The sequence below is a fragment of the Psychromonas sp. SP041 genome, assembly GCF_000470315.2.
Classification (GTDB): Bacteria; Pseudomonadota; Gammaproteobacteria; order Enterobacterales; family Psychromonadaceae; genus Psychromonas.
Map to the genome: position 1 here is coordinate 57672 of NZ_CBRF02000016.1, position 47085 is coordinate 104756.

Genomic DNA, 47085 nt, shown 5'->3' on the forward strand with positions numbered 1-47085 from the left:
GGAGCCAGCAGGCACCATTGTAAATGTTGATAAAAATGGAATCCAAGTTGCCACTGGTCAGGGTGTGCTTAACCTTGAAGTCATTCAATTAGCAGGTAAAAAAGCAATGCCTGTACAAGATGTTTTAAATTCTCGCCGTGAACTGTTTACAGTTTCTAGCAATTTACTCGAACAAGGTTAATTAAAAATGAATGTACGTGCGATTGCTGCGAAAGTGCTAAATCAAGTAGTAGAAAAGGGGCAATCGTTATCACAAGCATTGCCTGCTATTCAACAAGACCTCACCCCTAAAGACAAAGCATTAGTACAAATGCTGTGTTACGGAGTATTGCGTACTCTGCCTCGCTTAGATTTTTTCTGTCGCTCATTAATGAAAAAGCCATTAACCGGTAAACAGCGTGATTTACACTTTCTGATTTTAGTGGGTATTTATCAATTATTGTATACACGTATTCCAAGCCATGCTGCTGTTGGCGAAACGGTTAACGGTGCAAAAGCCCTGAAAAAACCTGCATTAAAAGGCATGATTAATGGCGTGTTACGTAGCTTTTTACGCGAACAGGAAAGTTTAATTGAGCAAGCAGATCAGCAACCGGCTTTATTATATTGTCACCCAAGTTGGTTAGTTAAACGCCTTCAAGCAGCTTACGGTGAAGAAAAAGCGGCACAAATAATGACGGACAATAACCAACAAGCGCCAATGTGGTTACGTGTAAATTCACGCTTTCATGATCGTGAACAATATCTTGCTTTGTTAACAGAGCAAGATAAAAAAGCCGATATTGCTGAGTTTAATGACAATGCCTTATGTTTAGAAAATGCGTGTGATGTTTACCAGTTACCGGGGTTCTCTGAAGGTTGGGTATCAGTGCAAGATGGCGCAGCACAATTAGCGGCACATTATTTAGATGCACAGCCTAATGATTTGGTGTTAGATGCTTGTTCTGCTCCGGGTGGAAAGACCGTTCATACATTAGAACTACAACCAAAGCTTAAACAAATGGTAGCCGTTGATTTTGATGAAAAGCGCTTATTACGTGTTAAAGAAAATTTAGAAAGGTTGAATCTACAAGCGACTGTTATCCCCGGCGATGCATCAAAACCTGATGAGTGGTGGTCTGGTGAACAATTTGATCGCATTCTATGTGATGCCCCATGTAGTGCTACAGGGGTTATTCGTCGTCATCCAGATATTCGTTGGTTAAGACGTGATAGTGATATTAGTGAATTAGTGTCGTTACAAAAGAATATTTTGAGCGCATTATGGAAAAAACTGAAACCGGGTGGTGTGTTGTTATATGCAACGTGTTCTATTTTACCCGATGAAAATGATCTACAAATCAAAGACTTTCTAGAAAGTACAAGTGATGCATCATTAATTCCACTATCTGCACAACATAATGATTCAATTAAAGGTCGCCAAATTTTGCCTAATGAGCAAAAAATGGATGGGTTTTATTACGCGAAACTACAAAAAGCGTTATAAAAAGAACAAAATCAATCGATAAGCAGTGAGATGAAATGAAGATTATTATTTTAGGTGCAGGGCAAGTTGGTGCTTCTTTAGCTGAAAACTTGGTTGGCGAAAATAACGATATCACCGTGGTTGATGAAAATCACGAAGCCTTACAAGAGCTACAAGATCGATTTGATTTACGTGTAGTACAAGGCAGTGCTTCTAGCCCACATACATTGGGTGATGCAGGTGCCATTGATGCCGACATGTTAATTGCTGTGACTAACAGTGACGAAATTAACATGGTGGCCTGTCAAATTGCTTTTACATTATTTAATGTGCCTAAAAAAATAGCGCGTATTCGATCTCAAAGTGTCGTGATGCATGAGAAAGAGCTCTTTAATAAAGATGCTTTTCCCATTGACCATATCATCGCACCTGAAAAGTTAGTGAGTGATTACATCGCTCAGTTAATTGAATATCCCGGGGCGCTTCAAGTTGCTAACTTCGCAAATGGTAAAGTAGGTCTAGTGGCGATTCGTGCTTATTATGGTGGTTCTTTAGTTGGTAACGCTATTTCTGCTTTAAAAGAACATATGCCTAATATTGAAGCACGTGTGGCAGCTATATTTAGACGTGGTAAAGCAATTCGTCCTCAAGGAACAACCATTATTGAAGCCGATGATGAAGTGTTCTTTATTACAGCAAGCCCTAATATTCGTGCGATTATGGGGGAGATGCAAAAACTTGAACACCCTTATAAACGTATCATGATTGTGGGTGGCGGTTATATCGGTGAAAGCTTAGCGAAACGCTTAGAAAAAGAAAACTCAGTGAAACTGATTGAGAAAAATTACAGTCGTGCAGAATATTTGTCTGAAACGTTATCGAATACGATTGTTTTTTGTGGTGACTCATCAGATCAAGATTTACTACTAGAAGAGCATATTGACCAAACAGATTTATTTATTACCGTCACCAATGACGATGAAGCGAATATCATGTCTGCGATGTTGGCAAAACGTTTAGGTGCACGTAAAGCCATGGTATTGATTCAACGTACCGCTTATGTTGACTTGATCCAAGGTAACATCCTTGATATTGCGATATCACCGCAGCAAGCGACATTATCAGCCTTATTAACACACGTTCGTAAAGCCGACTTAAAACATGTTTATTCATTACGTGAAGGTTTGGCAGAAGCCATTGAGATTGTTGCGCGAGGCGACAATATGACGTCTAAAGTAGTGGGTAAAGAGATCTCTCAGCTAAAACTACCTAAAGGAACCAGTGTTGGGGCAATTGTACGTGATGAGCAGGTATTGATTGCACATGATGATACGGTGATAGAAACAGACGATCACGTTATTTTGTTCTTAGTGAACAAAAAATATATCAGTGATATTGAGAAACTATTCCAACCAAGTCCATTCTTCCTGTAAGAGATAGTAGATGACTTATCGTCCTCTCTTTTTCATCACAGGGTTAGTACTGTCAAAAATGGCAGTATTTATGTATTTCCCGATGATATTAGCTTTTTACTATAATTCCTTTGGTGGAATGGAGTTTCTAGCATCAATCATCATCACACACTTAGCATCGATCATTTTCCTCTATTTTGGCGGCGAAACCGATCGCTCCCATTTGGGGGTGAGAGAGATGTTTATGCTCACTACTGCGGTATGGATTTTAGCGAGCTTATTTGCGGCATTACCTTTTGTTTTTATTCAACACATTAGTTATAGCGATGCTTTTTTTGAGACCATGTCAGGGATCACCACGACGGGTAGTACGGTTTTACATGGTTTAGATACTATGCACCCGAGTATCCTCTTATGGCGATCTATTCTGCAATGGCTAGGCGGTGTGGGTTTCATTGTTATGGGCGTAGCGATACTGCCATTTTTAAATGTCGGGGGGATGCGTTTATTCCAAACAGAATCATCCGATTGGTCTGATAAATCAGCGTCTAAAACTCGCCGTGTCGCGTTAGATATTCTGCTGGTATATGTCTCTTTAACGGTTTGTTGTTTCATTGGTTATCGTTTTGCAGGAATGGAAAACTTTGATGCAGTGAATCATGCGATGACAACCATCTCTACGGGTGGTTATTCAACCTCTGACAGCTCAATGGGGCATTTCTCACATATTGCCCATTGGAACGCTATTATCTTTATGTTTCTAGGTGGACTGCCTTTTCTGTTGATGATTAGGGGGATGAAACAAAAATCACTACAGCCGTTATGGAAAGATGCTCAAATCCAAGGTTTTGCCTTGTTAGTGATTGTTTGTTCGTTAAGTTTAAGTGCTTATTTAGTCATGAGTAACCAATTTTCATGGGCTGATGCGATTCGATTAAGCGTGTTTAATGTGGTTTCTGTGGTTACAACAACAGGCTTTGGGTTAGATGATTTCCTTACTTGGGGAGATTTTAGTTTGATTATCTTTACTGGGTTATTGTTTACTGGCGCATGCTCAGGCTCAACCTCTGGTGGGATGAAAATATTCCGTTTCCAAATTGCTTTCAGCCTTTTAAAGCGTCATTTAATGCTATTAATGCATCCTCATGCGCTCTTCACACAAAAATACAATAATCGTAAAGTCAGTGATGAAATATTGCGTTCATTAGTCGCCTTTGTCATTGCTTATATGATGACAATCGCAGTGTCTACCTTATTACTGACGTTATTTGGTTCGCAAGCCATGGTGGCATTAACCGCATCAATCACGGCCGTTTCAAATGTAGGGCCGGGATTAGTTGAATCAATTGGACCATCTGGTAACTTTGCTGCACTGCCTGATGCGTCTAAGTGGGTATTATCTATTTGTATGTTAATGGGACGTTTAGAAATATTAACCGTTGCTGTCATGTTTACTGGTCATTTTTGGCGCCGCTAATAAAAACGTGAGCCTGCCAAACGAAAACAGACGATACAAGAGAGCCAATAATTAACTTTATTCATCAGATTAATTGTTGTTCTCCTGTATTGTTTGGTTTTTTAAAGCATTCAATTAGCTGTTGACCACTTATTTTTGATAAGCACCGCTAGCATAATGCAATTCATAACTGTGGCTATAAATTTCTAGAATATTACCAAATGGGTCTTCCATGTAGATCATGCGGTAAGGTTTTTCTCCTGGGTAATAATAACGTGGTGCTTTCATTCGGCGTTTTCCACCAGCGGCGACTATTTTATCTGCTAATGCTTCTACATTTGGATCTTGTACGCAAAAGTGGAAAATACCAGTTTTCCAATATTCAAAATTATTGTCAGGGTTTTCTTGGTTTTTAAATTCAAACAATTCAACACCAATGCGATCACCCGTTGATAAGTGTGCAATACGAAAACGCTCCCAGCCTGCACCAAAAACATCGGTACACATTTCACCAATGGCACTTGCGTCTTCAACTACATCGCTTGGCTCCATAATGGTGTACCAACCTAATACTTCAGTATAAAATTTTACAGCGGCTTCCAAGTTAGGTACTGAAATACCAATATGTGAAAAACTACGTGGGTAAGGGTTATTCATCTCTTCTCTCCTCATTGCTAAATGCAAGTTTGTTTATGTGAGATAAAGAATAAAGAAATAAAACTCTTTCATGAAATTATCATTTGTTATTATTTTAATAATTTTTTGTTATAGTTGTGAGGTGTTGGTAATAGTTATTACCAGTAACTATTAAAAGAACGATGACAAGTCATGCCCTGTCACCATTAACAAAGAAGTGAAGAGATAAAAGTGATTAATCAAAAGCATCTTAATACCTTTATGAAATTAGTTGAGACTAAGCACTTTACGCATACTGCTGAACAGCTGTTTATGACCCAGCCGGGTGTGACACAACACATTAAAAAGCTTGAAAAGCATTTTAATACTTTGCTATTAGCTCGTTATGGCAAACAGTTTGAATTAACCTTAGCAGGTGAAAAGCTTTATCAAATGGGATTAAGTGTGCGTGCGTTAGAAGAACAGTTAAGTGAAAGCATTAATCAGGATGATCCGATACAAGGTATTTGCTCAATAACCTGCTCTGGCGCACTCGCTAATTTTCTTTACCCTTATTTTGTGCAGCAACAGAGTGTGCATCCTAAACTAAGTGTTTTTGTTGAAGCCGCTCCTAATCAGAATATTATTAATGACTTACTCAGTAACAAAATAGATTTAGGGATCGTGACCCGACAAACGGAACATGAACAACTAAAACAAACGCTGGTGGGTTATGAAGAGCTGCAATTGGTAGTGCCTGCTAATGCCGACGTAAGCTTAGATCAACATTGCGATTTCTCTGCACTCAACGAACTTGGATTTATTAACCATCCCGATGGCTTACACTTTCTTGAAAAGGTTTTCTCAAGCAATTTTACGGCTGATTATAAAGGCCCTAGTAGCCTTAATATTAAAGGTTATGTGAATCAACTACAGCAAATTCTACTGCCCGTTGCGCAAGGGGTTGGATACACTATTTTACAAAAGCGTGCGGTGCAACAATTTAGTCAACCACAGCAATTAAAAGTACTGCCATTAACTTATGCAGTTCAAGAGTCCCTGTATTTAACTCAAAAACGTTATCGTCAATTACCTTCACGCTATCAATGGTTTGAAAATAAAATAAAACAGCTTTTAGGGTAAGTTATCCATGAAATTATTGGTTATGTAATGGGTAAAGTTAACCATGAGATAAATAATATAGGAAAGCTAAAGTCTCTGGGAATTCTGACAATAGTATTACTCTTAATTGGACATAATTTGGAGTTGATTGTATTTGTATATCAGCAATCTTATTTATAATAAACCTCGAAATTGGTTCGTTTACATAAAATGAAATTATGGACTACAACTCTGAGATGAAGGGTTAATCTCGCAGATTACTTTTTGTGTCTCTTCTTTTTGTACTTCACGGTTTATTTTTTCATTTTTTGTTTTAGTTATTTTAAGGAGAAAGTTTGCATCTGACTCCCCATTCTTTTCTGCTAAGGTTAGCCAGTAAAAAGCTAGATATTCATTTTTTGGTAGTGGGCATTCTTCTTCTGTAAAGCAAACCCCTAGATAAAGCTGACTCGTTGATGAGCCTTTTTCTGCCAATGTATTTAATAAATGAAATCCTTTCAATTTTTTTTCAGTATTTTCTAGGTATGTAATCCCCAAAAGAATTGTCGCTTTCTCATCTCCAGCTTCAAATAATAATTCCAAATTATGAATAGCTTCTTCCATTCTATCTGAATCTATTAGTATTTCACTGTAACGATACATTGCAATAGAGTTCCCTTTTTTTGCTAATAACTCTAATTTCTCTATCGCATCATTTTTTACGTTTATATCTTCAGAGTTTATTTCTTTTATTATATTGTTTAATATTTTATTTTCTTTTTTGCTTGAAATAAAAAAGCTCAAGAAAATTAATGCGACTATGGAGACTATAATTTTTGATAGCATTATTTTTTTATTTTTCATCTTTTTTACCAATTACATCGTACAAATGAAGTCGCAATTTCATTAGAGATTCGGATGCTCTAATTAATATTAACTTGTTCACGTTTTTTTCTGGTTGATCTGTTTATTTTATTTGGTCATTTCTGTAAAGGGCCAATAGTAGTATTCAAACTTTGAGCTTTAAAATGTAATTATTTATCTTCACTTGATAACGCTATTCACTCAATTGCTCTGGATCTGGATTCTGCTGGGTAAGTTGATCTGCGATAGGGCGCTTAATAGGCACGCCTAAGCCTTTTAATTGCTCTGCTTGTTGTATCACATTACCACGTCCAGAACTAAGCTGTTTCAGTGCGCTATGGTAGGTTTTTTGTGCTTTATCTATCTGAGAGCCGACCTCTAAGAAGTTATCACTGAATAAACGCAATTTATCGTATAACTTACTGGCTTGCTGGGCGATCAGTTGACCATTGTTTTCTTGACGTTGAAAGCGCCATAGATTTTCAATGGTACGCAAAGCAATCATTAAATTACTTGGGCTCGCTAATAAAATATTATTGTCTAAAGCTAGTTGAACTAAGCTTGGATCGTGCTCTAAAGCAACAATAAAGGCTGGCTCTACAGCAACAAATAACAATACATAGTCTAATGTGTTGGCACCAATTAAGTCTTGGTAATCCTTTTTACCCAATCCTCTAATATGTTGTCTTATGGATAAGCAGTGCGCATCGATGGCTTGTTTCTGTTCGCCCACATCTTGGCTATTGAAGTAGCGTTCATAAGCGACTAAAGATACCTTAGAGTCGATAATAATATTGCGCTGTTGTGGTAAGTTAACAATCACATCAGGTAAAAATCGTTGTCCTTTGCTGTCTTTTAAATTTACTTGAGTCGCGTATTCATGACCTTCGCGTAATCCTGAATTTTCTAGAATGCGCTGTAAAACGACCTCACCCCAGTTACCTTGTTGTTTATTATCACCTTTTAACGCATTGGTTAGGTTTTGGGTTTCTTGATGCATTAAGTTATTAAGGCTAGCAAGCTGATCAATTTCGCGCTTTAAATTAAAACGTTCTTTACTTTCATTAACGTAGCAATCCGTCACTTGTTTTTGAAAGCCTTCTAACTGCGTGCTAAGAGGGTCTAACAACTGCTTAATAGATTGTTCATTTAATTGTTTAAATTGTGTCGATTTATCGTGAAAAATGCGTTGTGATAATACTTCAAATTGTTGGCTTAATTTAGCTTCTGTTGCTTGTTGATCTCGTAAACGCTGTTCACCTGCTTGCAAGCGAATATCTGATTCTCTAACGCGTGTTGTTAACTTACTGGTTTGTGCTTGTAAGCTTTCATTGTGTAGCGATAAATCATCTATCTTATTTTGTTGTGAAGCATTTTGTTGAGTTTGATGTTGTAGATTTTGTTCTGTTAGTTTTAAAGCAAGGTGTTGTTCAGCGAGGGCTTTTCTAGTGCGGGAGAGTGAGCTCAATGTAAACAATAAAGCGCTCAAAAGTAGGACCGCTACAATACTTATTAATAACATTGTATTGTTTGCCAATAAATCTACAGACATTTTAATATTCCAGTCTTTTTAACGCGCTGATTACATGCGGGTTAAGCCTGTTCCAACAAAGTAGAAAAGCTAAATAAATGGCGAGAACGACCCATTTATGTAAGTTTTTACCCAAATCTAAATCTACAAAAGCAAAAGGGCCGTAATAGGTATCCATGGTTTTTACATAAATAGCCATAATCACAGGCAAGATCAAAACCGTTAATAGTTTCCAAATCAAAGACAAAGTTTGAGTAAGAGGGGTATTTAACATGCACTTTCCAATCGAGAATAGATGAACTGTAACTTTAAACAGTAATTCTATATAAGTGAATAGATAACTGTAAATATAGAAGGTTAATACAAGATTTAATCACCGTATCAATATTAAACAATCAATGCATTATTATGCTGTTTTTAATTTAAAAATTGCCTATTTAGAGTTAATAACCGTACTCTTGCATGTTTATGCATATTTATGCGTGATATTTTAATGGAAATGAATTAAAGTGCATACCTCATTAATTTAAAACTAATATCAGGGGAAGTTTATGTGCGGTATCGTTGGTGCAGTTGCGCAAAGAGAAGTATCTGAAATTTTAATCGAAGGTCTAAAAAAATTAGAATATCGTGGTTATGACTCAGCCGGTGTAGCCATTGTTGATAGCGAAGGTAAATTAACTCGAGTACGTCGTTTAGGTAAAGTAAAAGAATTAGCCGATGCCGTTGAAAATATGCAAGCAATGGGCGGTACTGGTATTGCGCACACTCGTTGGGCAACACACGGTGAACCTTCTGAAGTTAATGCACATCCACACGTATCAGCTGATATCTCTATCGTACATAACGGCATTATTGAAAATCATGAACCATTACGTGTGTTACTACAACAACGTGGTTATGCATTTAAATCTCAAACAGATACTGAAGTCATTGCACATTTAGTGGAGTGGGAATTAAGAACATCTACATCATTACGTGAAGCTGTACAAAAAGCAGTACCTCAATTAGAAGGTGCTTACGGCATGGTGGCGTTAGATAGTCGTGACCCATCTCGTTTAGTCGTTGCTCGTTCAGGTAGCCCAATTGTTATCGGTCACGGTATCGGTGAAAACTTCCTCGCATCAGATCAACTTGCGCTATTAAATGTAACTCGTCGTTTTACTTACCTTGAAGAAGGTGACGTAGCCGAAATTACACGTCGCGAAGTAAGCATTTTTGATTTAAATGGTCATGCAATTGAACGTGAAATTATTGAATCTACTGTTGAACATGATGCAGGTAGTAAAGGCAAGTACCGTCACTTTATGCAGAAAGAAATTTTTGAACAACCAACTGCGTTACTAAGTGCGTTAGAAGGTCGTATCAATGAAGATAGCATCGTTGTTGAAAGTATTGGCGCAGGTGCAAAAGATATTTTATCTAAAGTACAACATGTTCAAATAATTGCTTGTGGTACTTCATATAACTCAGGCATGGCTGCTCGTTACTGGTTTGAATCACTTGCTGGTGTAAGTTGTGATGTTGAAATTGCTTCTGAATTCCGTTACCGCGATTTTGTTGTTCGTCCAAACAGCTTATTACTCACACTTTCTCAATCAGGCGAAACTGCTGATACATTAGCTGCATTACGCTTAGCGAAAGAGAAAGGTTACATGTCTGCCATGTCAATTTGTAACGTTTCTGGTTCTTCATTAGTACGTGAATCTGACCTTGCATTTATGACACGTGCAGGGACTGAAATCGGCGTAGCATCAACAAAAGCATTCACAACACAGCTTGCTGCAATGTTGATTCTAGTAACGGCTATCGGCAAAGAACAAGGCACTATTAATAAGCAAAAAGAAACAGAAATTGTTCACGCTTTACATTTATTGCCAGCACAAATTGAAAAAGCATTAGCGTTTGATAAAGAAATTGCAGCGTTAGCACCTGATTTCGCTGATAAGCATCACACATTATTCTTAGGTCGTGGTGAGTATTATCCAATCGCGATGGAAGCGGCATTAAAATTAAAAGAGATTTCTTACATTCATGCTGAAGCTTATGCTGCAGGTGAATTAAAACATGGCCCATTAGCGCTAGTAGATGCGGACATGCCAGTGGTTGTCGTTGCGCCTAATAATGACTTGTTAGAAAAGCTAAAATCAAACGTTGAAGAAGTACGTGCACGTGGTGGTTTGTTATATGTATTTGCTGATGAGAACTCGGGCTTTGAAGCATGTGATGGAATGAAAATTATCTCGTTACCGCATGTTGACCCTATCATCGCACCGATATTCCACACTGTACCGATGCAGTTACTGTCTTATCATATTGCTTTAATCAAAGGCACTGACGTTGATCAACCACGTAACTTAGCTAAAGCTGTGACAGTAGAATAAGTTTAATTATGACTAAATAAAAAAGCCGACGTTAGTCGGCTTTTTGTTATCTAACGATCCATCTTCTTAATGGATCGATTAGTCCTTATCTATTGGGTCTTTGGAAGTGAATAGGTGGCTTTTATCGGTTCAAGAATAATGCGAATACCTTCACCGTTGTTAAATATATCTTCCAGAGATTGAGTATAATTTTTCGATGCTTTTTCGGGTGTTTCTTGATACTTGTTTTTATTGGTTAAATACTTGCTCCACGACTTTTTAGGATCAGGGTGAACAAGTACTTCATTGTCAGCATCTACTAGGTAGACTAAAAAATCAGCAGATTCAGTTAAGTAACCGATAACATTGGTCATATCTAAATTGATGATCACGATGCCAGAAAATTTACCCTCAACATAAACAGGAGATGAAACCCTGTAAGTAGGGTTGATCCATTGTTCTATTTCGCCTTGCTCTTTATTTAAATCAAATGATGAATACCATCGTTCTCCAGCGGGTAGCTTTTTAGTTTCGGTGAAATACTCTCGTTCACTTTTATCTTGCAGTGCTTCTTCTTTTACGACGATAGGCGCTAAGCCATTCTTCGATTGTTCGATACGGATTTTTTCTTGACCATTGGCATCTATAAAACGAACTTGCATGTAATGTTTATTAATAGTGGCTGTGGTTAGAAACAGTTCACTCAGGCTATCTTGATCTAGTTTTTCATTTTTAGAAAGGTATGAACTCATGAAAGGTGTTTCAACTAAAGAAGTAACCAATCTCTCTTGCTGATTAATGATGTGTTTTAGGTATTCTCGCTTAATTTCAATTTCTGAAGAGGCTTTCATTTGTATTGAGCTTTCTATTTCTGATGCCTTCGCGGTAGAAACCATTGAGCCGTTGAATAAGCTTACAGTAAACAGAGCGAGTAAGAATAACCATTTTGAAGGATTCAATGCCCATAAGTTAAACGATTCAAACTTATTATAACGATTTGAAAATGCAAGGCTCTTTGATGTGACTGTGTGTATCTTTTGATATTGCATTCTGTGGTTTTCCTAATTAATTAGTAGTAAATATTACTATTATTTTCACCTACTGGAGCAATGTTAAAAATGTTGATATTCCATCCTATCGGATGCTTAAAGTTTATTTATAAAATGACTATATCGTTAAAAAAGAAGTCGAGCAAATTGACTCAGTATATCGGTGTTCGGAAGTTAAGCTTCATCATTATCAATGGCTCGAATAGCGTGGTTTTTTTATAACGTTTATAGAAGCTGTTTAAGTGGGTTGATTAGTTTAATTTATCATAGAGACTATGGCTTATCTAAGCTATCTAATACAATAAAAATATTATTTTTATGTGATGTTAGAAAAGAGTAATAGGGCAAAAAAGAGTATTTTATAGCTAACCATACCGTGCTCAATAGAAACGCTCTCTTTCAATTTTCATTCACCTTTGAGTGAAGCAAATAAACGTTAATGTTTAATAACGGCTTAAACCTGAAAAGTGAAATAGTCGTTTCTGTCTTTCTGTTTATCACCGAGTTTAAGCATTAATGAAATAACTTTTATTAATGGCAGGTCTAGTTATTATAGCAATATCGCATTTTATCCATTCATCACGTAATTAAGAGAGTTTTATGAAGAAAATATTAGGATTAGTTTTATCAACATCGATGCTTTTTTATGTGTCATTAGCTAATGCAGATAAAGCAGTATTAGCAGGCGGTTGTTTCTGGTGTATGGAGTCAGATTTTGAAAAACTACCCGGTGTGAAAGATGTTATCTCTGGTTTTACTGGCGGTGAAGTAGAGAATCCAACTTATCGCGGAAATCATGAAGGGCATTATGAAGCCGTTGAAATAACTTATGATGCTAAAGAGGTAAGCTACCAAGAAATATTAGACCATTATTGGGTTAACATTGACCCATTTGATGCGCGAGGTCAGTTTTGCGATAAAGGAACCAGTTATTTAAGTGCTGTTTTTGTTGCTAACGAGCAGGAACGAACACTTGCGGAGAAATCTAAAAAAGCGGTGATTGACGAGTTTCCTAATAAAACTGTCGTGACACCTATATTAGCCGCGAGTACTTTTTATCCTATTAAAGGTAATGAAAGCTACCATCAAGATTATTACAAAAATAATCCTCTACGTTACAATGCGTACCGCTGGAATTGTGGTCGCGACCAACGTTTAAAAGAAATTTGGGGTGACAGAGCAACTCATTAATCCTATTTAATTGAATGAATGATTTGAATATTTTCATTAAGAAGTAACTTAATCGTCATTATTAAAAGACTGAATACTAAAAGCAGCTAACTCAAACGATTAGCTGCTTTTTTATTATTTATCTCAATTCTGGTTAACGGAAACGAAAGATTATTTAAGATCATATAGTTATAAAGTTTTATTATACAATGCTGCAGTTGCGCGTAGTTCAGACGAGTTATTGAAGCAATAACAGGTTATTGGGAAAGAATTTAACGCAGAAATTCGCTTAAATAGCTGTGTTGTATCGATTTTCTTATCCGTAGCTGAGGTTATTTACTTTAAGAAAAATACTTTAAGCAAAATCTACACTCTTAGTTCATTCTTTGAATAGCTTATCTACTACATCAAATCAAAAATTAAATTATACCTTCATAAAATAAACTTAAGTTTACTCATAAAAGCAGCGATAAAATAATCACCAAAAAAATTATGTATATTCTATTGTTTATTGTACTATCTTTATTTAGCCGTCTATACGTCCATTATTTTTAAAGGAATTGAAAATGTTTAATAAGAAAATTTCAAGGTTATTTTATATTTTACCATTAGTGCTTGGGTTAGCCGCTTGTGGGCAAGAAGATGATACACAAGTGATCAAAGTAGGTGCAACTGTTGGCCCTCATGCTGAAGTTGTTGAAGCCGTTGCTGCTGAAGCCGAAAAACAAGGTTTGAAAGTTGAAGTGGTTATATTCTCTGACTATATCACGCCTAATGCTGCGCTTGCGGATGGTAGTCTTGACCTTAACAGTTATCAACATCAACCGTTTATGAGTAACTTTAATAGTAATAGTGAGCAAAAAATCGTTTCTATTGGTCACTCTATTTTAATGCGTATGGGTATCTACTCAAGCAAATACAAATCTATTAATGATTTACCGGATAATGCAAAAATTTCAATTCCTAACGATCCTACTAACGGTGGACGTGGTTTACTGTTATTGGCGGATGCGAAGTTAATTACATTAAAGCCTGATGCGGGTGCAAAAACAACGGTTTACGATATTGTTGATAACCCTAAAAACTTTGAATTTATTGAAGTGGAAGCGGCTCAGTTACCACGTACATTAGATGATGTTGATGCCTCTGTTATTACGATGAATTATGTTATGTCTGCTGGCTTGAGCCCTGCTGAGCAAGGTATTTACCTTGAAGCAAAAGATGCTGAGTTTGCTGTCATGAATATTGCGGCGCGTGTTCAAGATAAAGATAATGAAACTTACAAAAAGTTTGTTGAAATCTTTCAAACACAAGCGACGCGTGATTTTCTAGATAAAACATATAAAGGTACGATAGAAGCTGCTTTTTAATTTTATACTTTAGCTTTGAATCATCACCTTATTCGCTTAGCTGATAAGGTGATGCTTTATAAAGGTTAATCCTTCCTTAAATCAAAACCCTTTATTATATCGTTTGTTGTGTGGTTAACTGTTGACGGTAAGCTTTTGTCTTAGCTGGGTGTTTCATTAATAACGTCAGTACTAATGATAGGGTGAGTAATGTCATTATCACGTAAAAAGTGGGTACAAAACCACCGAAGATAGACGCAACAATCGATCCCGTAATACTACCGATACCAAACCCCAAGTAAATCACACCATAGTTTTTGGTTAAATTATTTAAGCCGAAGAAGTCACTTATGAGTGAAGGGAACACCGTAATGGTGCCTCCGAAACTAAAGGCAATACAAGCAACGGCAAAGTAAAATACATTGCTGCTAGGTTCGCCAAAGATTAAAGAAGCAACGCCTGCAAAACTCACTAATATGGCAAACGAAATCACTTTTATTCTTTCAACTTTGTCTGACAATACACCTAATACAAGTCGACCTGCTAAATTTGCAATCGCAATAACTGCAACCGATGTTGCGGCAGAAGTGACTGATAAATGAATGTAGTTTTCACCAATATCTTTAGCGACGCCAATTACATACAAACCACTCATACAGATTGATAAGAAAACAGTTGCTAGCATCCAGAATTGAGGCGTTCTTATTGTTTGCGATAAGGTAAATTCACCGGAATTGGTTGGCAGTTTGTGTTGTTTGTTTGTTGGTGCGGTTGTTTCGACAGTCTGTTTCGGAGCATCACTCATTAATAAACCACCGAAAATAACCATTACCATGGCAATCATTCCCCAAGCAGAAAAGGCTTGAGCTAAGCTAAAGTGCGTCAGTAAGTACATATTAATAAATTTAAAACCAAGGCTACCTAAACCATAGGCTCCAATCGCACAGGCAGATACCAATCCTTTATGTTGTGGGAAGTATTTAACACAGTTAGATAGAGTCATTAAATAGCCCGTACCATCTGCAAAGCCAACTAATAAACCGATGCAAATATACAGCGATATTAAGTTGGTTGCGTGAGAGGCGAGCAATAAACTCGCGCCAAGTAACACGCCTGCACCAATGGTGACATTTTTAACGCCAAATCTATCTTGTAATTTACCCGAGATAGAAGAAGCAAATGCGAGAGCTAAACTAAGAATACCGAAGGAAAATGCAATTTGGCTAACAGGTTCGTTAATTTTTTCAGCGAGAGGGGAGTTAAATAAGCTCCACGTATAAACCGAACCTAAGGCAAATTGTGCAATGACGGTGCCTATTAAAGTAAGCCATTTTTTTTGATGTGACGCGATAGTAATCATAATGTGAACCCCAGAAATTTAAAATATTAAAAAGTGGATGAAGACGATTTTCTCGCTTCTGATAGGTTCAAAATACAACGTCTGAAAAGCATTACAATATGTGTGGGAAAGTAAAAAATGAAATGCAATTCAATCACCATGAATTGCATTATTTGGGCGTGAATTACAAACTCATGATTTTTCGAAACTCTTTTATATTACCTCTACTGACTGATATTTTAGTTGGGTGATGATGAAATTTAAGTAAGTAGGTGCTATTCACCCAAGGGATGATCTCTTCTATACGCTTTAAGTTTACACAGTAAGAACGATGACAACGAAAAAACTGGCGTGGCGGTAATTTGTTAACTAGTTCGCTAATGTTATAAGGCGCAATAAAAATACCTTCTTCAGTATGTACTTCAGTGAGTTTCTCTTTTGCTTCTGCGTAAATAATGTCATCTATTGGCATGACCCGTATGCGATTATCTCGAGATAGATTAATGGTATTGGTTGATGTTTGTATAGGATCCTCAGCCATTAAAGAGGTGGCATGAGCTTCAAGCTTTAATAACAGACGCTTTACTCGTTGTTCATCTAAAGGCTTAAGTAGGTAATCAAACGCTTCTAGCTCAAAAGCTTCTAATGCATGTTCTTTATAAGCCGTGGTAAATACAATTTGTGGAGGTTGTGCGAATTGATGGATATTACGCGCTAATAACATGCCGTTAATAGAAGGAATGTTAATATCAAGAAACACGATATCAACCGTATTGCTCTGTAAATAAGTAAAGGCCGCTAAACCGTCGTCAAAGGATTCTATTACTTCAATACGACTATAGGTCTTAATTAAGTAGTTAAGCTCTTCACGGGCTAGGTATTCATCTTCAACGATGATTGCTTTTAACATGCTTCCTCCTGAATATCATTGGCATCGAAAGAAACACTCGTACCAATGTCTTGACGTTGGATCGTTAGGCCTGAACCATAAAGTAAACCAACGCGCTGGTGTACATTAACCATTCCGATGTGATGACTGCCCATAGAGCCTTTATAAATCCGTTCGATAACCTCTGTTTTTATGCCTACGCCGGTATCGGTAACTGTTACTTTTACCGTTTCTTTTTGTTGTTTTACTGAAATGGTCACTGTACCGGGTGTACGAGAAGGCACAATGCCATGTTGAATTGCATTTTCAACTAACGGTTGAATCAGTAGAGAAGGAATCTTGATATGGACAGGGTCGATATCAAATATTACCGTTAACTTATTACCAAAACGTGCTTGTTCAATAGCAACGTAATCTTGTACTTGTTGGATTTCTTCTTGAATATCAATTAATTCATCGCCTTTTTCTAAATTGAAACGTAAAAAGTTGGCAAGGTTTGCAATCAATTGTCGTGCTTGATCTGGTTTAATTCGTACTAAGGTAGAAATTGCATTTAATGCATTAAATAAGAAGTGTGGGTTAATTTTATTTTGTAAGGCTGAAAACTCAGCTTTGCTAGCCATGGTTTTAAGTTGTTCCATGTTCGACACTTCGATTTGTGTTGAGATTAGATGGGAGAGACCAATGGCCATTTCACGTAACGCATGGCGAATTTGGTGTGGTTGGCTGTAGAAGATTTTGAGAGTGCCCGTCACTTTACCATTTCCCCATAACGGGATAATAAGCAGTGAATGAAATTCATGCACATTAAGATTGTTGTTAATGATTTGTTTGCCTAAATCGACCGCTTGTTGTGTCATGTAACTTATCTGATGATGGGAATCGAGAAAGTTTTCTTCACCTACCCCTACATAAGCTTTTACATTACGAGTATCAGTGATGGCAACGGCATCAGCACCTGTTTCTTGTTTAATAATTTCACAGACTTTAACTAAAGAGTCACGATCGTTTTTTCGGAAATGGGGTAGGGTTTTATTTGCAATATTAAGCGCTTGTTTAGCTTGTAGTGCTGCGACTTTATCTTTTTCATCATCAATACTTTGCACTAAAGTAATGATCAAACCAATGCATAAGGTGCCAGTGATCATTGGGATTGAGATTTGTTCAACGATTGAGATAGCTAATGCTGAATTTTTGTTAAGCAACAAAATTAATATCATAGTGAGTAGTTCACACAACATACCAGCAGCAATACCATATTTTGCATAATCTTTTTTATCACAGCGCTGGTGGATCCAGGTTGCAAGTAAACCAGCTAGAATGCTGGTAATAAGGCACGCGAGTGATGTTGGGCCATCAATGTCTATCCAATACCGATGGACACCTGAGATTAACCCTGCTGCAATCCCAACCCAAGGTCCAAATAGAATACCACCACAAATAATGGCAATGATTCTTACATTAACCACGGAGCCATAAACATTAATCCCGGTGTAAGTGCTGAATACCGCAAAGCAAACAAATAATAATAGGATAATGGTAATTTCTTTGGGGGTGCGCTGACGTTTACTGATGATTTTTTGAAAAAGCTGAGTTCTAGTGAGTAGAAAGAGTGCCATTAGCATTAATGCGGCACGTTCAAAAACAGCAAGTAGCATGGTGAGTTGGTCTAAATACAAATTAACCTCGAACAATAATAGATAATGTCCCCTAGTTTAGTGCTTGTATGTCTGGCACGTTATGAGGAGGATCAAGTGATAGTTTTGAAAAAATGAATAGATAAAAATTTACAGTCTTTTAAATACATTTAAATTATTTAAATTATTTAACTTTTAACGCTATGAATAATTAACGTTTTCCCTGATTCATTTCATCCATTGTATGCTTTTTATTTTATTCGTAACTAAATTAACTCGATTACATATTGATTAAAACCTTCATGTTGTTATGGTCAGGCAAACGGTAGCGACTTTATCTAGGAAGTTACTCTATCTTATTTTCTTCTTTATTCTGATTAGGTTGTTTTATGATATTAGGTTGGGCACAGCTCATTGTCGGCGTTATGTTGTGGGTTCTTGCTATTGCAGCAGGCATTGCATGGATCGGCTTTTGTTTTGGTACGATCATCATTGGTATTCTGCTTTTATTTTTTGCTCCTCGTATTCTTATTTTCCCTACCGCCTTTATTTCCGTGTTTGCTAATGGTTTTTTACTGGTTGGGTTAGTTAATATTAAGAAAGGGGCGCGAGATAAAGATATTATCGATTCAGAAGCTGAATGGGTTAAAACCGATGACGATGATGATGATTACAACAATGACCACAGTGATAACAAGAACAATGGTCATAATAATAAAGAACCAATCGCAGGGCTTCTTGAAAATAAGAAAGATAAAGAATAAAGCTTGATAGACTATTAAGCTAAAAATAACAGCTAAAATGGAAGAACAATGGAAATAACCAGAGGCAAGGAATTCAAGTCAGATAAAGCTTGGGGCGCAAAAGACATTGCTAATATGAATGGCATTACGACCCGTTTACATTGGACAGACAAAGCCTATAAGTGGCACGTAAACGATGGGCAAGAAGTGTTTGTGGTGTTAGATGGGGTTGTTGAAATGTTTTATAAAGAAAATGGAATAGATCAATCTTGCATTCTTAATTCAGGAGATATTTTTTATGCGTCTATTGGCACAGAGCATGTTGCCCACCCAAAAGGAGAAGCAAGAATATTGGTTGTTGAGTCAGAAGGTAGTGTCTAACTCATCTGTTCATTATTGGCAGTACTAAGCTATAACTCTTTCTGGCATTCCTTAACACTAAGGCCTTTTAGAAAGCTTTGTTTTATTTTTTGTTCTTGTGATTCTGATAGTATGAATGGCATTTGTTTACTGTTAGTCGCTAATTGGCGGATAATACGACGGCGATATATTGCTAAACGATTGATGTGCATGAATAAACCTGATCCTGCAAATACGAGTACGCCACAAATTATATAAAAAATTAGCATGTTATCTCCTTCGTTTATTTATACTTAGAACAGTGTCTCACATCATTTTACTTAGTTAAAACTTTATTCAAGGAAGAATAAGTATGTCGTTAGCGAGTGTCTTACGATTAGTGTTATTAGCTTCGATTTGGGGTGGATCGTTCTTATTCATGCGTTTAACTGCAAATAGCTTAGGCCCTGCAGTGTTAATTGAAGGGAGAGTATTCGCTGCTGCATTATTTTTGTTGTTAATAAGCCTTTATCTTGGCCGCACATTACTTTTTACTTGCCATCTTAAGCATTTCTTTATTATTGGTGCATTTAATACGGCTTTTCCTTTTTTAATGTTCGCTTATGCAGCGCAAACATTAAATGCATCCACCTTAGCGATTCTTAATTCAACAGCTCCACTTTTTGGTGCTGTTATTGCTAGTTTATGGCAAAAAGAACCTTTGAAATTAAAAGCAGGTCTTGGGTTATTAGTTGGTATGTTAGGTGTGTCAGTATTAGTCGGTCAGCATGCAATGACGCTGGGTGAAGAGGGGCTATTAGCTATTTTAGCCTGTTTATTAGCTGCTTTTATGTATGGTGTGTCTGCTAATTATACCAAGGTAGCTCCAGTTGTAGCTCCGTTTGAAAATGCACATGGCAGTCTGTGGGCTGCGGTGATTATAGTGTTACCTTTATTGCCTTTTATGCCAATACGAGATCCTATTACCTTACCAATTAGTATGTCTGTATTAGCATTAGGTATTGTATGTACTGGTTTTGCTTATTTATTATACTTCCGATTGGTGAAAGATGACGGTCCTGCTTCTGCTTTGTCAGTTACTTTTTTAGTGCCGTTATTTGGAATTGTGTGGGGGCATCTTTTTTTAGAGGAAGCGATCGGCTTAAATACTTTATTAGGGGCTTCATTAGTTATTGTCGGTACTATTTTGGTAACCGGTTTTTCCTTTAAAAAGGCGTTAAAGAAACGTTGAATATTCAGTACAGTAGTATAGTCTGGATAATTATTTTTATGTTTACACTATTATGTTAAGTAACAGATAAATTTAATATGAAATTTTTATTTTTATAATAAATTCATCTACTTGCTATAAATGGAATTTAATTTGCAAAATATATTGTTTGTTCGTTTAAGACTTTTCTTAATTATTTTATCAGGTGTTTTGTCAACGCCTTCCATAATGGCTAATCCCTTCGATTTATTCTCAGTTAATACGGGGTCATTTCTATATCATGCACTTCCACCTGACTCAGATTCAACTCAATACTTTAATAATCAATACTTTTCTATAGAGCGTAAGCTTAATGCTGATTCTGATTACAGTATATTAGTGGGTACCTTTATCAACAGCCAAAATAATCGCTGTGCGTTGTTAGGTGTCCGTAAAGATTGGTATCGAATTAATGATAAGTTGGTGATTAAAGGTGTTTATACTTATGCTGGTGAGTTTTTTATAGATGCTTTTGATAATTGTGGTGATGATGGCTTTTATCAAGATATGAAAGACAATACAGGTCTTGCTTTTGCCCCATATATTTATCATGCCGCTCAATACAACTTTACTGATTATTTTGGCGTCGAAGGAGGGGTAATATTACCTGGTATTTTATTGATGAGTGTGCAGTGGAGTTTTTAATTATATTGTTGTATTAGTTGGTTTATTTTAAAAAATACTGAATCCTATAAGTGCTTAATTTAAAGCTGATTAGGTGTCTGATAAACAACCACAGACACCTTTCAAAAACTATTTTATAGCGCTTTAAACTCTACATTATACTTTCCTAAACCTTCATATTTAATCTCTGTTGATTTGATTGGTACTTCAATCGCGCCAGCATAAGAACCAGTAATAATAGCTTGGCCTTTTTCTAGGTTTAAACCATTTTTACACATGAAATCAACGAACCAGTAAATTGGTGCTTGAGCTGATAGGTTAGGGTGTTTACCGTCATAGCTTGCGTCATCGATAGATAACTTAATTTCAGCAGCATCGTATGCTTGTGCTTTAGTTATTTCTGGTCCTACAAAAATACCTTGGTTTAATAGGCAGTCTGCTTGTCTATCAGCGAAGATAAGGTCGTCGTTAGGTGCATAGCGGCGTTGTAATAGCTCTAATGCCATATGTGTAGTTGCAATTGCAGCGTCAACTTCTGCATCTGTATAACCTTCTGCGCGTGCAGGTAAATCAGTACCTAGTACAAATGCGATTTCAGGTTCGATTAATGTTTTACCTGGTTCTGTTGATTTAACGAAACAGGTGCCACCTTGTTGTACTGTGCCTTCTAAAACAGGACCAACAATAATTTGTTCTGGGTTTAATGGAACTAAACATTTCCAACCAGCTATCTTTTTACCACTCGCTTTAACGGTTGCTGCTTGAATTGCAAGTGCATCTTCAAAGTTAGTTGGACGACATGCATCAGGTAAAATGCCACCTTTTTCGTTGCTCTCGCGGCGAGCTAATAATTCTGATGCAGCTTGTAAACAAGCTTCTGCGCTTAATGTTTGAGTATTTTTATTAGTCATTTTAAGTCTCTTTTAAATACAGGCTATCGCCATGAATTGTGAATTAATTATAAGTATATTAACGTCAAAGCGATCGAAAAGTTAGTATTTGTATGACTTTTTAAATAGTTTGTTATCAAAATTAGATTTAAAGCGTAGTGATGGAACTAATGCAGATAGTTTTTCATTGAAATTAGATATTTTTTGGCTGTTTATTTATCATTAATCTTGTATGAAAGTTTAGTGGTGCTTTTGTTCGTCTTTTTATCGATGACTTTTTATATGATCAGGCATGGGAAAGGGGCGATTGGTGAAAAGGTACTTTGGGTGATTTTTTCAGTGGCGTTATATAGAAGTATCATAGATAGTTCACTGTTAAGCTCTCTATCATTAGTGCTCACAGCGATTAGCGACAACTTACTAACAAGTCAAATAATGGACTATCTAACTTGTTAGTAACGTGACAGAGAGAAAGTTAAGGTTCTTTTATTTAGTCAGTTTTTTCATTTGACACTACCTAAACAATTCTTTTTTATTACTCTTCTTCTATTAGTAATTGTGTTGCTTGGATATTATGTTGCTGTAAAAAACCAAGTAATTTCACCATGTGCTGTACTTCAGCCGTTTTATCGGCAGCAATAACCCATTGTGTTGCTGGCTTTTCTTGTACTATTTGTATTAGTTTTTGCTGGAACACTGACCAGTCTGGAAGTTTTTCTCCATCAATCGCCCAATGTGGTTCTGAGCTTAGTATGTTAATGGTCACTGCTTTATTATCGACGACTTGAACAGCACTTGTATCCGTTGTCGGCAAATCAACTTGTAAAGATTGTAATTTAATATTCGCAGATAGCATTAAAAACACCATTACAATAAAAATAATATCCAATAACGGAGTAAGATCAACCTGCGGTAACTCTGATTGATTTGGACGTTGACTGCGTATCACGATTTTACTTCCTCAGCTTTTATTACTGTTTTAGCTGTACGTTTTTGTTCTGGGAAGCTCACACCTTGTAACCATAGATTACAAAAGTTAAGCGTAAACTCTAAACGGTAAGTTACTTTATTCGCCCATAAACCTAATAGCTGTGCGCCACAAATAGCAGGTAGAGCAATTAATAAGCCAGCAGCTGTTGTACGCATTGCGATACCTAAGCCATCGGCTAAGTCATTTGGCGTTACCGAGCCAGTTGTTAATGCAATGGCTTTAAACATTTCAATTAATCCTAATACGGTCCCTAATAAACCAAGTAATGGACTGATAACACCAATTAAGGCTAATAACTTTAAACCACTATGCAATTCTTGACGCTTATCTTGCACCCAAATACTAGCGGTGTCCTCACGTAATTGTTGGCTAAAGTGTTGGTGTGCAAATAGCATTGCAATGCCACGCTTAGCGAGGTTCTTTTCAGTTTTTAGTTGTTGGCTAAGTAATTCTAATTGCTCGCTTTCTTTTGGATCATGTCCTGCTAATAACTTCTTTATTTCTTTCTTACTTAATGAGCCTGAACTCAATAGTTTTAATAAACGTTCACTAATGATCATCAGTGTTAATAGAGAGCAGATAATTAAAGGCCAAGTCATTAAGCCTAGTTGTTCTTGTACTATGTTGAATAAAGTCATTGTTAATCCAGTTTAAAGCTAATAGGTATGTAAATACGGTGTGCGATACTTTTGCCATTGATGGTATGAGGAGAAAACTTCCATTTTTTAATTGCTTTTAGAGCAGCTACATCAAGCACTTTTGCGCCTGATGAGTCCTTCAGCAATAATTTCACTTGTTTGCCTTTTTCATCTAACCAGACTTCATAGGTAACCGTTCCCTCTAACCCTTTACGCTTAGCTAAACGCGGGTATTTAGGAGGTGTTGGTTTACTTAAAAAACGGCTTTTTTGTATCAGTTGTGGTTTTTCTTGTAAGCCATCACTTTTTTTCACAGTTTGTTGTTTATTTTCTGTGATCTTTTCTTTTGGTGCTTTTTTGGTTTCAGTCGGTGCTGCTTTAGCAATCGGTTCTTTAGGCTCAACTACTTTTTCAGTTGGTTTCTTGACGGGAGCCGGTTTCTTTTCAACTTTTGCAATGACTTTTTTGGGCGTCTCTTTTTTAACTTTTTTAGTCACTGTTTTTTGTTTAACAATACGCTTTTTGACTGTTTTTTTAACCGGTTTTTTCGTTTCTACTTTTTTAGGTGTCGGTGTTTCGACAACCGGTTGAGGTTTCTCTGGAACAGGCGTTTCTACTTTTTTTGGAGTAGGCTTTATTGGCGTCGCAAAACTAATGCTAACGCTTTGTGTTTGCTGGCTGAGAGGCAGTGCCATTACTGGTTGATCTAGTAATGGTGAAAAGATTAAAAAATGGATCGCAACAGATAAAAAACCCGCACTGATATAACGAAACATAGGGCCAGAACTCCATACAAAAAAACAAAATAGATGTAACGATACTTATTATCAACTAATTCAATTATGAGATCAATTATCATTTACATTATCTTTTTGTCTTTAATGAGATATTTTTACTTTTATAGTGATAATTCGTATTCTTTTTTGTTTTTTAATGGAATTTACTGGCTAGTGTAGTTAATTCATACTTTATTAAACTATATTGAGTGATGTCTAAGTTAGTCTAAGTGAGTTTACAGATCGTTTAATTTGAAGTTTAAAGTGTGAATTTGTTAAATACATCGTCGAATTGAATCAATGTTAGTGCTTAAATCATAGGAAAGTGTAATGGGGCAATCATCAATAAAACAACAATATTTACGTGAACTATTAGATCCTGAAATTCGTGCTTTTATGAGCAGTAAAAAAACATTACAGCTAGCCACAGTGGATGCTAATGGGCGACCTAATATCAGTTATGCACCATTTATTCATGATGCAGACGGTTATTATGTATTAATTTCAGAAATGGCTCGACATACTCAAAATATATTCGCTAATCCAGTCGCTTCTTTAATGATGATTGAAGATGAGTCAAACGCGAGTAATTTGTATGCAAGAACGCGATTAACTTTTGATGCGCATGTACAGATAGTTTCACGTGAAACTGATAAATGGTCTGAAATAATCCCTTTGATGATTGAAAGGTTAGGCAATACTGCTGAGTTGTTGGCTCAACTTGGTGACTTTCATTTAATTCAGTTAAAAATCGAGGAAGGATTATTTGTTAAAGGGTTTGGGCAAGCATATAAAGTGTCATCGGATGATTTAGTGGATTTTGTACACTTAAAAAAAGGCCATACTTCACTTGATGAAAATGATTAAATATTTGTAAAGGTGACTTAGAAAAGAGAGTAAACCTTTTATATCCCGGTTGTGTTTCTCCTGCTATCACTAAATTGCACGTTTATTCAGATAGCTTAACTGTTAGAATGCGTTTCGTTATTTTATTTTAGACTATCTCGGAAACTACTATGTCAGAAGCTACGCTTAATACCATTGAAGATTTTTATGTATTGTTATCAAAAAGTATTGAAAATAATCAGGTCGTTAAACTGTTATTAAGCAAATATAGAGGCGCAGATAAGAGTTTAAACCGTGTTGCAATTCGTCCTATTATTTTACAAAATGAAGCGGTACTTAGTTTTGTATATGAGCATCAAACCAACCATATTACTAAAAACTATAGTTATAAGTTGGCATTGTCTGAAATTAAATCGTTAGTCGGTGAGGATTTCAAAAGCGCTTATTTAACGTTATTAGATGCAGAAGTACAGATCGAATTTAGTAAAAAAGGTAAATTGAAAATCTCACAACATCAAGCAAAAAAACAACAAACTGCCGTCGCAACTCATAACCGTGAAAAGAATCGTTTTGTTGATATACAACGTCCATTTTTAACGGCATTAAAGGTGACGGATAAACAGCAAAAACTGATCCCTGCTATGTCTAATAAGTGGAAGCAAATCAATAAGTTTATTGAGGTGTTTAGCCAGGCATTGGATGTTTCCCCACATGATAAAACAACACCACTTAATGTCGTTGATTTTGGTTCTGGTAAAGGTTATTTAACGTTTGCCATTCATGATTACCTTCGTCATACCTTAAAGAATGACGCGCAAGTGACGGGAGTGGAGTTACGCCAAGCATTAGCTGATTTATGCAATGAAACTGCATCTACTTTGGATCATCAAGGTTTAGACTTTGTTTGTGGAGATGTAAAAACGCATGCACCAAAACAAACAGATGTAATGATTGCATTGCATGCTTGTGATGTCGCTACTGACTATGCCATTCATTATGGTATTCGTGCGAATGCGAGCATCATCATGTGTTCACCTTGTTGTCATAAGCAAATTCGTCCGCAAATGCAAAGTCCTGAATTATTCCAGCCAATGTTGCAATTCGGTGTTCATTTAGGTCAGCAAGCGGAAATGGTGACGGACTCATTGCGTGCGCTATTATTAGAAGCCAATGGCTATAGCACGAAAGTATTTGAGTTTATTAGCTTAGAGCATACTAATAAGAACAAGATGATCTTGGCAGTGAAAAAAGCCAAAATAAACCCTAAAGAACAAGCTAAAACGTTGACTCAAATTGCTAATATTAAAGCGTATTATGGTATTACAGATCATTGTTTAGAAAGCTTGTTAAAAGAAAGTGCAGTGTAAGACTGACTGTGATTTTCATTTTCATTTTCATTTTTATTTTTTAATTATTAAGGTAATTTAACCCTCTCTTTTCTCACTTAAATATTTTAAATATAGCGATGAAATTATCTATTTAAGATTTTTATCGCTTATTTTATCTACAACTTATGCGATGCTCATCGCGAATCCAATAGGGTTATTTTTATTTAACTTGCTCAAAAATAAAGCAACTCTATACTGATTAAAGTGTGTATTTTTAAGTGATGTAGAAAAAGAATCATAGAATACTCAATCCTTTCCACATTATGATGCTCATTTTCTTTAGCACTTTTTATTCACTATATAATTAATTTTTCCCCATATGCTTAGTTTAAGTATTCGTCTAATAAACTATTTTAGGGAAAATTTTATTGTTTTTGCTCATTACTAATGGACATCGTTACGATGTTGGAGGTGGTTAATGAAAGAAAGACTAGCAATAATAGAGGGGGGGCGTAGTCCCTTTTGTAAAGCGGGTTCAGCGTTAAAAACAATGCAGGCTGATCAATTAGGGGCGGTGGTCGTTCGAGAGCTAATGGCGCGTTCCGTGCTCGATTATCATGATATAGATGAAGTGATTATGGGTAACGTTGCACAGCCTGGTCATGCCGCTAATATCGCTCGAGTAATCGCATTACAAGGTGGGTTTCCTACTAGTACTTGTGCTTATACAGTGAACCGAAACTGTGCGTCGGGCATGGAAGGAATGACAACGGCTGCGAATAAAATATTTGCTGGGGAAATTGAGACCGCGTTAGTTGGCGGTAGCGAGTCGATGTCCAGCATTCCTTTATTGTACAGCCCGCAAATGACTCAGTTTTTTCTGCGTATGATGCAAGCTAAAACCCCAGTCGCTAAACTCAAAGCACTTTCTCAATTCCGTTTACCTTTTCTAAAACCAATTATTGGTATTGAACTGGGGTTAACTGATCCTGTTTGTGGTTTGAATATGGGTGAAACAGCGGAAGTCTTAACTCGTGAATTTGGAATCACACGAGAACAACAAGATCAGTTTGCTTTAAATAGTCACCAACAAGCCATTAAAGCACAGCAAGCAGGTAAGTTTGAAGATGAAATAATCAGCATTGCTGTTGGGCCTCAATATCAACATATTCAACATTTAGATAATGGTCCTCGAGAAGATCAAACATTGGCTAGCTTGGCCAAGCTTCGTCCTTATTTTGATCGCTTAGCGGGCAGTGTGACCGTTGGGAATGCATGTCCAATTACTGACGGCGCTGTTGCCTTGACGGTAATGTCGGAATCTAAAGCAAAAGAGATGGGGTTAACACCATTAGGTTATCTAACTGATTATAGTTATGCAGGTTTGGAAGGCAGTCGAATGGGATTAGGTCCTGTTTATGCGACGGCTAAGCTATTACAAAAGTCAGGTTTAGCAATAAGTGATTTTGACTTAGTAGAATTAAATGAAGCTTTTGCAGCACAAGTGATTGCTAATCAATACGCTTTCGCTAGTAAATCATTTGCTCAACAATATTTACAGTCATCGCAAGCTATCGGTGAGTTAGACCCAAGTAAGTTAAATGTTAATGGTGGTGCGATTGCATTAGGTCATCCTGTTGGTGCAACGGGTGGGCGCTTAATATTAACCTTATTACATGAACTAAGACGCCAAGGTTTACAGCGTGGTTTAGCGACCCTATGTATCGGTGGCGGTCAAGGTGCTGCATTAGTATTGGAGGTCGAATAATGAAACACATTCAAATACAAAAGAATGATTGGTTAATTCGAGTTACGTTTGATTATCAAGATCAAGCTATCAATAAACTGTCAGCTGAACTAATGAAAGAATTGTTTGATGTTATTAAGGATATCGAAACGGCCCCACAAAAGGTGGTGAGCTTTGAGAGTGCTAAAAAAGATATCTTTATTGCGGGGGCGGCTATCGAGGAGCTACAGAAAATAGATAGCGTTGAAATGGCAAAAGAGAAAGCGCAACAAGGATTAAAAATTTTTAAAGCCCTTGAGCTATTGCCACAAACAACTGTCGCTATTATTGATGGTGCGTGCGTTGGCGGTGGTTGTGAGCTCGCATTAGCATGCAATTTCCGCTTAGCCACCGATAACCCAAAGACTAAGATAGGTTTACCTGAAGTTAAGTTAGGTATTCTTCCTGGGTGGGGCGGTACACAGCGTTTACCTCGTTTAGTCGGTTTACCTGAAGCATTAGCCATGATCCTACCTGGTAAGCTATTACCCGCAGCAAAAGCTTATCGTATTAAGTTGGTCGATAAAGTTATTTCATCTATACAGCTTGAACAACAAATAGATCAATTTTTAGAAGACTTGAGAGAGACTCGCTTTCAAGAAAGCTTGCTTAGTAGGAGAGAGCCTAAAAGTCTTGCACAAACAACAATGGCTGCTGCAATGGACTCGCATTTAGCTCGTTTATACATTTTGAAAAAAGCCCATCAGAATGTCATGAAAACAACTAAAGGTTTATACCCTGCACCATTAGCTGTTTTGGAGGTTTACCGTAAAAAGTGCAATTTTGAAGAGGGTATTCAACGAGAGCTTAGTGCTTTTTCTAACTTAGCGCCTACAGATGTCTGTAAAAATCTTATTTCGTTATTTTTCCTTAACGAACAAGTTAAAAAGGAGCAAAGAGAACGTTATCCACAGCCTGAAACGTTACCGACTTCCGGCGCTGTTTTAGGGGCTGGCGTTATGGGAGGAGGAATTGCTTGGTTAATGAGTTCTAAAGGGTTATCGGTTCGTATAAAAGATATTAACTGGGAATCTATTCAATTAGGTTATCAACAAGCCGCTGATTATTTTAATCAACTTAAAAAACGCCGTCGAATTAAACAAGCAGGAATTGATACTGCTATTAATCGTATCGGGGCTTCTCTCGATTATACGGGATTTAACCATGCGCAAATTGCTATTGAAGCGGTTGTTGAGGTTATGCAGGTTAAAAAGCAAGTATTGAAAGAGGCTGAAGCAGTTTTACCAGAAAGTAGTTTGCTATGTACCAATACGTCCGCGTTATCAGTAACAGAGATGGCCACCGTGTTAACTCGCCCCTCACAATTTTGTGGTATGCATTTTTTTAATCCTGTTAATCGTATGCCATTAGTAGAAATTGTTAGAGGTGAGCAAACCAGTGAAGAGACGATTGCTAAAGCTGTTGCGATCAGTAAAGCCTGGGGGAAAGTGCCTATTGTGGTTAATGATTGTCCTGGTTTTTTAGTTAATCGTATTTTATTACCTTATTTAAATGAAGCCGCTTATTTATTACAAGAAGGAGCTGACATTGAAAAAGTTGATTCTGCAATCACTACATTTGGTATGCCGATGGGACCTTTTCAGTTAGCTGATGAAATAGGTATAGATGTTGGTTATAAAGTAGCTGCTATTTTAGAAGCTGGTTTTGGAGAGCGGATGGCGGTTGCACCTATACTAGAGCATATTCATGGTTCCTTAAAACTTTCAGGTAAAAAAGGCGGGCGTGGTTTTTATCATTATAAAAATAAAGAAGTCGAAGTGAACCAGTTGTTGTATCAAGCTGACTGTGTTGCAAGTAGCAAAGACTTTAGTGACCAAGATATTATTGATCGTTTAATGCTAGTGATGGTCAATGAAGCGGCACATTGTATTGATGAAGGTATTGTCGAAAACCCCGGACAGCTCGATTTAGCGATGATCATGGGAACAGGTTTCCCTGCTTGGCGAGGAGGTTTGTGTCGTTGGGCCGATAGTATTGGCTGTAAAGAAGTTGTGCAACGATTAGATAAATTACAACAACAAGTGGGTATTCGTTATCAAGTTTCGCCTTATTTACAGAAGTGTGCAGATGAACAGCGTGGTTTTTATTAATAAGAATTGAAAAAGTGACTAATTTAAATGTTTAATTAAGGAGCTGTTATGAGTTTTCCTGAAGACAAAAAAGTAGTGATTGATACGTCTAAAATGAGCGATGAGAAAGCGTCATCGTTGAACCTTACCGAAGCTGCGCGTGATTCTGTATGGGAACACCCAAGTTTTGCAAAATCTTTATTCATGGGGGAGTTTAAATCGGATGCTATTTTCCCTTTTCCTGAGCAAAGCAAAGAAGACAAGTTAGTAGGAGACCAATTAGTAAAAGAAGTAGGAGTGGTACTCGCTGATACATTAGATGCTGATTTAGTTGATGAAACTCGTACTATTCCCACTGAAGCGATGCAAGCTCTCGCTAAGGTCGGTGTTTTTTCGATGAAAATACCTAAAGAATATGGTGGGTTAGGATTATCCCAAGTTAACTATAACCGTGTCCTTATGGCGATCGCCAGTCATTGTGGCTCAACGGCTGTACTTGTTTCTGCCCATCAAAGTATCGGTGTGCCGCAACCTATTAAGTTATTTGGTACAGACGATCAAAAGCAACGATTTTTACCACTATTTAAAGAGGGTGCTATTTCTGCTTTTGCATTGACAGAACCAAGTGTTGGCTCTGATCCCGCTCAAATGGAAACAACAGCAACCTTAAATGCAGCCGGCACACATTATCTTATCAATGGTGAAAAACTTTGGTGTACTAATGGCCTCATCGCAGACTATTTAGTTGTGATGGCCTGTACCGCGCCTAAAATTATTGGAGATAAAGAGGTTAAGCAAATTTCAGCCTTTATAGTGAAAGGTCAAAGCCCAGGAATTAACATTAAGCATCGTTGTGATTTTATGGGGATACGTGGCATTCAAAATGGTTTGATTGAGTTTAAAGATGTAGAAGTACCTGTTGGAGATAGAATTTTAGAAGAAGGCCAAGGTTTAAAAATCGCATTAGCGACATTAAACACTGGTCGTTTAACGATTCCTGCGGCTAGCACGGGTATGGCAAAACAATGTCTTAATATGACTCGTCGTTGGGGAGGTAAGCGTGTGCAATGGGGTTCGCCTATTGCAAAACATGAAAAAGGCTCAAATCGTATTGCTTATATCGCATCAACAACTTTTGCCATGGAAGCCGTTACTTGGGTAACTAGTTTTATGGCGGACAAAGGCGATGTTGATATTCGTATGGAAGCGGCTATGGCCAAGTTATTTTGTAGTGAAATGGCGTGGAGTGTGATGGATGAAACGGTACAAATGTTTGGTGGCAGGGGGTATGAAAAAGCCAGTTCATTAAAAGCACGTGGCGAATTACCTTTCCCAGTAGAGCGTATGTTACGTGACTGCCGTATTAATCGTATTATTGAAGGTACAACAGATGTAATGGAATTATTTTTAAGCCGAGAAGCGTTAGATACTCATTTATCTTTGGCTTCTGATTTAATTAAACCTAATGCTGATTTTACGACCAAACGTGATGCGGCTTTTAAGTTGTTTAAAGAATATGCTGCTTGGTATCCTTCGCAAATTATCAATAAAGAGTTTATTGAACAATTTACACACAGTGGAAAACTAGTTGAACACATTAATTATTGTCAGCGTACTTCACATCGCTTAGCAAGAGTATTGTTTGAGCAAATGTTGGTACATCGAGAAAAGCTAGAATTACGCCAAGAAACATTAGGGCACCTTATGACCATCGGTTGTGAAATATTTGCCATGTCAGTGACTTGCTCTTATGCTAAAAGCCAAGCTAAAGCAGGTAATACGAACGCCATTTCATTAGCAGATCATCATTGTGTATTAGCATCAGAAAGAATAGAAGGGCATTTCAAAGCATTATCAACTCCTCAACGAGTAACTGCAAAAACGATAGCGGATGATATTTTGAGTAATCAATATCAGTGGCTAGAAGAGGGGATTTATCCAGTTGCACCAGAACAATAGTATTTGAAGAATAATATATTATCGTTAGAAGGCGTTTAAAGTAAGGTATGGTTATTTAACGCAATGCCTTACTTTTTAACGTTGTTGCTGTGCTTTATTATTAATGTCGTTAAATTGACTAATATAGTTAAATGCTAAGACTTAAAAGTATGACGTTGTTTATCTAAGTTAACTACTTTTGCATTCTCTGTATCAGTATTAATAATAATGCCTTCTTGTTTTAGAAGCGCTATTTTTTTATCAGTACCTAATGCAAACTTACCGATGTTGCCATTACTATTGACCACTCGATGGCATGGCACGACGATTACGTCCGGATTTTTTGCCATTGCATTACCCACCGCTTGATATGCTTTACCACCAAGCTGATGAGCAATATCTGCATAGGTTACAACTTTACCTGCTGGTATTTGACGCAGTAAGTCGTAACATTGTTGATTAAAAGATTTATTTGAATCCATTGATCTCTTGTTCCGTTAAAAAGCGTGATTCTCCTAACGCTAGGTTATGGTCTAATTCGACGTCACCTATTTGCTCTCTGTGCAGTTTAGTTACATAGTTACCTACTGCAGCAAACATACGTTTCACTTGGTGGTATTTACCTTCACTAATCGTTAATAACACTTCTTTTTCACTCAGCACTTCTAATTTTGCTGGTAAACAAGCTTGGCTTTCACTTTTAAGTTGAATGCCTTCAGCAAAAAGTGTAATTGCATCTTCACTGATTGGGTCTTGCAAAGAAATACGGTAACGCTTTTCACACTTCTTACGTGGACTCGTTACTTGATGCGACCATTGGCCATCATCTGTGATTAAAATTAAGCCTGTTGTATCTGCATCTAAACGACCTGCGATAAATACGTTTTGTTTTTTCTCTATATCGATAAGGTTTAATAAACTAGGCATTTGCTCATCAACATTCGAGCTAATAAAGCCAGGTGGTTTATTAAGCATAATGTAGCGAAAGCCTCGAGTTGTAATTACCTGTCCTTTAAATGCAATAATATCGTCAGCAACGATTTTGTAAGAACCACTACGTAATGTGCCAGCCTGATTGCTGATTAAACCTTTACGAATAGCACTCTTTGCTTCGCTACGTGTCAATTCTGTTGATTCACAGATAAATTTGTCGAGTCTCATTATGTTGTGTGTTCTCTTATTTGTTGCGTAAGTAAGTCATCAATACATTTTTTTACGAATGCTTGTGCTTGTTTTTGTCCAGTAAAATGGTGTTGCTGTATTATTTCTTGCCAACTATGGTTTTGAATTACTTTTTCTACTAAACAACGTTGTTGCTGGGTGTTTAATGTCGCTAATGATGCGCTATATAATAATTCAATTAATAAGTACTCAACATTATCGTAACTTCGATTCGCATTGACATAACCTGATAACGCTTGTTGTGTCGATGCTTTCAATTGATCGAATGCAATTTGTGGCCATAATACGATAATTAATGATGAATCTAATTGTCTAAGCTGTCGGCTAAGCTGTACTTTAACCTGTTTATGGAAATCAGTCTGTATTTGATGATGTAATTCTTTACCTTGTTGGCTTAAAGGTAAGTTCACCATGAATGAATGTTGTCCACTGCTCTTATCTTTGCGAATTCCAATACGTAAAACTTGTAATTCATGACGTAACCAAAATTGTAATAAATTATCACTGGCTGCAAAGCTAGCACTCAAATGATCAAATTGCTGTGTAGCGGCCCAATTAATTATCCATTGTAGTAATTGACTACCTAATCGTTTCTTTTGTAACGTTGGTTGAACAGCAATACGTTGAATACGAGCAAATGAATGGGTAGCTGCATTTTTAAAACCACTGTGGAAAGTTAATGATTGAGCAATTAAATGTCCGTTAGGTCTGCGTTTACCTTGATAGATTTGTTCGCTTGTTGTTTGATCAAATTCACCTTCATTATTGATTAATGCAACGGCTAATATTTGTTTGCCTTGTTGCATCGCAATAATCGTTAAATTTTGATCGTTTAATAAAGCCGCTAAGTCCGAAGGCTTTGTTTGATAGTGCGCATTGACTAAAAGTGAGAATAATTGATTGAGTAGTTTAGGTTGTTGGAGTAACACCTCTTGTTCAATGATCGAAATGGTTGAATTAAGGTCGTGTTTATTTATTACAGTTTGTACCGATTGTTCAATGAGACATAAACTTGAAAGCATAAATGTCTCAATAGGATCGTTTTCAGCCCAGCGTATCGGATGAGTAAGAGAAAAAGAACGCCATTGTGGAGCTATATTATTTAACTGTTGTTGAAAGCGTAAAGCAAATCCTCGTCCTGACCCTTCATAACCAAACTGTGTTGTCGCAAAGACAATTCGTGAATAACGCTTTGTAAACGTAATTAACAACTTGAGAGGAATCGCAGCGGCCTCATCAATTATTAGTAAGTCACACTCTGGTTGACCATAATTTAAGGCATCGGGAGGCATGAAAACAAGCCGTTGTAAATCATCCGTGTTTATTAAGGTTAATGTCGCATGCTTATATATAGTAGTCGCAGCTTGTTTACTTGGAGCACAAATTATAATTTTAGATAAACCTTGATTGATTAAGGTTGCTGAAGCAATGCCTAAGCTAGCTGATTTACCTCTTCCTCTATTTGCTGTAATCACTAAAGGTCGGCGCCGATGTCCTTTAACTGTGTTAATGATTTGCCTAATCGCCTGTTGTTGCTCTTCTATATATAAGTATTGATTAGAAGTAGGGGGGATTAGCTGCTCATCTATTAATAAAGATTGCTGGGTATCTTTCAATATCGGGATTTGATGGTTAATAAGTTGTTTCTGCATATACAATGAAAAATTATCATTTGTAGAGGTTTGTTCCGGTAACAATAAAACAATAACCGAACCACCACATACAGCCCCTTCTGCAGCTGCAAACATATTTGCATCGAATTGTTGATGCATATTCATAAATAGCAAATGGACATCTTGCCCTAGCAAAGATTGATAATGACAAGCTTCAACCGAAGTAGGGCTTTCACCACACCATTTATAATCACTGTTTTCAAACTCAATAATTGCTGAGGCTTGCTCAAAACACCATTGTAGAGTTCCTTGAATACAGCACAACTGTCTATGGTTAGATTGCTCGGCTAAAGATTTAAGTTGTTGGTAAAATTGAGTGGCGACAGACACAAGAGATCCTAGTGGTGATAAAATGAATGATAAACATCGAATAAGTATAAAATGTAACATAAAAAAGGATCGCTAATATCAGTAACGAAGGGATCCTTGTCGTTATAGAGCCAAGCAGATCCTTTTGAATGTTTTTTAAACAAACTAACAATAAATGCTTGCCTTAGTTTATAGATAATGTATTATACGCCCACTTGCCAATATGGCGGGTGGGTTTTTTAACCCCATAGCCAGATATTGGTTATCAAAAATGTCTCCCAATTGGGGAGCTACTAGTTTGAATATACACTTGAGATCTATCTAGCATAGGTTGTCAGGTGTTTATTTGTATGTTGTATTTTTAACTATTGGAGTTTTGGTCCATGCAGAACCAAAGAATCCGTATCCGCCTTAAAGCTTTTGATCATAAATTGATCGATCAATCAACGGCGGAGATCGTTGAAACTGCAAAGCGCACAGGTGCTCAGGTACGTGGTCCTATCCCACTACCTACTCGTAAAGAACGTTTCACAGTATTGACTTCACCGCATGTAAATAAAGATGCGCGTGACCAATATGAGATTCGTACTCACAAGCGCTTGATTGATATCGTAGAACCAACTGAAAAGACTGTTGACGCACTTATGAAGCTAGATTTAGCTGCTGGCGTTGATGTTCAAATCAGCTTGGGTTAGAAAGGAGTTAAAGCAATGACAATCGGTCTAGTAGGTCGTAAAGTTGGTATGACTCGCATCTTCACTGAAGATGGTGTTTCTATCCCAGTTACAGTTCTTGAATGTTCACCAAATCGTGTTACTCAAGTTAAAACACTTGATACTGATGGCTACCAAGCTATTCAAGTAACAGCTGGCTCTAAAAAAGCAAGCCGTGTAAACAAGCCAGAAGCTGGTCACTTTGCGAAAGCAGGTGTTGAAGCTGGCCGTGGTCTCTGGGAGTTTACTCTTGGCGACAACGAAGGTGCAGATATCAAAGTCGGTGCTGAGCTAAGCGTTGAGCTATTCAACGAAATAAATAAAGTAGATGTTACTGGTCAATCTAAAGGTAAAGGTTTCCAAGGTGCTGTTAAGCGTTGGAATTTCTCTATGCAAGATGCGACTCACGGTAACTCTATTAGCCATCGTGCTCCAGGTTCAATTGGCCAATGTCAAACACCAGGGCGCGTATTTAAAGGCAAGAAGATGGCTGGTCATATGGGTGCTGAGCGTGTTACGACTCAAAACCTAGAAGTTGTTCGCGTAGACATTGAACGCAACTTACTGCTCGTTAAAGGTGCAGTAGCTGGTGCGAAAAATGGCAACGTATTCATCAAACCTGCTGTTAAAGCATAGCCGAGGAGTTAGTAATGGAATTGGTATTGAAAGATGCACAAAGTGCTCTTGAAGTTTCTGACACTACCTTTGGACGTGAATACAACGAAGCCCTTGTACATCAGGTAGTCGTTGCATATGCAGCCGGTGCTCGTCAAGGTACTCGTGCTCAGAAAACCCGTAGTGATGTTCGCGGTGGTGGTAAGAAGCCATGGCGTCAAAAGGGTACTGGTCGCGCACGTGCAGGTACAATCCGAAGCCCTATTTGGGTAGGTGGTGGTGTAACTTTTGCAGCTCGTCCTCAGGACCATAGCCAAAAAGTTAACAAAAAAATGTATCGCGGTGCTGTAAGAAGTATTCTGTCTGAGTTAGTTCGCCAGGATCGTCTAATCGTTGTCGAAAAATTTACTGTAGAGGCTCCTAAAACTAAAGAGCTTGCAGCTAAATTAAAAGACATGGATCTTAAAGATGTTTTGATTATCACTGAAGAGTTAGATGAAAATCTATTCTTAGCAGCGCGTAACTTGTATAAAGTTGACGTTCGTGATGTTCAAGGTATTGATCCAGTAAGCCTAATCGCGTTTGATAAAGTTTTAGTAACTGCTGATGCAGTGAAAAAGATTGAGGAGAGCCTAGCATGATCAGTGAAGCACGTTTACTGCAAGTTATTCTAGCCCCGCATATCTCTGAAAAGGGAACTTTATCTGCTGAAAACCATAACACTATGGTATTCAAAGTTGCAGGTACTGCGACTAAAGCAGAAGTCAAAGCGGCAGTTCAGAAGTTATTTGATGTTGAAGTAACTGGTGTTCGCACACTTAACGTGAAGGGTAAAACCAAGCGTTCAGGTCAACGTATGGGTCGCCGTAGCGACTGGAAAAAAGCATACGTTTCTCTGGCTGAAGGTGCAGACATTAGTTTCGATGGCGCTGAGTAGAGGAATTATAGATGGCTATTGTAAAATGTAAGCCTACGTCTCCAGGTCGTCGCCACTTAGTTAAAGTGGTAAACAACGATCTGCATAAAGGCAAGCCATACGCTCCACTTTTAGAGTCAAAATCTAAATCTGGTGGTCGTAATAATGGCGGTCGCATTACGGTTCGACATATCGGTGGTGGTCACAAACAACACTATCGTTTAGTTGATTTTAAACGTAATAAAGATGGTATCCCGGCAAAAGTTGAGCGTTTGGAATATGATCCAAACCGTAGTGCAAATATTGCACTAGTACTTTATGCTGATGGTGAACGTCGCTACATCCTTGCCCCTAAAGGCCTGGTTGCTGGTGATATGATCCAATCTGGTGAAGATGCATCAATCAAAGCAGGTAACTGTTTACCGATGCGTAACATCCCAGTAGGTACAACAGTACACGCTGTAGAAATGAAACCTGCTAAAGGTGCACAAATTGCACGTTCAGCTGGCTCATACAGCCAAATTATAGCTCGTGATGGTGCTTACGTTACTCTACGTTTACGTAGTGGTGAAATGCGTAAAATCCCTGCTGAGTGTCGTGCAACAATCGGTGAAGTTGGTAATGCAGAACATATGCTACGTCAACTAGGTAAAGCTGGTGCTACGCGTTGGCGTGGTGTTCGTCCTACCGTTCGTGGTGTTGTAATGAACCCAGTAGATCACCCACATGGTGGTGGTGAAGGTAAATCTAGTGGTGGTCGTCACCCTGTTTCGCCTTGGGGTGTTCCAACTAAGGGTTACAAAACTCGTAAGAACAAGAAAACTGATCAGTATATTGTTCGTCGTCGCAATAAGAAATAAGTAGAGGTATCGCCATGCCACGTTCTCTCAAGAAGGGTCCTTTTATTGACCTACACTTGCTGAAGAAGGTAGAGAAAGCGGTTGACAGTAACGAGAAAAAGCCTATTAAGACTTGGTCTCGTCGCTCTATGATCATTCCTGATATGATTGGTCTAACTATCGCTGTCCATAACGGGCGTCAACACGTGCCAGTATTCGTAACTGATGAAATGATCGGTCACAAACTGGGTGAATTTGCACCAACTCGTACTTACCGTGGCCATGTCGCGGATAAGAAAGCGAAGAAATAGAGGTAATTATGGAAGCTTTAGCTAAACATTTATACGCTCGTTCTTCGGCTCAGAAAGCGCGCCTGGTAGCAGATCAAGTACGTGGTCTTCCAGTAGAAAAAGCACTAGAACTTTTATCATACAGCCCTAAGAAAGCTGCTGTTTTGATTAAGAAAGTTGTAGATTCTGCAATTGCAAACGCCGAGCACAATGAAGGCGCTGATGTTGATGAGCTAGTTATCACAAAAATTTGTGTTGACGAAGGTCCTACAATGAAGCGAATCATGCCGCGTGCGAAAGGTCGTGCCGATCGCATAATGAAGCGTTCTTGCCATATCACAGTAGTGGTATCAGACAGGGGTTAAACAATGGGACAGAAAGTTCATCCTAACGGTATTCGCCTAGGTATCACTAAAGCATTTAGCTCTACTTGGTATGCAGGCAAAAAAGATTTTGCAGATAACTTATACAGTGATTTTCAAATCCGTAAATTCTTAACAGAGAAATTGAAAAATGCTTCTTTGTCTAAAATTACTATTGAACGTCCAGCGAAAAGCGTACGTGTGACTATTCACACAGCTCGTCCTGGTGTTGTAATTGGTAAGAAAGGCGAAGATGTTGAGTTACTACGTACAGCTATTGCTAAAATGGCCGGCGTTCCAGCTCAAATCAATATCTCAGAAGTTCGTAAACCTGAACTTGACGCAAAACTAGTAGCAGATTCAATCTCTTCTCAGTTAGAGCGTCGTGTTATGTTCCGTCGTGCTATGAAGCGTGCGGTACAAAATGCTATGCGTCTAGGCGCTAAAGGTATCAAAGTTCAAGTTAGTGGTCGTCTTGGTGGTGCAGAAATCGCTCGTGACGAATGGTATCGTGAAGGTCGTGTACCTCTGCATACTCTTCGTGCCGATATTGATTACTCAACATCAGAAGCATTGACTGTTTACGGTATCATTGGTGTTAAGGTTTGGATATTTAAAGGCGAGATTCTTGGTGGTTTACCACTTCAACAAGAAGAAGCGCCAGCTAAACCAAAACGCAAAGGTCGCGGTAAGTAGGAGTAAAATCTAATGATGCAACCAAAACGTATGAAGTTCCGCAAAATGATGAAAGGCCGCAACCGTGGTCTTTCTAAAGGTGCGGAAGTAAGCTTTGGCGAATTTGGCTTAAAAGCAACTGGTCGTGGTCGAATTACTGCTCGTCAAATCGAAGCAGCACGTCGTGCAATGACTCGTCATGTTAAACGTCAAGGTAAAATCTGGATCCGTGTGTTTCCTGATAAACCGATTACCAGCAAACCGTTAGAAGTGCGCCAAGGTAAAGGTAAAGGTAACGTGGAATATTGGGTTGCTCAAACTCAGCCAGGTAAAGTTCTTTATGAAATGGAAGGTGTTCCAGAAGCATTGGCTCGTGAAGCATTTGCTCTTGCAGCAGCTAAATTGCCAGTGGCAACAACTTTCGTAACTCGTAAGGTGATGTAATGAAAGCTAACGAACTTAAAGAAAAAAGCGTTGAAGAGCTTAATGCTGAACTTCTAAACCTATTACGTGAGCAATTTAACTTACGTATGCAGTTAAACACAGGTCAGTTAGAAAAGCCGCACTCAGTTAAACAAGTGCGTCGTGACATCGCCCGTGTTAAGACAGTATTAAATCAGAAGGCAGGTGCGTAATGAGCGAAAAAAATACTCGTACTCTTCAAGGTAAAGTAATCAGTGCAAAGATGGACAAGTCTATCGTTGTAGCAATTGAACGTAAAGTGAAGCACCCGTTATACGGTAAATTCATGAAGCGTACTACTAAGCTACATGCACATGATGAAACAAACCAATGTAATGAAGGCGACTACGTAGAAATTAGTGAATGTCGTCCTTTATCTAAGAATAAATCTTGGACATTGGCAAAAATCGTAACCAAAGCATAATTAACTGATTTTCAGGTAATTTAATTTGATTACATAAGCTAAACGGTACTCATGATTTGAGTGCCGTTTTTTTAGACTATCTTTCTAATAAAGTTGGTGGTATGATGCCGCTCCCTGAAACATGGGAACACGACTCATTTAGAGAGTATCAATAGTAAATAGCGGAGCACTATAATGATCCAAATGCAAAGTGTGCTAGATGTCGCCGACAATAGTGGCGCTCGACGCGTAATGTGTATTAAGGTCCTTGGTGGCTCGCATCGCCGTTATGCAGCAATCGGTGACATCATCAAAGTTTCTGTGAAGGAAGCAATTCCTCGTGGAAAAATTAAAAAAGGTGATGTTCATTCAGCTGTGGTAGTGCGTACCAGAAAAGGTGTACGTCGTCCCGATGGTTCTGTAATTCGTTTTGATCGCAACGCTGCGGTTATCTTGAATGCAAACAACCAGCCTGTCGGTACACGTATCTTTGGCCCTGTAACCCGTGAGCTTCGAAATGAAAATTTCATGAAGATAGTCTCACTGGCGCCAGAAGTACTGTAAGGAACCGAAAATGGCAGCAAAAATAAAACGTGACGATGAAGTAATTGTTATTGCCGGAAAAGATAAAGGTAAAACTGGGAAAATTTCTCAAGTTTTAGCTAACGGTAAAGTAATTATTGAAGGTGTAAACATTCAAAAGAAACACCAAAAGCCAAACCCACAAGCGGGCGTAGCTGGCGGTATCATTGAACAAAATGCACCGATCGAAGTATCAAATGTTGCGATCTACAACTCGGCAACGAGTAAAGCAGATCGTGTTGGATTTAGACTAGAAGACGGACAAAAAGTACGTTTCTTCAAATCTAATAATGAACTTGTGAAGTAACTGGAGTTTACGATGGCGAAACTGCATGATTTCTATAAAGACAACGTGGTGTCTGATTTGCAAAAGCAATTCGACTATACGTCTGTCATGCAAGTCCCTCGAATAGAGAAAATCACCCTTAATATGGGTGTTGGTGAAGCACTGGCTGATAAAAAAGTCCTAGAGCACGCTGCGTCAGATATGGCAGCAATCTCAGGTCAAAAGCCAATGATCACTAAAGCACGCCGCTCTGTGGCAGGCTTCAAAATTCGTGAAGGCTACCCGATTGGTTGTAAAGTAACACTACGTGGTGCACGTATGTGGGATTTCTTTGAGCGTTTGGTAACAATCGCTATCCCACGCGTACGTGATTTCCGTGGCCTGAATGCTAAGTCATTCGATGGTCGTGGTAACTACTCTATGGGTGTTCGTGAGCAAATCATTTTCCCTGAAATCGATTACGATAAAGTTGATAAAGTACGTGGTTTAGATATCACAATTACTACTTCAGCTAAGTCTGACGAAGAAGCACGCGCACTTTTGTCTGCGTTCAACTTCCCATTCCGTAAGTAAGGAGTTAGAAAATGGCTAAACAATCAATGAAAGCGCGTGAAGTAAAACGTGAGAAGTTAGTTGCTAAGTTCGCTGAAAAGCGTGCAGCATTAAAAGCAACTATTAATAATCTAAATACTGCTGACGAAGATCGTTGGAATGCAGTATTAGAGCTTCAATCGCTACCTCGTGATTCAAGTTCAGTACGTCAACGTAACCGTTGTAACGTTACTGGTCGTCCACATGGTTATCTTCGTAAATTTGGCATGAGCCGTATTAAGGTTCGTGAGCATATGATGCGCGGAGAAATCCCTGGCCTGAAAAAAGCCAGCTGGTAATCAATTAATCACGGAGTAAATAGTTATGAGCATGCAAGATCCTATTTCGGATATGCTAACGCGTATTCGTAACGGTCAAGCAGCAAGCAAAGTATCTGTTAAGATGCCTTCTTCTAAGCAAAAAGTTGCAATTGCAGCTGTGCTTAAAGCAGAAGGTTATGTTTCAGATTTCGCTGTTGCTGGTGACACAAAGCCTGAATTAGAAGTTACTTTAAAGTACTTCGAAGGCAAAAAAGTAATCGATACTATCAAACGAGTAAGCCGCCCAGGTCTTCGTATCTATAAAGGTGCAAATGATCTTCCTAAGGTTATGGCTGGTTTAGGTATTGCGATTGTTTCAACTTCTCAAGGTGTTATGACTGACCGAGCTGCGCGTAATGCAAGCATCGGCGGTGAGATCATCTGTTACGTATCTTAAGGAGTAATCTATGTCTCGTATAGCTAAGGCACCGATTACTGTTTCTGCTGGCGTAGAAGTAAAAGTAAATGGTCAAGAGATCACTGTTAAAAGTGGTAAAAGCGAATTAGTTCGTACTCTTAATGATGCTGTTATTGTTAATTTAGAAGATGGCGTATTAACTTTCGCACCTGTTGAAGGTGTTAAAGACGCATGGGCACAAGCAGGTACTGCACGTGCTAACGTTAACAATATGGTTGTAGGTGTAACTCAAGGCTTTAAGAAGACTCTTCTTCTTCAAGGTGTTGGTTACCGTGCACAAGTTAAAGGTCAAGATGTAAACCTAACTTTAGGTTTCTCTCACCCTGTTGTATATGCATTACCTCAAGGTATTTCTGCTACGGCTCCAAGCCAAACAGAAATCATCATTGAAGGTTCTGATAAACAACAAGTAGGCCAAGTAGCTGCAGAGATTCGTGCTTTCCGTCCGCCAGAGCCTTATAAAGGTAAAGGTGTTCGTTACGCTGATGAAAATGTGCGTCGTAAAGAAGCGAAGAAAAAGTAAGGTAAGACACTATGGATAAGAAAGCATCTCGTCTTCGTCGTGCTACCCGCACACGTAAGAAATTGCAAGATCTTGGTGCAACTCGTCTTGTGATCAACCGTACACCTCGCCATACTTACGCGCAGGTAATTACAGCAGACGCACAAGTCGTAGCAAGCGCTTCTACATTAGAAAAAGAAGTGATTGCACTAGTTAAGAACGGTGGTAATAAAGAAGCAGCTCAACTAATTGGTAAATTAGTTGCAGAACGTGCGGTAGAGAAAGGAATTTCTAAAATTTCTTTTGACCGTAGCGGTTTCCAATACCACGGTCGTGTTGCAGCACTAGCTGACGCAGCTCGTGAAGCTGGTCTACAGTTCTAAGGGTAAAGATTATGTCAAAAGTAGAATCTCAAACCGGTGATCTGAACGAAAAGCTAATCGCAGTAAACCGTGTTTCAAAAGTAGTTAAAGGTGGTCGCATCTTTAGCTTCACAGCACTAACAGTTGTTGGTGATGGTAATGGTCGTGTTGGTTTCGGCTATGGTAAGGCTCGTGAAGTTCCAGCAGCTATTCAAAAAGCTATGGAAAAAGCACGTCGCAATATCAGCGAAATCCAATTAAAAGGTAACACTCTGCAACACCCAGTTAAGGGCCGTCATTCTGGTTCTAAGGTGTACATGCAACCAGCATCGGAAGGTACTGGTATCATCGCAGGTGGTGCAATGCGTGCCGTGTTAGAAGTTGTTGGTGTACAGAATGTACTATCAAAAGCTTACGGCTCAACTAACCCAATTAACGTTGTCCGCGCTACGATGGATGCACTAGAGAGTATGAACTCTCCAGAGCAAATCGCAGCTAAGCGTGGCTTAAACGTTAGTGATATTCTGGGGTAATTCAGCATGGCTACTAAAACGATTAAAGTAACTCAAACCAAAAGTGCAATTGGCCGTTTACCGAAGCACCGTGCAACATTAACAGGTCTAGGCCTGCGTCGCATCGGTCACACAGTAGAGTTGCAAGATACTCCTGCTGTACGTGGTATGGTTAATAAAGTTTACTATATGGTTAAGGTTGAGGGGTAATTATGAAACTAAATACTCTATCTCCAGCTGCTGGTTCTAAACCAGTACGTAAACGTGTCGGTCGTGGTATCGGTTCTGGACTAGGTAAGACAGGTGGCCGCGGTCACAAAGGTCAAAAATCTCGTTCAGGCGGTACTGTACGTCCTGGTTTTGAAGGCGGTCAAATGCCATTAAAACAACGTTTACCAAAATTTGGTTTTACATCTCGTAAATCTCTAGTTAGCGGTGAAGTTCGTTTGAACGAAATTGCTAAAGTAGAAGGCGATATCGTAACACTAGAAACGTTGAAGCAGGCAGGTCTACTAACAAACACAACTAAGTTTGCTAAAGTAGTTCTATCTGGTGAAATCTCTCGCTCAGTAACAGTACAAGGCCTTGGTGTAACCAAAGGTGCTCGTGCTGCAATTGAAGCGGCGGGCGGAAAAATCGAGGAATAATAGGCAATGGCTAAGAAACCAGGATTAGATCCAAAAGCGGCACAAGGAAGCAAATTGAGCGAACTTAAAACACGTTTATTGTTTGTTTTAGGCGCTATATTAGTGTTCCGTGCAGGTTCTTTTGTTCCAATTCCTGGTATTGACGCCGCTGTCCTAGCTGATTTATTCCAACAGCAAAAGGGTACCATCATAGAAATGTTTAACATGTTCTCTGGTGGTGCGCTTGAGCGTGCTTCTATCTTTGCATTGGGTATAATGCCGTATATTTCTGCGTCTATTATTATTCAATTGTTAACGGTAGTTCATCCTCCTTTAGCTGAGCTAAAGAAAGAGGGTGAGTCTGGTCGTCGTAAGATAAACCAGTACACACGTTACGGTACTTTGATATTAGGTACGTTCCAAGCAATTGGTATTGCAACCGGTTTGCCTACGATGATGCCTGGACTTGTTGAAAATGCAGGTCTAAGCTTTTACATCACGGCAGTTGTAAGTTTAGTGACAGGAACTATGTTCCTTATGTGGCTAGGTGAGCAAATAACTGAGCGCGGTATTGGTAATGGTATTTCTATCATTATTTTTGTAGGTATTATTGCTGGGTTGCCATCGGCAATCGGGCAAACTGCTGAGCAAGCACGACAAGGTGAAATTCATCTTCTAGTGCTATTAGCATTAATTGTTATCGTTTTTGCAACTACTGCTTTTGTAGTATTTGTTGAACGTGGTCAACGACGTATCGTTGTTAACTACGCTAAACGCCAACAAGGCCGTAAGGTTTTTGCTGCTCAAAGTACTCATTTGCCATTGAAATTAAATATGGCTGGTGTAATCCCTGCAATTTTTGCTTCGAGTGTTATCTTATTCCCTGGTACTATTGCCCAGTGGTTTGGTCAGACTGAAGGTTTAAGCTGGTTATCGGATGTTTCATTGGCTTTACAGCCGGGACAACCGTTGCATATGATGTTATATGCAGCTGCTATTATCTTCTTTTGCTTCTTTTATACTGCACTTACGTTTAATCCACGTGAAACTGCAGATAATCTGAAGAAAAGCGGTGCCTTTATCCCAGGAATTCGTCCAGGAGAACAAACATCACGTTACATTGATAAAGTAATGACGCGTCTAACATTAGCTGGTGCGTTGTATATTACCTTTATCTGTTTGATTCCCGAGTTTATGATGGTTGCAATGAATACACAGTTCTACTTCGGTGGTACGTCGTTATTAATTATTGTTGTTGTTATCATGGACTTTATGGCACAGGTGCAGACTCATTTGATGTCTAATCAATATGATTCTGTCTTGAAAAAAGCTAACTTGAAAGATTACGGAAAATAAACCGAGTCTGATAGTTATAATCACGGAGTGTTGCAATGAAAGTTCGTGCATCCGTTAAAAAAATCTGTCGTAACTGCAAAGTTATCAAACGCCACGGTGTGGTGCGAGTTATCTGCGTAGAGCCAAAGCATAAACAACGCCAAGGCTAATCCACAGAGATTTTGGATATATCAGCAGCTTAGGTGGTTAATTCCATCTAAGCTGTGTTTTGTTTGCTAATTTATCATTTGTCGAGTATCCTACCGGGCTTTTCGCAAATGAATCGTTAACTTTAAGGAGTGCATAGTGGCCCGTATCGCTGGCATTAACGTTCCTGATCATAAGCATGCAGTTATCGCATTAACTGCTATTTTTGGCATTGGCAAGACTCGTTCACAAATTATTTGTGCTGAGTCAGGTATTGCTGAAAATACTAAGCTTAAAGATCTGGATGAAACACAAATCGAAGCTCTTCGTACAGAAGTAGCTAAATTCGCCGTTGAAGGTGATTTACGTCGTGAAGTATCTATGAGCATCAAGCGTCTAATGGACCTTGGTTGTTACCGTGGACTTCGTCATCGTCGCAGCTTGCCTGTACGTGGACAGCGTTCTA

General features: G+C 38.2%; 57 protein-coding genes (1 of these 57 cut by a window edge). 41 read left to right on the top strand and 16 right to left on the bottom strand.

What is annotated here, in order from left to right; translation table 11 throughout:
- The 4 genes in view from fmt to SP041_RS10595 are tightly spaced (at most 35 nt apart) and all read left to right on the top strand, a layout consistent with a single transcriptional unit that may run on beyond the window.
- Positions 1-181, top strand: the 3' portion of a protein-coding gene (fmt, locus tag SP041_RS10580) for a methionyl-tRNA formyltransferase (RefSeq protein WP_137297738.1). 773 nt of this gene lie to the left of the window's left edge; 181 of the gene's 954 nt are visible here — the last part of the coding sequence; its start codon lies off the left edge, out of view; its stop codon occupies positions 179-181.
- Positions 182-187: 6 nt separating this feature from the next.
- Positions 188-1486: a 16S rRNA (cytosine(967)-C(5))-methyltransferase RsmB gene (rsmB, locus tag SP041_RS10585; protein ID WP_137297739.1), complete on the top strand. Its 1299-nt coding sequence runs from the start codon at positions 188-190 to the stop codon at positions 1484-1486.
- 35 nt (positions 1487-1521) lie between these two features.
- The gene (gene trkA, locus SP041_RS10590) at positions 1522-2898 is read left to right on the top strand and encodes a Trk system potassium transporter TrkA (protein ID WP_137297740.1); all 1377 of its coding nucleotides are present in this window, start codon (positions 1522-1524) and stop codon (positions 2896-2898) included.
- Between the two features lie 10 nt (positions 2899-2908).
- Positions 2909-4354 carry a TrkH family potassium uptake protein gene (locus tag SP041_RS10595; protein WP_137297741.1) on the top strand — a complete coding sequence of 482 codons (1446 nt, stop codon included), beginning with the start codon at positions 2909-2911 and terminating at the stop codon, positions 4352-4354.
- A gap of 129 nt (positions 4355-4483) precedes the next feature.
- Here the strand turns inward: SP041_RS10595 and SP041_RS10600 are convergent, their stop codons facing one another.
- Complete coding sequence (locus SP041_RS10600; RefSeq protein WP_137297742.1) at positions 4484-4990, bottom strand: lactoylglutathione lyase family protein; 507 nt, start codon at positions 4988-4990, stop codon at positions 4484-4486.
- Positions 4991-5200: 210 nt separating this feature from the next.
- On the opposite strand from SP041_RS10600, the gene SP041_RS10605 reads away from it, so the two are divergent.
- The gene (locus SP041_RS10605; RefSeq protein WP_240791454.1) at positions 5201-6091 is read left to right on the top strand and encodes a LysR family transcriptional regulator; all 891 of its coding nucleotides are present in this window, start codon (positions 5201-5203) and stop codon (positions 6089-6091) included.
- Between the two features lie 195 nt (positions 6092-6286).
- Here SP041_RS10605 and SP041_RS10610 read toward each other — a convergent pair whose 3' ends face one another.
- The 3 genes from SP041_RS10610 to SP041_RS10620 all read right to left on the bottom strand — a co-directional run bounded on the left by SP041_RS10610 (position 6287) and on the right by SP041_RS10620 (position 8718).
- Positions 6287-6913, bottom strand: a complete 627-nt coding sequence (locus SP041_RS10610) for a sel1 repeat family protein (protein WP_137297743.1) — start codon at positions 6911-6913, stop codon at positions 6287-6289.
- Positions 6914-7106: 193 nt separating this feature from the next.
- Positions 7107-8465 carry a DNA recombination protein RmuC gene (gene rmuC / locus SP041_RS10615; protein ID WP_137297744.1) on the bottom strand — a complete coding sequence of 453 codons (1359 nt, stop codon included), beginning with the start codon at positions 8463-8465 and terminating at the stop codon, positions 7107-7109.
- A 1-nt stretch (position 8466) separates the two neighbouring features.
- On the bottom strand, positions 8467-8718 hold the full coding sequence (locus SP041_RS10620) for a hypothetical protein (RefSeq protein WP_137297745.1): 252 nt from the start codon (positions 8716-8718) through the stop codon (positions 8467-8469).
- Between the two features lie 277 nt (positions 8719-8995).
- Between SP041_RS10620 and glmS the strand changes: the two genes are divergently transcribed.
- Entirely contained in the window at positions 8996-10828 is a 1833-nt protein-coding gene (gene glmS, locus SP041_RS10625; RefSeq protein WP_137297746.1) for a glutamine--fructose-6-phosphate transaminase (isomerizing), read from the top strand.
- Positions 10829-10917: 89 nt separating this feature from the next.
- On the opposite strand, the gene SP041_RS10630 is transcribed toward glmS, so the two are convergent.
- Complete coding sequence (locus SP041_RS10630; protein ID WP_137297747.1) at positions 10918-11856, bottom strand: cache domain-containing protein; 939 nt, start codon at positions 11854-11856, stop codon at positions 10918-10920.
- A 600-nt stretch (positions 11857-12456) separates the two neighbouring features.
- Between SP041_RS10630 and msrA the strand changes: the two genes are divergently transcribed.
- Both msrA and SP041_RS10640 read left to right on the top strand, forming a co-directional pair.
- Positions 12457-13047 carry a peptide-methionine (S)-S-oxide reductase MsrA gene (gene msrA / locus SP041_RS10635; RefSeq protein WP_137297748.1) on the top strand — a complete coding sequence of 197 codons (591 nt, stop codon included), beginning with the start codon at positions 12457-12459 and terminating at the stop codon, positions 13045-13047.
- 545 nt (positions 13048-13592) lie between these two features.
- Complete coding sequence (locus SP041_RS10640; protein WP_137297749.1) at positions 13593-14396, top strand: MetQ/NlpA family ABC transporter substrate-binding protein; 804 nt, start codon at positions 13593-13595, stop codon at positions 14394-14396.
- Positions 14397-14490: 94 nt separating this feature from the next.
- Here SP041_RS10640 and SP041_RS10645 read toward each other — a convergent pair whose 3' ends face one another.
- From SP041_RS10645 to SP041_RS10655, 3 genes are all read right to left on the bottom strand, one after another.
- The gene (locus SP041_RS10645; protein ID WP_025563110.1) at positions 14491-15732 is read right to left on the bottom strand and encodes an MFS transporter; all 1242 of its coding nucleotides are present in this window, start codon (positions 15730-15732) and stop codon (positions 14491-14493) included.
- A gap of 166 nt (positions 15733-15898) precedes the next feature.
- The gene (locus tag SP041_RS10650) at positions 15899-16624 is read right to left on the bottom strand and encodes a LytTR family DNA-binding domain-containing protein (RefSeq protein ID WP_025563109.1); all 726 of its coding nucleotides are present in this window, start codon (positions 16622-16624) and stop codon (positions 15899-15901) included.
- Entirely contained in the window at positions 16618-18297 is a 1680-nt protein-coding gene (locus tag SP041_RS10655) for a LytS/YhcK type 5TM receptor domain-containing protein (protein WP_276607150.1), read from the bottom strand. The genes SP041_RS10650 and SP041_RS10655 overlap by 7 nt, the downstream gene beginning before the upstream one ends.
- A gap of 332 nt (positions 18298-18629) precedes the next feature.
- Between SP041_RS10655 and SP041_RS10660 the strand changes: the two genes are divergently transcribed.
- On the top strand, positions 18630-19004 hold the full coding sequence (locus SP041_RS10660; protein WP_025563106.1) for a hypothetical protein: 375 nt from the start codon (positions 18630-18632) through the stop codon (positions 19002-19004).
- 48 nt (positions 19005-19052) lie between these two features.
- Positions 19053-19364 (top strand): cupin, encoded by a 312-nt coding sequence (locus tag SP041_RS10665; RefSeq protein WP_025563105.1) that lies wholly within the window; start codon positions 19053-19055, stop codon positions 19362-19364.
- 29 nt (positions 19365-19393) lie between these two features.
- Here the strand turns inward: SP041_RS10665 and SP041_RS10670 are convergent, their stop codons facing one another.
- Entirely contained in the window at positions 19394-19612 is a 219-nt protein-coding gene (locus SP041_RS10670; RefSeq protein ID WP_025563104.1) for a hypothetical protein, read from the bottom strand.
- Positions 19613-19695: 83 nt separating this feature from the next.
- Here SP041_RS10670 and SP041_RS10675 point away from each other — a divergent pair, with 83 nt between their 5' ends.
- Positions 19696-20574 (top strand): DMT family transporter, encoded by an 879-nt coding sequence (locus SP041_RS10675; RefSeq protein WP_025563102.1) that lies wholly within the window; start codon positions 19696-19698, stop codon positions 20572-20574.
- Positions 20575-20706: 132 nt separating this feature from the next.
- Positions 20707-21237, top strand: coding sequence for a hypothetical protein (locus tag SP041_RS10680; RefSeq protein WP_025563101.1), 531 nt, complete (start codon positions 20707-20709; stop codon positions 21235-21237).
- A gap of 113 nt (positions 21238-21350) precedes the next feature.
- Here the strand turns inward: SP041_RS10680 and SP041_RS10685 are convergent, their stop codons facing one another.
- From SP041_RS10685 to SP041_RS10700, 4 genes are all read right to left on the bottom strand, one after another.
- Positions 21351-22127, bottom strand: coding sequence for a hypothetical protein (locus SP041_RS10685; protein ID WP_025563099.1), 777 nt, complete (start codon positions 22125-22127; stop codon positions 21351-21353).
- A 514-nt stretch (positions 22128-22641) separates the two neighbouring features.
- A complete protein-coding gene (locus tag SP041_RS10690) occupies positions 22642-23055 on the bottom strand; it encodes a biopolymer transporter ExbD (RefSeq protein WP_025563098.1) in 414 nt (137 codons plus the stop codon).
- On the bottom strand, positions 23052-23735 hold the full coding sequence (locus SP041_RS10695) for a MotA/TolQ/ExbB proton channel family protein (RefSeq protein ID WP_025563096.1): 684 nt from the start codon (positions 23733-23735) through the stop codon (positions 23052-23054). The genes SP041_RS10690 and SP041_RS10695 overlap by 4 nt, the downstream gene beginning before the upstream one ends.
- 2 nt (positions 23736-23737) lie before the next feature.
- Complete coding sequence (locus SP041_RS10700) at positions 23738-24511, bottom strand: energy transducer TonB (RefSeq protein WP_025563095.1); 774 nt, start codon at positions 24509-24511, stop codon at positions 23738-23740.
- Positions 24512-24841: 330 nt separating this feature from the next.
- On the opposite strand from SP041_RS10700, the gene hutZ reads away from it, so the two are divergent.
- The 5 genes from hutZ to SP041_RS10725 all read left to right on the top strand — a co-directional run bounded on the left by hutZ (position 24842) and on the right by SP041_RS10725 (position 32520).
- Positions 24842-25378: a heme utilization protein HutZ gene (hutZ, locus tag SP041_RS10705; protein ID WP_025563094.1), complete on the top strand. Its 537-nt coding sequence runs from the start codon at positions 24842-24844 to the stop codon at positions 25376-25378.
- 149 nt (positions 25379-25527) lie between these two features.
- Positions 25528-26724 (top strand): SAM-dependent methyltransferase, encoded by a 1197-nt coding sequence (locus tag SP041_RS10710; RefSeq protein ID WP_025563093.1) that lies wholly within the window; start codon positions 25528-25530, stop codon positions 26722-26724.
- A gap of 439 nt (positions 26725-27163) precedes the next feature.
- The gene (locus SP041_RS10715) at positions 27164-28453 is read left to right on the top strand and encodes a thiolase family protein (protein WP_025563092.1); all 1290 of its coding nucleotides are present in this window, start codon (positions 27164-27166) and stop codon (positions 28451-28453) included.
- Positions 28453-30582 carry a 3-hydroxyacyl-CoA dehydrogenase NAD-binding domain-containing protein gene (locus SP041_RS10720; protein WP_025563091.1) on the top strand — a complete coding sequence of 710 codons (2130 nt, stop codon included), beginning with the start codon at positions 28453-28455 and terminating at the stop codon, positions 30580-30582. Before SP041_RS10715 ends, SP041_RS10720 begins: the two co-directional genes overlap by 1 nt.
- Positions 30583-30630: 48 nt before the next feature.
- Positions 30631-32520, top strand: a complete 1890-nt coding sequence (locus SP041_RS10725; RefSeq protein WP_025563089.1) for an acyl-CoA dehydrogenase family protein — start codon at positions 30631-30633, stop codon at positions 32518-32520.
- A 134-nt stretch (positions 32521-32654) separates the two neighbouring features.
- Here the strand turns inward: SP041_RS10725 and SP041_RS10730 are convergent, their stop codons facing one another.
- From SP041_RS10730 to SP041_RS10740, 3 genes are read right to left on the bottom strand one after another with little or no spacing between them, the layout of a single operon-like run.
- Positions 32655-32981 carry an MGMT family protein gene (locus SP041_RS10730; protein ID WP_025563088.1) on the bottom strand — a complete coding sequence of 109 codons (327 nt, stop codon included), beginning with the start codon at positions 32979-32981 and terminating at the stop codon, positions 32655-32657.
- Positions 32968-33660: a pseudouridine synthase gene (locus SP041_RS10735; protein ID WP_025563087.1), complete on the bottom strand. Its 693-nt coding sequence runs from the start codon at positions 33658-33660 to the stop codon at positions 32968-32970. The genes SP041_RS10730 and SP041_RS10735 overlap by 14 nt, the downstream gene beginning before the upstream one ends.
- Positions 33660-35684, bottom strand: a complete 2025-nt coding sequence (locus SP041_RS10740; protein ID WP_025563086.1) for a GNAT family N-acetyltransferase — start codon at positions 35682-35684, stop codon at positions 33660-33662. The genes SP041_RS10735 and SP041_RS10740 overlap by 1 nt, the downstream gene beginning before the upstream one ends.
- A gap of 362 nt (positions 35685-36046) precedes the next feature.
- Here SP041_RS10740 and rpsJ point away from each other — a divergent pair, with 362 nt between their 5' ends.
- The 24 genes from rpsJ to rpsM form a co-directional block, all read left to right on the top strand.
- Positions 36047-36358, top strand: a complete 312-nt coding sequence (gene rpsJ, locus SP041_RS10745; RefSeq protein WP_025563085.1) for a 30S ribosomal protein S10 — start codon at positions 36047-36049, stop codon at positions 36356-36358.
- Between the two features lie 15 nt (positions 36359-36373).
- Entirely contained in the window at positions 36374-37012 is a 639-nt protein-coding gene (gene rplC, locus SP041_RS10750) for a 50S ribosomal protein L3 (RefSeq protein WP_025563084.1), read from the top strand.
- 14 nt (positions 37013-37026) lie between these two features.
- Positions 37027-37632: a 50S ribosomal protein L4 gene (gene rplD / locus SP041_RS10755; RefSeq protein WP_025563083.1), complete on the top strand. Its 606-nt coding sequence runs from the start codon at positions 37027-37029 to the stop codon at positions 37630-37632.
- Positions 37629-37928 (top strand): 50S ribosomal protein L23, encoded by a 300-nt coding sequence (gene rplW, locus SP041_RS10760; RefSeq protein WP_025563082.1) that lies wholly within the window; start codon positions 37629-37631, stop codon positions 37926-37928. The genes rplD and rplW overlap by 4 nt, the downstream gene beginning before the upstream one ends.
- Before the next feature lie 11 nt (positions 37929-37939).
- Positions 37940-38767 (top strand): 50S ribosomal protein L2, encoded by an 828-nt coding sequence (rplB, locus tag SP041_RS10765; RefSeq protein WP_025563081.1) that lies wholly within the window; start codon positions 37940-37942, stop codon positions 38765-38767.
- A gap of 14 nt (positions 38768-38781) precedes the next feature.
- Positions 38782-39057: a 30S ribosomal protein S19 gene (gene rpsS, locus SP041_RS10770; protein WP_025563080.1), complete on the top strand. Its 276-nt coding sequence runs from the start codon at positions 38782-38784 to the stop codon at positions 39055-39057.
- Between the two features lie 8 nt (positions 39058-39065).
- A complete protein-coding gene (gene rplV, locus SP041_RS10775) occupies positions 39066-39401 on the top strand; it encodes a 50S ribosomal protein L22 (RefSeq protein ID WP_025563079.1) in 336 nt (111 codons plus the stop codon).
- 3 nt (positions 39402-39404) lie between these two features.
- Positions 39405-40094, top strand: coding sequence for a 30S ribosomal protein S3 (gene rpsC, locus SP041_RS10780; RefSeq protein ID WP_025563078.1), 690 nt, complete (start codon positions 39405-39407; stop codon positions 40092-40094).
- A gap of 12 nt (positions 40095-40106) precedes the next feature.
- On the top strand, positions 40107-40517 hold the full coding sequence (gene rplP, locus SP041_RS10785) for a 50S ribosomal protein L16 (protein ID WP_025563077.1): 411 nt from the start codon (positions 40107-40109) through the stop codon (positions 40515-40517).
- A complete protein-coding gene (gene rpmC, locus SP041_RS10790) occupies positions 40517-40708 on the top strand; it encodes a 50S ribosomal protein L29 (protein WP_025563076.1) in 192 nt (63 codons plus the stop codon). The genes rplP and rpmC overlap by 1 nt, the downstream gene beginning before the upstream one ends.
- Positions 40708-40959 (top strand): 30S ribosomal protein S17, encoded by a 252-nt coding sequence (rpsQ, locus tag SP041_RS10795; protein ID WP_025563075.1) that lies wholly within the window; start codon positions 40708-40710, stop codon positions 40957-40959. Before rpmC ends, rpsQ begins: the two co-directional genes overlap by 1 nt.
- A gap of 174 nt (positions 40960-41133) precedes the next feature.
- On the top strand, positions 41134-41502 hold the full coding sequence (gene rplN / locus SP041_RS10800; RefSeq protein WP_025563074.1) for a 50S ribosomal protein L14: 369 nt from the start codon (positions 41134-41136) through the stop codon (positions 41500-41502).
- Positions 41503-41512: 10 nt separating this feature from the next.
- The gene (rplX, locus tag SP041_RS10805) at positions 41513-41827 is read left to right on the top strand and encodes a 50S ribosomal protein L24 (protein ID WP_025563073.1); all 315 of its coding nucleotides are present in this window, start codon (positions 41513-41515) and stop codon (positions 41825-41827) included.
- A gap of 12 nt (positions 41828-41839) precedes the next feature.
- Complete coding sequence (gene rplE, locus SP041_RS10810) at positions 41840-42379, top strand: 50S ribosomal protein L5 (RefSeq protein ID WP_025563072.1); 540 nt, start codon at positions 41840-41842, stop codon at positions 42377-42379.
- 11 nt (positions 42380-42390) lie between these two features.
- A complete protein-coding gene (gene rpsN, locus SP041_RS10815; RefSeq protein ID WP_025563071.1) occupies positions 42391-42696 on the top strand; it encodes a 30S ribosomal protein S14 in 306 nt (101 codons plus the stop codon).
- Positions 42697-42721: 25 nt separating this feature from the next.
- On the top strand, positions 42722-43114 hold the full coding sequence (gene rpsH, locus SP041_RS10820; protein ID WP_025563070.1) for a 30S ribosomal protein S8: 393 nt from the start codon (positions 42722-42724) through the stop codon (positions 43112-43114).
- A gap of 10 nt (positions 43115-43124) precedes the next feature.
- The gene (rplF, locus tag SP041_RS10825; protein ID WP_025563069.1) at positions 43125-43658 is read left to right on the top strand and encodes a 50S ribosomal protein L6; all 534 of its coding nucleotides are present in this window, start codon (positions 43125-43127) and stop codon (positions 43656-43658) included.
- Positions 43659-43669: 11 nt separating this feature from the next.
- Complete coding sequence (rplR, locus tag SP041_RS10830; protein WP_025563068.1) at positions 43670-44020, top strand: 50S ribosomal protein L18; 351 nt, start codon at positions 43670-43672, stop codon at positions 44018-44020.
- A gap of 11 nt (positions 44021-44031) precedes the next feature.
- On the top strand, positions 44032-44532 hold the full coding sequence (gene rpsE / locus SP041_RS10835) for a 30S ribosomal protein S5 (protein WP_025563067.1): 501 nt from the start codon (positions 44032-44034) through the stop codon (positions 44530-44532).
- Positions 44533-44538: 6 nt separating this feature from the next.
- A complete protein-coding gene (gene rpmD, locus SP041_RS10840) occupies positions 44539-44721 on the top strand; it encodes a 50S ribosomal protein L30 (RefSeq protein WP_025563066.1) in 183 nt (60 codons plus the stop codon).
- Positions 44722-44723: 2 nt separating this feature from the next.
- Entirely contained in the window at positions 44724-45158 is a 435-nt protein-coding gene (gene rplO, locus SP041_RS10845; RefSeq protein WP_025563065.1) for a 50S ribosomal protein L15, read from the top strand.
- 6 nt (positions 45159-45164) lie between these two features.
- Positions 45165-46493 carry a preprotein translocase subunit SecY gene (gene secY / locus SP041_RS10850; RefSeq protein ID WP_025563064.1) on the top strand — a complete coding sequence of 443 codons (1329 nt, stop codon included), beginning with the start codon at positions 45165-45167 and terminating at the stop codon, positions 46491-46493.
- 35 nt (positions 46494-46528) lie between these two features.
- Positions 46529-46642 carry a 50S ribosomal protein L36 gene (rpmJ, locus tag SP041_RS10855; protein ID WP_011770886.1) on the top strand — a complete coding sequence of 38 codons (114 nt, stop codon included), beginning with the start codon at positions 46529-46531 and terminating at the stop codon, positions 46640-46642.
- Between the two features lie 136 nt (positions 46643-46778).
- Positions 46779-47085, top strand: a 307-nt coding sequence (gene rpsM / locus SP041_RS10860; RefSeq protein WP_137297752.1) for a 30S ribosomal protein S13, incomplete at its 3' end; no start/stop codon positions are given.

Excerpts from the sequence above, each read along its gene's own strand:
- rsmB (WP_137297739.1), top strand. The coding sequence starts at position 188 with ATGAATGTACGTGCGATTGCTGCGAAAGTGCTAAATCAAGTAGTAGAA.
- trkA (WP_137297740.1), top strand. The coding sequence starts at position 1,522 with ATGAAGATTATTATTTTAGGTGCAGGGCAAGTTGGTGCTTCTTTAGCT.
- SP041_RS10595 (WP_137297741.1), top strand. The coding sequence starts at position 2,909 with ATGACTTATCGTCCTCTCTTTTTCATCACAGGGTTAGTACTGTCAAAA.
- SP041_RS10600 (WP_137297742.1), bottom strand. The coding sequence starts at position 4,990 with ATGAATAACCCTTACCCACGTAGTTTTTCACATATTGGTATTTCAGTA.
- SP041_RS10610 (WP_137297743.1), bottom strand. The coding sequence starts at position 6,913 with ATGAAAAATAAAAAAATAATGCTATCAAAAATTATAGTCTCCATAGTC.
- rmuC (WP_137297744.1), bottom strand. The coding sequence starts at position 8,465 with ATGTCTGTAGATTTATTGGCAAACAATACAATGTTATTAATAAGTATT.
- SP041_RS10620 (WP_137297745.1), bottom strand. The coding sequence starts at position 8,718 with ATGTTAAATACCCCTCTTACTCAAACTTTGTCTTTGATTTGGAAACTA.
- glmS (WP_137297746.1), top strand. The coding sequence starts at position 8,996 with ATGTGCGGTATCGTTGGTGCAGTTGCGCAAAGAGAAGTATCTGAAATT.
- SP041_RS10630 (WP_137297747.1), bottom strand. The coding sequence starts at position 11,856 with ATGCAATATCAAAAGATACACACAGTCACATCAAAGAGCCTTGCATTT.
- msrA (WP_137297748.1), top strand. The coding sequence starts at position 12,457 with ATGAAGAAAATATTAGGATTAGTTTTATCAACATCGATGCTTTTTTAT.
- SP041_RS10640 (WP_137297749.1), top strand. The coding sequence starts at position 13,593 with ATGTTTAATAAGAAAATTTCAAGGTTATTTTATATTTTACCATTAGTG.
- SP041_RS10650 (WP_025563109.1), bottom strand. The coding sequence starts at position 16,624 with ATGTTAAAAGCAATCATCGTTGAAGATGAATACCTAGCCCGTGAAGAG.
- SP041_RS10660 (WP_025563106.1), top strand. The coding sequence starts at position 18,630 with ATGATATTAGGTTGGGCACAGCTCATTGTCGGCGTTATGTTGTGGGTT.
- SP041_RS10665 (WP_025563105.1), top strand. The coding sequence starts at position 19,053 with ATGGAAATAACCAGAGGCAAGGAATTCAAGTCAGATAAAGCTTGGGGC.
- SP041_RS10670 (WP_025563104.1), bottom strand. The coding sequence starts at position 19,612 with ATGCTAATTTTTTATATAATTTGTGGCGTACTCGTATTTGCAGGATCA.
- SP041_RS10675 (WP_025563102.1), top strand. The coding sequence starts at position 19,696 with ATGTCGTTAGCGAGTGTCTTACGATTAGTGTTATTAGCTTCGATTTGG.
- SP041_RS10685 (WP_025563099.1), bottom strand. The coding sequence starts at position 22,127 with ATGACTAATAAAAATACTCAAACATTAAGCGCAGAAGCTTGTTTACAA.
- SP041_RS10695 (WP_025563096.1), bottom strand. The coding sequence starts at position 23,735 with ATGACTTTATTCAACATAGTACAAGAACAACTAGGCTTAATGACTTGG.
- SP041_RS10700 (WP_025563095.1), bottom strand. The coding sequence starts at position 24,511 with ATGTTTCGTTATATCAGTGCGGGTTTTTTATCTGTTGCGATCCATTTT.
- hutZ (WP_025563094.1), top strand. The coding sequence starts at position 24,842 with ATGGGGCAATCATCAATAAAACAACAATATTTACGTGAACTATTAGAT.
- SP041_RS10710 (WP_025563093.1), top strand. The coding sequence starts at position 25,528 with ATGTCAGAAGCTACGCTTAATACCATTGAAGATTTTTATGTATTGTTA.
- SP041_RS10715 (WP_025563092.1), top strand. The coding sequence starts at position 27,164 with ATGAAAGAAAGACTAGCAATAATAGAGGGGGGGCGTAGTCCCTTTTGT.
- SP041_RS10720 (WP_025563091.1), top strand. The coding sequence starts at position 28,453 with ATGAAACACATTCAAATACAAAAGAATGATTGGTTAATTCGAGTTACG.
- SP041_RS10725 (WP_025563089.1), top strand. The coding sequence starts at position 30,631 with ATGAGTTTTCCTGAAGACAAAAAAGTAGTGATTGATACGTCTAAAATG.
- SP041_RS10730 (WP_025563088.1), bottom strand. The coding sequence starts at position 32,981 with ATGGATTCAAATAAATCTTTTAATCAACAATGTTACGACTTACTGCGT.
- SP041_RS10735 (WP_025563087.1), bottom strand. The coding sequence starts at position 33,660 with ATGAGACTCGACAAATTTATCTGTGAATCAACAGAATTGACACGTAGC.
- rpsJ (WP_025563085.1), top strand. The coding sequence starts at position 36,047 with ATGCAGAACCAAAGAATCCGTATCCGCCTTAAAGCTTTTGATCATAAA.
- rplC (WP_025563084.1), top strand. The coding sequence starts at position 36,374 with ATGACAATCGGTCTAGTAGGTCGTAAAGTTGGTATGACTCGCATCTTC.
- rplD (WP_025563083.1), top strand. The coding sequence starts at position 37,027 with ATGGAATTGGTATTGAAAGATGCACAAAGTGCTCTTGAAGTTTCTGAC.
- rplW (WP_025563082.1), top strand. The coding sequence starts at position 37,629 with ATGATCAGTGAAGCACGTTTACTGCAAGTTATTCTAGCCCCGCATATC.
- rplB (WP_025563081.1), top strand. The coding sequence starts at position 37,940 with ATGGCTATTGTAAAATGTAAGCCTACGTCTCCAGGTCGTCGCCACTTA.
- rpsS (WP_025563080.1), top strand. The coding sequence starts at position 38,782 with ATGCCACGTTCTCTCAAGAAGGGTCCTTTTATTGACCTACACTTGCTG.
- rplV (WP_025563079.1), top strand. The coding sequence starts at position 39,066 with ATGGAAGCTTTAGCTAAACATTTATACGCTCGTTCTTCGGCTCAGAAA.
- rpsC (WP_025563078.1), top strand. The coding sequence starts at position 39,405 with ATGGGACAGAAAGTTCATCCTAACGGTATTCGCCTAGGTATCACTAAA.
- rplP (WP_025563077.1), top strand. The coding sequence starts at position 40,107 with ATGATGCAACCAAAACGTATGAAGTTCCGCAAAATGATGAAAGGCCGC.
- rpmC (WP_025563076.1), top strand. The coding sequence starts at position 40,517 with ATGAAAGCTAACGAACTTAAAGAAAAAAGCGTTGAAGAGCTTAATGCT.
- rpsQ (WP_025563075.1), top strand. The coding sequence starts at position 40,708 with ATGAGCGAAAAAAATACTCGTACTCTTCAAGGTAAAGTAATCAGTGCA.
- rplN (WP_025563074.1), top strand. The coding sequence starts at position 41,134 with ATGATCCAAATGCAAAGTGTGCTAGATGTCGCCGACAATAGTGGCGCT.
- rplX (WP_025563073.1), top strand. The coding sequence starts at position 41,513 with ATGGCAGCAAAAATAAAACGTGACGATGAAGTAATTGTTATTGCCGGA.
- rplE (WP_025563072.1), top strand. The coding sequence starts at position 41,840 with ATGGCGAAACTGCATGATTTCTATAAAGACAACGTGGTGTCTGATTTG.
- rpsN (WP_025563071.1), top strand. The coding sequence starts at position 42,391 with ATGGCTAAACAATCAATGAAAGCGCGTGAAGTAAAACGTGAGAAGTTA.
- rpsH (WP_025563070.1), top strand. The coding sequence starts at position 42,722 with ATGAGCATGCAAGATCCTATTTCGGATATGCTAACGCGTATTCGTAAC.
- rplF (WP_025563069.1), top strand. The coding sequence starts at position 43,125 with ATGTCTCGTATAGCTAAGGCACCGATTACTGTTTCTGCTGGCGTAGAA.
- rplR (WP_025563068.1), top strand. The coding sequence starts at position 43,670 with ATGGATAAGAAAGCATCTCGTCTTCGTCGTGCTACCCGCACACGTAAG.
- rpsE (WP_025563067.1), top strand. The coding sequence starts at position 44,032 with ATGTCAAAAGTAGAATCTCAAACCGGTGATCTGAACGAAAAGCTAATC.
- rpmD (WP_025563066.1), top strand. The coding sequence starts at position 44,539 with ATGGCTACTAAAACGATTAAAGTAACTCAAACCAAAAGTGCAATTGGC.
- rplO (WP_025563065.1), top strand. The coding sequence starts at position 44,724 with ATGAAACTAAATACTCTATCTCCAGCTGCTGGTTCTAAACCAGTACGT.
- secY (WP_025563064.1), top strand. The coding sequence starts at position 45,165 with ATGGCTAAGAAACCAGGATTAGATCCAAAAGCGGCACAAGGAAGCAAA.
- rpmJ (WP_011770886.1), top strand. The coding sequence starts at position 46,529 with ATGAAAGTTCGTGCATCCGTTAAAAAAATCTGTCGTAACTGCAAAGTT.